The organism is Streptomyces sp. NPDC050423 (assembly GCF_040655445.1).
Classification (GTDB): domain Bacteria; phylum Actinomycetota; class Actinomycetes; order Streptomycetales; family Streptomycetaceae; genus Streptomyces.
This window is the reverse complement of sequence record NZ_JBFAJY010000002.1, coordinates 170072-227393: the sequence shown is the minus strand read 5'-3', so window position 1 is coordinate 227393 and position 57322 is coordinate 170072. Positions and strand designations below refer to the sequence as shown.

The 57322-nt window shown below is 67.9% G+C and carries 53 protein-coding genes (2 of these 53 cut by a window edge); 25 read left to right on the top strand and 28 right to left on the bottom strand.

All coding sequences use genetic code 11. The features are described 5' to 3' along the window. The 7 genes from gyrA to dnaA all read right to left on the bottom strand — a co-directional run. Positions 1 to 786, bottom strand: the 5' portion of a protein-coding gene (gene gyrA / locus AB0I52_RS02555; protein ID WP_363068161.1) for a DNA gyrase subunit A. Its footprint begins 1866 nt before the window's first position; only the first 786 of its 2652 coding nucleotides appear in the window; its start codon is at positions 784 to 786; its stop codon lies beyond the left edge, outside the window. Positions 787 to 832: 46 nt separating this feature from the next. Then, positions 833 to 2920, bottom strand: coding sequence for a DNA topoisomerase (ATP-hydrolyzing) subunit B (gene gyrB, locus AB0I52_RS02550; RefSeq protein ID WP_363068159.1), 2088 nt, complete (start codon positions 2918 to 2920; stop codon positions 833 to 835). 393 nt (positions 2921 to 3313) lie between these two features. Continuing rightward, complete coding sequence (locus tag AB0I52_RS02545) at positions 3314 to 3910, bottom strand: DciA family protein (protein WP_363068157.1); 597 nt, start codon at positions 3908 to 3910, stop codon at positions 3314 to 3316. After that, positions 3907 to 5061 carry a DNA replication/repair protein RecF gene (recF, locus tag AB0I52_RS02540; protein ID WP_363068155.1) on the bottom strand — a complete coding sequence of 385 codons (1155 nt, stop codon included), beginning with the start codon at positions 5059 to 5061 and terminating at the stop codon, positions 3907 to 3909. The genes AB0I52_RS02545 and recF overlap by 4 nt, the downstream gene beginning before the upstream one ends. Positions 5062 to 5142: 81 nt before the next feature. Beyond that, positions 5143 to 6021, bottom strand: coding sequence for a phosphogluconate dehydrogenase (NAD(+)-dependent, decarboxylating) (gnd, locus tag AB0I52_RS02535; protein ID WP_363068153.1), 879 nt, complete (start codon positions 6019 to 6021; stop codon positions 5143 to 5145). Positions 6022 to 6152: 131 nt separating this feature from the next. Beyond that, positions 6153 to 7283: a DNA polymerase III subunit beta gene (gene dnaN / locus AB0I52_RS02530; RefSeq protein ID WP_363068307.1), complete on the bottom strand. Its 1131-nt coding sequence runs from the start codon at positions 7281 to 7283 to the stop codon at positions 6153 to 6155. Positions 7284 to 8268: 985 nt separating this feature from the next. Beyond that, the gene (gene dnaA / locus AB0I52_RS02525; RefSeq protein ID WP_363068151.1) at positions 8269 to 10074 is read right to left on the bottom strand and encodes a chromosomal replication initiator protein DnaA; all 1806 of its coding nucleotides are present in this window, start codon (positions 10072 to 10074) and stop codon (positions 8269 to 8271) included. Between the two features lie 381 nt (positions 10075 to 10455). Here dnaA and rpmH point away from each other — a divergent pair, with 381 nt between their 5' ends. The 9 genes from rpmH (at position 10456) to AB0I52_RS02480 (ending at position 17224) form a co-directional block, all read left to right on the top strand. Further along, a complete protein-coding gene (gene rpmH / locus AB0I52_RS02520) occupies positions 10456 to 10593 on the top strand; it encodes a 50S ribosomal protein L34 (RefSeq protein ID WP_362953290.1) in 138 nt (45 codons plus the stop codon). Positions 10594 to 10614: 21 nt separating this feature from the next. Further along, the gene (rnpA, locus tag AB0I52_RS02515) at positions 10615 to 10986 is read left to right on the top strand and encodes a ribonuclease P protein component (RefSeq protein ID WP_123460437.1); all 372 of its coding nucleotides are present in this window, start codon (positions 10615 to 10617) and stop codon (positions 10984 to 10986) included. After that, the gene (yidD, locus tag AB0I52_RS02510; protein ID WP_073733242.1) at positions 10983 to 11342 is read left to right on the top strand and encodes a membrane protein insertion efficiency factor YidD; all 360 of its coding nucleotides are present in this window, start codon (positions 10983 to 10985) and stop codon (positions 11340 to 11342) included. The genes rnpA and yidD overlap by 4 nt, the downstream gene beginning before the upstream one ends. A gap of 3 nt (positions 11343 to 11345) precedes the next feature. Next, the gene (gene yidC, locus AB0I52_RS02505; RefSeq protein WP_363068149.1) at positions 11346 to 12608 is read left to right on the top strand and encodes a membrane protein insertase YidC; all 1263 of its coding nucleotides are present in this window, start codon (positions 11346 to 11348) and stop codon (positions 12606 to 12608) included. Between the two features lie 14 nt (positions 12609 to 12622). Continuing rightward, on the top strand, positions 12623 to 13132 hold the full coding sequence (locus AB0I52_RS02500) for a R3H domain-containing nucleic acid-binding protein (protein WP_145764517.1): 510 nt from the start codon (positions 12623 to 12625) through the stop codon (positions 13130 to 13132). A gap of 109 nt (positions 13133 to 13241) precedes the next feature. Beyond that, positions 13242 to 13958: a 16S rRNA (guanine(527)-N(7))-methyltransferase RsmG gene (gene rsmG / locus AB0I52_RS02495; protein WP_363068147.1), complete on the top strand. Its 717-nt coding sequence runs from the start codon at positions 13242 to 13244 to the stop codon at positions 13956 to 13958. Positions 13959 to 14250: 292 nt separating this feature from the next. After that, positions 14251 to 15327 (top strand): ParA family protein, encoded by a 1077-nt coding sequence (locus AB0I52_RS02490; protein ID WP_363023126.1) that lies wholly within the window; start codon positions 14251 to 14253, stop codon positions 15325 to 15327. After that, positions 15324 to 16406 (top strand): ParB/RepB/Spo0J family partition protein, encoded by a 1083-nt coding sequence (locus tag AB0I52_RS02485; protein WP_363068145.1) that lies wholly within the window; start codon positions 15324 to 15326, stop codon positions 16404 to 16406. Before AB0I52_RS02490 ends, AB0I52_RS02485 begins: the two co-directional genes overlap by 4 nt. A gap of 200 nt (positions 16407 to 16606) precedes the next feature. Continuing rightward, positions 16607 to 17224: a GNAT family N-acetyltransferase gene (locus tag AB0I52_RS02480; protein ID WP_363068143.1), complete on the top strand. Its 618-nt coding sequence runs from the start codon at positions 16607 to 16609 to the stop codon at positions 17222 to 17224. Between the two features lie 85 nt (positions 17225 to 17309). Here AB0I52_RS02480 and trxA read toward each other — a convergent pair whose 3' ends face one another. From trxA to AB0I52_RS02455, 5 genes are all read right to left on the bottom strand, one after another. Continuing rightward, a complete protein-coding gene (gene trxA / locus AB0I52_RS02475; RefSeq protein WP_123460444.1) occupies positions 17310 to 17642 on the bottom strand; it encodes a thioredoxin in 333 nt (110 codons plus the stop codon). 43 nt (positions 17643 to 17685) lie between these two features. Continuing rightward, on the bottom strand, positions 17686 to 18648 hold the full coding sequence (gene trxB / locus AB0I52_RS02470; RefSeq protein ID WP_363068141.1) for a thioredoxin-disulfide reductase: 963 nt from the start codon (positions 18646 to 18648) through the stop codon (positions 17686 to 17688). 133 nt (positions 18649 to 18781) lie between these two features. Continuing rightward, positions 18782 to 19720 (bottom strand): hypothetical protein, encoded by a 939-nt coding sequence (locus AB0I52_RS02465; protein WP_363068139.1) that lies wholly within the window; start codon positions 19718 to 19720, stop codon positions 18782 to 18784. Next, positions 19717 to 20451: an RNA polymerase sigma factor SigM gene (gene sigM / locus AB0I52_RS02460; protein WP_363068137.1), complete on the bottom strand. Its 735-nt coding sequence runs from the start codon at positions 20449 to 20451 to the stop codon at positions 19717 to 19719. The genes AB0I52_RS02465 and sigM overlap by 4 nt, the downstream gene beginning before the upstream one ends. Before the next feature lie 105 nt (positions 20452 to 20556). Continuing rightward, entirely contained in the window at positions 20557 to 20733 is a 177-nt protein-coding gene (locus AB0I52_RS02455) for a hypothetical protein (RefSeq protein ID WP_363068319.1), read from the bottom strand. On the opposite strand from AB0I52_RS02455, the gene AB0I52_RS02450 reads away from it, so the two are divergent. Continuing rightward, complete coding sequence (locus AB0I52_RS02450) at positions 20660 to 20875, top strand: hypothetical protein (protein ID WP_363068305.1); 216 nt, start codon at positions 20660 to 20662, stop codon at positions 20873 to 20875. The two genes, AB0I52_RS02455 and AB0I52_RS02450, sit on opposite strands and share 74 nt — an antisense overlap. 131 nt (positions 20876 to 21006) lie before the next feature. Here AB0I52_RS02450 and AB0I52_RS02445 read toward each other — a convergent pair whose 3' ends face one another. The 3 genes from AB0I52_RS02445 to AB0I52_RS02435 all read right to left on the bottom strand — a co-directional run bounded on the left by AB0I52_RS02445 (position 21007) and on the right by AB0I52_RS02435 (position 27339). Next, positions 21007 to 22701, bottom strand: coding sequence for a serine/threonine protein kinase (locus AB0I52_RS02445; protein WP_363068135.1), 1695 nt, complete (start codon positions 22699 to 22701; stop codon positions 21007 to 21009). Positions 22702 to 22829: 128 nt separating this feature from the next. Further along, on the bottom strand, positions 22830 to 24992 hold the full coding sequence (gene murJ, locus AB0I52_RS02440; protein WP_363068133.1) for a murein biosynthesis integral membrane protein MurJ: 2163 nt from the start codon (positions 24990 to 24992) through the stop codon (positions 22830 to 22832). Positions 24993 to 25041: 49 nt separating this feature from the next. Next, positions 25042 to 27339, bottom strand: a complete 2298-nt coding sequence (locus tag AB0I52_RS02435; RefSeq protein ID WP_363068131.1) for a DUF6049 family protein — start codon at positions 27337 to 27339, stop codon at positions 25042 to 25044. 183 nt (positions 27340 to 27522) lie between these two features. Between AB0I52_RS02435 and AB0I52_RS02430 the strand changes: the two genes are divergently transcribed. After that, positions 27523 to 28965, top strand: coding sequence for a CCA tRNA nucleotidyltransferase (locus AB0I52_RS02430; protein ID WP_363068129.1), 1443 nt, complete (start codon positions 27523 to 27525; stop codon positions 28963 to 28965). Between the two features lie 141 nt (positions 28966 to 29106). Here the strand turns inward: AB0I52_RS02430 and AB0I52_RS02425 are convergent, their stop codons facing one another. The 3 genes from AB0I52_RS02425 to AB0I52_RS02415 form a co-directional block, all read right to left on the bottom strand. Continuing rightward, on the bottom strand, positions 29107 to 30375 hold the full coding sequence (locus AB0I52_RS02425) for an MFS transporter (protein WP_363068127.1): 1269 nt from the start codon (positions 30373 to 30375) through the stop codon (positions 29107 to 29109). 169 nt (positions 30376 to 30544) lie between these two features. Beyond that, complete coding sequence (locus AB0I52_RS02420) at positions 30545 to 31627, bottom strand: inositol-3-phosphate synthase (protein WP_363022851.1); 1083 nt, start codon at positions 31625 to 31627, stop codon at positions 30545 to 30547. A 62-nt stretch (positions 31628 to 31689) separates the two neighbouring features. Continuing rightward, positions 31690 to 32394, bottom strand: coding sequence for a PadR family transcriptional regulator (locus AB0I52_RS02415; RefSeq protein ID WP_363068125.1), 705 nt, complete (start codon positions 32392 to 32394; stop codon positions 31690 to 31692). Positions 32395 to 32795: 401 nt separating this feature from the next. On the opposite strand from AB0I52_RS02415, the gene AB0I52_RS02410 reads away from it, so the two are divergent. Both AB0I52_RS02410 and AB0I52_RS02405 read left to right on the top strand, forming a co-directional pair. Then, positions 32796 to 35528 carry a transglycosylase domain-containing protein gene (locus AB0I52_RS02410; RefSeq protein WP_363068123.1) on the top strand — a complete coding sequence of 911 codons (2733 nt, stop codon included), beginning with the start codon at positions 32796 to 32798 and terminating at the stop codon, positions 35526 to 35528. A gap of 133 nt (positions 35529 to 35661) precedes the next feature. Beyond that, complete coding sequence (locus tag AB0I52_RS02405) at positions 35662 to 37158, top strand: glycosyltransferase 87 family protein (protein WP_363068121.1); 1497 nt, start codon at positions 35662 to 35664, stop codon at positions 37156 to 37158. A gap of 55 nt (positions 37159 to 37213) precedes the next feature. Here AB0I52_RS02405 and AB0I52_RS02400 read toward each other — a convergent pair whose 3' ends face one another. From AB0I52_RS02400 to AB0I52_RS02390, 3 genes are all read right to left on the bottom strand, one after another. Next, positions 37214 to 38245, bottom strand: a complete 1032-nt coding sequence (locus tag AB0I52_RS02400) for an alanine racemase (RefSeq protein ID WP_363068119.1) — start codon at positions 38243 to 38245, stop codon at positions 37214 to 37216. A 176-nt stretch (positions 38246 to 38421) separates the two neighbouring features. Further along, complete coding sequence (locus tag AB0I52_RS02395; RefSeq protein ID WP_073733224.1) at positions 38422 to 39540, bottom strand: peptidoglycan bridge formation glycyltransferase FemA/FemB family protein; 1119 nt, start codon at positions 39538 to 39540, stop codon at positions 38422 to 38424. Positions 39541 to 39720: 180 nt separating this feature from the next. After that, entirely contained in the window at positions 39721 to 40035 is a 315-nt protein-coding gene (locus AB0I52_RS02390) for a hypothetical protein (RefSeq protein ID WP_363068117.1), read from the bottom strand. A 280-nt stretch (positions 40036 to 40315) separates the two neighbouring features. On the opposite strand from AB0I52_RS02390, the gene rpsF reads away from it, so the two are divergent. The 4 genes from rpsF (at position 40316) to rplI (ending at position 42063) form a co-directional block, all read left to right on the top strand. After that, the gene (gene rpsF, locus AB0I52_RS02385; RefSeq protein ID WP_363068115.1) at positions 40316 to 40606 is read left to right on the top strand and encodes a 30S ribosomal protein S6; all 291 of its coding nucleotides are present in this window, start codon (positions 40316 to 40318) and stop codon (positions 40604 to 40606) included. An 81-nt stretch (positions 40607 to 40687) separates the two neighbouring features. Further along, positions 40688 to 41317 (top strand): single-stranded DNA-binding protein, encoded by a 630-nt coding sequence (locus tag AB0I52_RS02380; protein WP_363022860.1) that lies wholly within the window; start codon positions 40688 to 40690, stop codon positions 41315 to 41317. 44 nt (positions 41318 to 41361) lie between these two features. Then, on the top strand, positions 41362 to 41598 hold the full coding sequence (gene rpsR / locus AB0I52_RS02375) for a 30S ribosomal protein S18 (RefSeq protein WP_003967857.1): 237 nt from the start codon (positions 41362 to 41364) through the stop codon (positions 41596 to 41598). 18 nt (positions 41599 to 41616) lie between these two features. Continuing rightward, on the top strand, positions 41617 to 42063 hold the full coding sequence (gene rplI, locus AB0I52_RS02370; protein WP_363068113.1) for a 50S ribosomal protein L9: 447 nt from the start codon (positions 41617 to 41619) through the stop codon (positions 42061 to 42063). A 149-nt stretch (positions 42064 to 42212) separates the two neighbouring features. On the opposite strand, the gene AB0I52_RS02365 is transcribed toward rplI, so the two are convergent. After that, positions 42213 to 43550 (bottom strand): MATE family efflux transporter, encoded by a 1338-nt coding sequence (locus tag AB0I52_RS02365; RefSeq protein WP_363068111.1) that lies wholly within the window; start codon positions 43548 to 43550, stop codon positions 42213 to 42215. Positions 43551 to 44009: 459 nt separating this feature from the next. Between AB0I52_RS02365 and dnaB the strand changes: the two genes are divergently transcribed. From dnaB to AB0I52_RS02345, 4 genes are all read left to right on the top strand, one after another. Next, entirely contained in the window at positions 44010 to 45488 is a 1479-nt protein-coding gene (dnaB, locus tag AB0I52_RS02360; RefSeq protein WP_123524846.1) for a replicative DNA helicase, read from the top strand. Between the two features lie 214 nt (positions 45489 to 45702). Then, positions 45703 to 46335 (top strand): DUF2461 family protein, encoded by a 633-nt coding sequence (locus tag AB0I52_RS02355; protein WP_363068109.1) that lies wholly within the window; start codon positions 45703 to 45705, stop codon positions 46333 to 46335. A 553-nt stretch (positions 46336 to 46888) separates the two neighbouring features. Further along, positions 46889 to 47797 carry an aminoglycoside phosphotransferase family protein gene (locus tag AB0I52_RS02350; RefSeq protein WP_363068107.1) on the top strand — a complete coding sequence of 303 codons (909 nt, stop codon included), beginning with the start codon at positions 46889 to 46891 and terminating at the stop codon, positions 47795 to 47797. Next, positions 47794 to 48309 (top strand): hypothetical protein, encoded by a 516-nt coding sequence (locus AB0I52_RS02345; protein WP_363068105.1) that lies wholly within the window; start codon positions 47794 to 47796, stop codon positions 48307 to 48309. Before AB0I52_RS02350 ends, AB0I52_RS02345 begins: the two co-directional genes overlap by 4 nt. 127 nt (positions 48310 to 48436) lie before the next feature. On the opposite strand, the gene AB0I52_RS02340 is transcribed toward AB0I52_RS02345, so the two are convergent. Continuing rightward, positions 48437 to 49252 (bottom strand): hypothetical protein, encoded by an 816-nt coding sequence (locus AB0I52_RS02340; RefSeq protein ID WP_363068103.1) that lies wholly within the window; start codon positions 49250 to 49252, stop codon positions 48437 to 48439. A 401-nt stretch (positions 49253 to 49653) separates the two neighbouring features. On the opposite strand from AB0I52_RS02340, the gene AB0I52_RS02335 reads away from it, so the two are divergent. Beyond that, positions 49654 to 50487, top strand: coding sequence for a PIG-L family deacetylase (locus AB0I52_RS02335; RefSeq protein ID WP_363068101.1), 834 nt, complete (start codon positions 49654 to 49656; stop codon positions 50485 to 50487). 102 nt (positions 50488 to 50589) lie between these two features. Here AB0I52_RS02335 and AB0I52_RS02330 read toward each other — a convergent pair whose 3' ends face one another. After that, on the bottom strand, positions 50590 to 51333 hold the full coding sequence (locus AB0I52_RS02330; protein ID WP_363068099.1) for a dienelactone hydrolase family protein: 744 nt from the start codon (positions 51331 to 51333) through the stop codon (positions 50590 to 50592). Positions 51334 to 51455: 122 nt separating this feature from the next. Here AB0I52_RS02330 and AB0I52_RS02325 point away from each other — a divergent pair, with 122 nt between their 5' ends. Then, positions 51456 to 52838, top strand: a complete 1383-nt coding sequence (locus tag AB0I52_RS02325) for a serine hydrolase domain-containing protein (RefSeq protein ID WP_363068097.1) — start codon at positions 51456 to 51458, stop codon at positions 52836 to 52838. 36 nt (positions 52839 to 52874) lie between these two features. Here AB0I52_RS02325 and AB0I52_RS02320 read toward each other — a convergent pair whose 3' ends face one another. From AB0I52_RS02320 to AB0I52_RS02310, 3 genes are read right to left on the bottom strand one after another with little or no spacing between them, the layout of a single operon-like run. Further along, positions 52875 to 54038, bottom strand: coding sequence for a winged helix DNA-binding domain-containing protein (locus tag AB0I52_RS02320; RefSeq protein WP_363068095.1), 1164 nt, complete (start codon positions 54036 to 54038; stop codon positions 52875 to 52877). Between the two features lie 28 nt (positions 54039 to 54066). Beyond that, on the bottom strand, positions 54067 to 54519 hold the full coding sequence (locus tag AB0I52_RS02315; RefSeq protein ID WP_363068093.1) for a GNAT family N-acetyltransferase: 453 nt from the start codon (positions 54517 to 54519) through the stop codon (positions 54067 to 54069). 47 nt (positions 54520 to 54566) lie between these two features. Beyond that, entirely contained in the window at positions 54567 to 55025 is a 459-nt protein-coding gene (locus AB0I52_RS02310) for a MarR family transcriptional regulator (RefSeq protein ID WP_363068091.1), read from the bottom strand. A 140-nt stretch (positions 55026 to 55165) separates the two neighbouring features. Here AB0I52_RS02310 and AB0I52_RS02305 point away from each other — a divergent pair, with 140 nt between their 5' ends. After that, positions 55166 to 56377 (top strand): MFS transporter, encoded by a 1212-nt coding sequence (locus AB0I52_RS02305; protein ID WP_363068089.1) that lies wholly within the window; start codon positions 55166 to 55168, stop codon positions 56375 to 56377. 78 nt (positions 56378 to 56455) lie between these two features. Then, on the top strand, positions 56456 to 56881 hold the full coding sequence (locus AB0I52_RS02300) for a heme-binding protein (RefSeq protein WP_363068087.1): 426 nt from the start codon (positions 56456 to 56458) through the stop codon (positions 56879 to 56881). Between the two features lie 59 nt (positions 56882 to 56940). Here the strand turns inward: AB0I52_RS02300 and AB0I52_RS02295 are convergent, their stop codons facing one another. Then, positions 56941 to 57322 carry the final stretch of a GNAT family N-acetyltransferase gene (locus tag AB0I52_RS02295; protein WP_363068085.1) on the bottom strand. It continues 524 nt past the right edge of the window, so only the last 382 of its 906 coding nucleotides appear in the window; its start codon lies off the right edge, out of view — the gene reads right to left on this strand; it ends in the stop codon at positions 56941 to 56943.

Below are 57322 nucleotides of genomic sequence, written 5' to 3'. Positions count from 1 at the left end.
CGTGATCGAGCCACGGCCCGTGCGGTACGCCTCCTCGATGCCCTTGCGGCCCACGACGAGAGCGCCGGTCGGGAAGTCCGGGCCCTTGATGCGCTCCAGCAGGGCGTCCAGGAGTTCCTCCTGCGAGGCCTCCGGGTGCTCCAGGTACCACTGCGCACCGGACGCGACCTCGCGCAGGTTGTGCGGCGGGATGTTGGTCGCCATGCCGACCGCGATCCCCGCCGAACCGTTGACCAGCAGGTTCGGGAAGCGGGCCGGCAGAACCGTCGGCTCCTGGTTGCGGCCGTCGTAGTTGTCCTGGAAGTCGACGGTCTCCTCGTCGATGTCCCGGACCATCTCCATGGACAGCGGCATCATCTTGCACTCGGTGTACCGCATGGCGGCGGCCGGGTCGTTGCCCGGGGAACCGAAGTTGCCGTTGGAGTCCACCAGCGGCATGCGCATCGACCAGTGCTGCGCCAGGCGCACCAGGGCGTCGTAGATCGAGGAGTCGCCGTGCGGGTGGTACGTACCCATGACGTCACCGACGACACGGGCGCACTTGTAGAAGCCCTTCTCGGGCCGGTAGCCGCCGTCGTACATCGCGTACAGCACCCGGCGGTGGACGGGCTTCAGGCCGTCCCGCACGTCGGGCAGCGCACGCGAGACGATGACGGACATCGCGTAGTCGAGGTAGGAGCGCTGCATCTCCGTCTCGAGCCCGACGGGCTCGACACGCATGCCCACGCCCTCGACGGGCGGAACCTCTTCGGGCGTCACGGGGGCAGGGGTGTTCTCGTCGGCCATTGCTGGTCAAAGTCCTTTCGCGCTGCGGCTTGCTTGTACGGCCGACTCAGATGTCGAGGAAGCGGACGTCCTTGGCGTTGCGCTGGATGAACGAGCGCCGTGCCTCGACGTCCTCACCCATCAGCACCGAGAACAGGTCGTCGGCCTGAGCCGCGTCGTCGAGCGTGACCTGGCCGAGCACGCGGTGGTCGACGTCCATCGTGGTGATGCGCAGTTCCTCGGCGTTCATCTCGCCGAGGCCCTTGAAGCGCTGGATCGAGTCGTCCTTGATCCGCTTGCCGTTCTGCTTGCCGAGTGCCACGAGGGCGTCGCGCTCGCGGTCCGAGTACGCGTACTCGAAGTCGTCCCGGCCCCACTTGATCTTGAAGAGCGGCGGACGCGACAGGTAGATATGCCCGTGCTCGACCAGCGGTCGCATGAAGCGGAAGAGGAAGGTGAGCAGCAGGGTGTTGATGTGCTGGCCGTCGACGTCGGCGTCCGCCATCAGAATGATCTTGTGATAGCGGAGCTTCTCGATGTCGAAGTCCTCGTGGACCCCGGTGCCGAAGGCCGAGATCAGCGCCTGGACCTCGGTGTTCTGCAGGATCTTGTCGATCCGGGCCTTCTCGACGTTCAGGATCTTGCCGCGGATCGGCAGGATGGCCTGGTACATCGGGTTACGGCCGGACTTCGCCGAACCACCGGCGGAGTCACCCTCGACGATGAAGATCTCGCACTTCGTCGGGTCGTTGGACTGGCAGTCGCTCAGCTTGCCCGGCAGCGAGGCGCTCTCCAGGAGCCCCTTGCGACGGGTCAGATCACGCGCCTTGCGGGCCGCCACGCGGGCGGTCGAGGCGGCGATGCCCTTGCGGATGATGTCGGCGGCCTCGTTGGGGTTCCGGTCGAACCAGTCCGTCAGCTGCTCGTGGACGACCTTCTGCACGAAGGTCTTGGCCTCCGTGTTGCCCAGCTTGGTCTTCGTCTGGCCCTCGAACTGCGGCTCGCCCAGCTTCACCGAGATGATCGCCGTCAGACCCTCGCGGACGTCCTCGCCGGTGAGGTTGTCGTCCTTCTCGCGCAGCAGCTTCTTCTCACGCGCGTACCGGTTGACCAGCGAGGTCAGCGCCGCACGGAAACCCTCCTCGTGCGTACCGCCCTCATGCGTGTGGATCGCGTTGGCGAAGGAGTAGACCCCCTCGCTGTACTGCGTGTTCCACTGCATGGCGATCTCGGCCGAGAGGAGACGCTCCTTGTCCTCGGCCTCGATGTCGATCACCGACTGGTGGATGACATCGCCCTTGCGGGAGTTCAGGTACTTCACGAAGTCGACGATGCCGTTTTCGTAGTGGTACGTGACCGTGCGGGCCGGCTCCTCCTCGGGAACCTCGACCGCCTCGGCGCTGTCCGCGCCGGCCGTCGCCTTCGCCGACTCCCGCTCGTCGGTGAGCTTGAGGGTGAGGCCCTTGTTGAGGAAGGCCATCTCCTGGAAGCGCCGCGAGAGGGTCTCGAAGGAGTACTCGGTCGTCTCGAAGATGTCCCCGTCGGCCCAGAAGGTGACTGACGTACCCGTCTCGTCGATGGCCTCGTTACGGGCCAGCGGGGCGGTCGGGACGCCGAACTTGTAGTCCTGGGTCCAGCGGTAGCCGTCCGTCTTGACCTCAACGGCCACCCGGGTGGACAGGGCGTTGACGACGGACACACCGACGCCGTGCAGACCGCCGGAGACCGCGTAGCCGCCGCCGCCGAACTTGCCGCCGGCGTGTAGCACGGTGAGGACGACCTCGACGGCCGGCTTGCCCTCGGACGGCACGATGCCGACCGGGATACCGCGGCCGTTGTCGATCACACGTACCCCGCCGTCGGCGAGGATCGTGACGTCGATGGTGTCCGCGTGCCCGGCCATGGCCTCGTCGACCGAGTTGTCGACAACCTCTTGCACGAGGTGGTGGAGACCGCGCTCACCGGTCGAGCCGATGTACATGCCAGGTCGCTTGCGGACCGCGTCCAGACCCTCGAGCACGGTGATCGCGCTGGCGTCGTACGAGGCTGTCACCTCGCCCGGGGCGGGAGCAGCGCTGCTCTCACCGGGGGTGGACGGAATGTTCTCGTTGGGGTTGCCGGAATCGGCCACGAAGCGCCCTTTCTGGCACAGCACAGGCCGTTCTCCGGGCAGGCGGGAGCGGCTGCGTCGTTCGGCTTGTATCGACGAATCCCGCAAGGACGCGGGATTGTCCACCAGTCTACCGGTAGCGCCGACCCGAATGGGGGTTTGCCGGTGCCTGAGTCCGCATGTGCCGCCCTGAATGAGCGCCTGACGACTCCCCATATTCGGGAAGGGGCCTCAAGAGGCTCACACGGGCGTGGAGCGCTTCGGCCTGTCAACCTTCCGCTACCGTGAGGGACGCCCGCCCGGCGCCGTACGGTTTCAACCACCGCACACCCGCACAACAAGGAGTCCGCAGGCATCGGGGACAACCAGGGCACACCCCGGCCGGACCCTCTCGGGCAGGGCCGGGTCACCGGCTGCGGAACAGGGTAAAAGGCCAGGTCAGCCGTAGGTGTCGCCCGGTCCCTTGCTCCCTGGCGCACGCAGCGGACCGAACCTGCGCTGCGGGCCTCCCGGCCCCAGCACCTTGATCATCCGTACCGTTCCGTGCCCCAGATCCGCGTTCAGCCGGGCCACCAGCTGAGGCGCCAGCAGCCGCAGCTGCGTCGCCCACGCCGTCGAGTCGCACTGCACCGTCAGCACCCGCTCCGCGGGATCCTCTTCGTAACGCAGCGGTACACAATGATTGGCCAGATCATCACCTACGATCTGCGGCCAGCGTCCCATCACACCGCCCACCGCGGCCGGCGCCTCCCAGCCCCGTTCGGTGATCAGACGGTTGATCGCCGCACCCAGCGGCAGCGGATCACGGCCGTCCGCCCGCGCCCCGGACCGCAGCCCGCCGCCCCGCCGGGCCTGCTTCTTCTGCTGCGCCGCCGCACCGCGCGCCCGCGCCTGCTCCTTCGCCGCGCGCAGGGCCACCCGGGCCAGGTCCACCCCCGAGGGCTCCGCCGGCTTCGCCTCCCCGGCGGAGAGCTCGCGCGGTGTACCGCCCGGCCCCTCCGGGAACGGCTCCGGGCTGCCCGTACCGCTGCTCACAGCCGTTCCACCTCGCCCGCCGACACCACGTACCGCGTCCCCGCGAGCACCCCCGGGACGTCGTCGTCCACCGCGGCCGTCACCAGTACCTGCTCCCCCGGAGCCACCAGCTCGGCCAGCCGCTCGCGGCGGCGCGCGTCCAACTCGGCGAAGACGTCGTCCAGCACCAGCACGGGCTCATTGCCCTCCGAGCGCAGCAGATCGTAGGAGGCCAGCCGCAGGGCCAGCGCGTACGACCACGACTCCCCGTGGCTCGCATACCCCTTGGCCGGCATTCCGCGCAGCCCCAGCACCAGATCGTCCCGGTGCGGGCCCACCAGCGTCACGCCCCGCTCGATCTCCTGCTTGCGCACCTCGGCCAGGGCCGCGATCAGCCGCTCGTACAGCTCCTCACGCGTACGGGCGGAGTCCGCCCCCGTGCCCGGCCCCACGCCGACCTCCGGGCCCACCGAGCTCCGGTACTCCAGCGTCACCGGACCGCCGCCGGGCGCCACGTCCGCGTACGCCTTGTCCGTCAGCGGCTGCATCGTCGCGATCAGATCCAGCCGCTGCGCCAGCAGCTCGGCGCCCACCCGGCCCAGGTGCTGGTCCCATACGTCGAGCGTCGACAGGTCCATCGAACGGCCGCCGTGCCTGCGCGCCATCGCCGCCGACTTCAGCAGCGTGTTCCGCTGCTTCAGCACCCGCTCGTAGTCCGATCGCACCCCGGCCATCCGCGGCGAACGCGCCGTGACCAGCTCGTCCAGGAACCGGCGGCGCTCGCCCGGATCGCCCTTGACCAGCGCCAGATCCTCCGGCGCGAACAGCACGGTCCGCACGATGCCGAGCACGTCACGGGGTCTGACCTGCGGCGACCTATTGATGCGGGCGCGGTTGGCCTTGCCCGGGTTCAGCTCCAGTTCGATCAGCTGCGAGCGCTCGCCCTGGGTGACGGCAGCCCTGATGACGGCCCGTTCCGCGCCCATGCGCACGAGCGGCGCGTCGGAGGAGACCCGGTGGCTGCCGAGCGTCGAGAGATAGCCGACGGCCTCGACCAGATTCGTCTTGCCCTGGCCGTTGGCACCCACGAACGCGGTGACGCCCGGGTCGAGGGGCACCTCTACCCGGGCGTACGAGCGGAAGTCGGCCAGCGACAGATGCGTGACATGCATGGTGTACGCCGACCTTCCCGGCTTCCTGCTCCGTGCTCAGTGGTGCGGGCGGACTCCGGTCCGGCCCGCTCCTCGTCGCTGCTACTTCTTGTTCTCGACCGCGTGGCCACCGAACTGGTTGCGCAGCGCGGCGATCATCTTCATCTGCGGGGAGTCGTCCTGGCGCGAGGCGAACCGGGCGAAGAGCGACGCGGTGATCGCCGGCAGCGGCACCGCGTTGTCGATCGCGGCCTCCACCGTCCACCGGCCCTCGCCGGAGTCGGCGGCGAAACCGCGGAGCTGGTCCAGGTGCTCGTCGTCGTCCAGCGCGTTGACCGCCAGGTCGAGCAGCCAGGAACGGATGACCGTCCCCTCCTGCCAGGAGCGGAAGACCTCGCGCACATCGGTGACGGAGTCGACCTTCTCCAGGAGCTCCCAGCCCTCGGCGTAGGCCTGCATCATGGCGTACTCGATGCCGTTGTGAACCATCTTCGCGAAGTGGCCGGCGCCGACCTTGCCCGCGTGGACGGAACCGAAGTCACCCTCGGGCTTCAGCGCGTCGAAGACCGGCTGGACCTTCGCGACGTTCTCGGCGTCGCCGCCGTACATCAGCGCGTAGCCGTTCTCCAGGCCCCAGACGCCACCGGAGACACCGCAGTCGACGAAACCGATGCCCTTGATGCCGAGCTCGACCGCGTGCCTCTCGTCGTCCGTCCAGCGGGAGTTCCCGCCGTCCACGACGATGTCACCGGCCGACAGCAGCTCGGCCAGCTCGTCGATCGTGGACTGGGTCGCGGCGCCGGCCGGGACCATCACCCATACGACCCGGGGGCCCTTCAGCTTGCCCACAAGCTCTTCGAGGCTGTGGACATCGGCGACATCCGGGTTGCGGTCGTAACCGATGACGGTGTGGCCTGCGCGGCGGATGCGCTCGCGCATGTTGCCGCCCATCTTGCCGAGGCCGACGAGACCGATCTCCATCAGAGATTCCTTAAGCGTTGTGCCGATTCGTACCCAGGACCGAGCCTACGCCCGGCCGGGGACAGGGCGACGGGCATGCTCGACGCTGAGCGTGCCCGTCGTCGCCTGCCGTGACAGGACCGGTGACCGGATCAGCCGGAGAGGCGGACCGGCATGATCAGGTACTTGTACGCGTCATCCGCCTCGGCGTCCACGGCGGCGCGGCCGCTGAGCAGCGCGGGCTTGGTGGACGTCGTGAAGGAGAGCTGCGCGACCGGGGAGTCGATCGCGCTCAGACCGTCCAGCAGGAAGGTCGGGTTGAAGGCGATCGAGATGTCGTCGCCCTCCAGGACGGCGTCGACGCGCTCCACAGCCTGTGCGTCGTCGCTGGAACCCGCTTCCAGGATCAGCACACCCTGCTCGAAGCTGAGCCGGACCGGGGTGTTCCGCTCGGCCACCAGCGCGACGCGCTTGACGGCCTCGACGAACGGGGCGGTCTCGATCACCGCGACCGTGTTGAACTCGGTCGGGAAGAGCGTGCGGTACTTCGGCAGGTCGCCTTCGAGCAGCCGGGTGGTCGTCCGCCGGCCGGCGCCCTCGAAGCCGATGAGCCCCTCACCGGCACCGGAGCCCGACAGCGCCAGCGTCACCGTGTCGCCGCTGGTGAGCGCCTTGGCGGTGTCCAGCAGCGTCTTGGCGGGCACCAGGGCGACGGCGGAGGCGTCGGCGTTCTCCGGCTTCCAGAGGAACTCGCGGACCGCGAAGCGGTAGCGGTCGGTGGAGGCCAGGGTGACCGTGTCGCCCTCGATCTCGATGCGCACACCGGTGAGGACGGGCAGCGTGTCGTCGCGGCCCGCCGCGATGGCCACCTGGGCGGCCGCCGAGGCGAAGATCTCGCCGGGGACCGTCCCGGTCGCCGTCGGCATCTGCGGCAGCGCGGGGTACTCCTCCACAGGAAGGGTGTGGAGTGTGAATCGCGAGGAGCCGCAGGCCACGGTCGCCCGTACACCGTCTGTGGAGATCTCCACCGGACGGTTGGGCAGGGCCCGGCAGATGTCGGCGAGCAGCCGGCCGGAGACCAGCACCGTGCCGTCCTCCTCGACCTCGGCATCCACCGAGACCCGGGCCGAGACCTCGTAGTCGAAGCTGGAGAAGCTGAGAGCGCCGTCCTCGGCCTTCAGCAGAAGGCCCGCAAGAACGGGCGCCGGCGGCCGGGCCGGGAGGCTACGGGCCACCCAGGCCACAGCCTCCGCGAGTACATCGCGCTCCACCCGGATCTTCACCGGAACCGCCTCCTGCTGTTGCTCGCTCGCCCTGCTGGCCTTCGTCGTCTGGTCGGGTCGCTCCACCGATGACAGGGGGAGGACGCCGGGGACCAGTCTGACGTACGGCACCGACACTCGGTGCTGCTCGGGGTCAAGTCGCGACAACAGCTTCGGGGAGCTCCGGCGCCGAGTTGTGCACAGGCCCCACTTCGAAGCGGATTCCGGGCTAACTAGAGGTAGTAGTAGTAGTAGGGCCTGTGGAAACCGTGGATAACGTCGTTTTCGCAGGTCAGGCCCTGTTTTTTGTCCACCGACCCTGTGGGCGGAACCGGTGGACAACCCGGGGTTTCTGTGGACACCCGAAAGTTCTGCACAACCGGTGCACAGGGCAGGGGGGTTTCTCCCCAGGTCTGTCCCCAGCTTTACCCAGCTTCCCCACAGCCCAACCGACCCTCTTGGTGTGACGCCTTTCACTCGGTGCGGTGAAAGCGGGTGTCACGTTGCCGAACAGTGGACAGAGGTGTGGAGAAGCCCGCCGAAGCTGGGGACAAGAAGGCCTGGCCTGTGGGCCGCCGGTGGACAACGATGACGGCCTCCTGTGGACGAAAAAGTTGTCCACAGGCTGTGGATCATTGTTGACCACAAATCCCCAGGCCTCTGAGCAGGCCTGATGGAGTATCGGCTGCCGTGCCTGTGGAAGCAGTATGGACAACTTTTCAATCCCCAGGCTGTGGAGGGGAGATTGTGCCCAGATCTGTGGAGAACAGCCTCTCCACGGCAGGTATTCGAACAGCCGGGACGGGCGGCAGCACCCCGAGAACCGCGCGCACGGCGGTCCGGGACGCCCGCGGACCGCTCCCGGACCGCACTCGGACGCTTTCGGACCGGCCCGTCAGGTGGCTCCGGTCGCGCTCGGCACAACGGAGAAGGGCGCTCCGGGACCCGTCGGTCCCGGAGCGCCCTTCCGGTGCTCGGATGCGCGGTGTGACGGAACGGTGGGCCGTCAGCCGTTCTTGATGCGGTTGGTGAGCTCGGTGACCTGGTTGTAGATGGAGCGCCGCTCCGCCATCAGCGCGCGGATCTTCCGGTCGGCGTGCATCACGGTCGTGTGGTCACGGCCGCCGAACTGGGCGCCGATCTTGGGCAGCGAGAGGTCCGTCAGCTCACGGCACAGGTACATCGCGATCTGGCGTGCCGTCACGAGCACGCGGCTGCGCGAGGATCCGCAGAGATCCTCCACCGTCAGCCCGAAGTAGTCCGCGGTCGCCGCCATGATGGCCGGCGCCGTGATCTCCGGGGCGGAGTCCTCGCCCCCCGGGATCAGGTCCTTCAGGACGATCTCCGTCAGCCCGAGGTCCACCGGCTGGCGGTTGAGACTGGCGAAGGCCGTTACCCGGATGAGCGCGCCCTCCAGCTCCCGGATGTTGCGCGAGATACGGGAGGCGATGAACTCCAGCACCTCCGGCGGAGCGTTGAGCTGCTCCTGCACCGCCTTCTTACGGAGGATCGCGATGCGGGTCTCCAGTTCCGGCGGCTGCACATCGGTGGTGAGACCCCACTCGAAACGATTCCGCAGCCGGTCCTCCAGGGTCACCAGCTGCTTGGGCGGCCGGTCCGAGGACAGCACGATCTGCTTGTTGGCGTTGTGGAGCGTATTGAAGGTGTGGAAGAACTCCTCCTGCGTCGACTCCTTGCTCGCCAGGAACTGGATGTCGTCGACCAGCAGGATGTCGACATCGCGGTACCGCTTGCGGAAGGTGTCGCCCTTGCCGTCGCGGATCGAGTTGATGAACTCGTTGGTGAACTCCTCCGAGCTCACGTACCGCACCCGGGTACCCGGGTAGAGGCTGCGGGCGTAGTGCCCGATGGCGTGCAGCAGGTGAGTCTTGCCGAGCCCCGACTCCCCGTAGATGAAGAGCGGGTTGTACGCCTTGGCGGGCGCTTCGGCGACGGCGACGGCCGCGGCGTGCGCGAAGCGGTTCGACGCACCGATGACGAAGGTGTCGAAGAGGTACTTCGGGTTCAGCCGGGCGTGCGGCTCCCCGGGGCCCGGTGCGGGCGAGGGCTGTGCGCCCATCGGCCCGGGGACCCCGCCGGGCCGGCCGGTACCGCCGCCCTGCCGGTGCTGGGGCTCCTGCATGTCGTGGCGTTCGGGCCGCTGGGACTCGTAACCCTGGCGCTCGGGAGGCTGCTGGCGGTAGTCGTGCTGCGGCTGCTGCTGGGGGCGGCCGCCCCCGTACGGCTCGCGCCAGTGCTCGCCGGAGGTGTCGCGGTCCTGGAATCCGCCGAGCCGGGGCTGCTGCCAGGAGAGGTCCTCCTGGGTACGCGGCCAGGCGCCGGGCTCGGGGCGCTGCTGCTGGTAGTCGGGGTAGGCGGGCCGGGCGGTCGGCATGCCGTCGTCCGAGGGCCGGTGGCCGTAGCCGTCGTAGGAGTCGTTGTGCTGCCGCTCGTCGTGCTGCGGTCCCTGGTAGCGGTGCTGCTGCTGGGACTGGGGCATCGGGGGCATCGGGGGCGCCGGCGGGTTCGGCGGCTCGCCGGCGGAGTCGTCGACCGTGATCGCGATCCGGATCGGGCGGCCGCACTCGCGGCTCAGCGTCTCGCTGATGAGCGGAGCGAGCCGGCCCTCCAGGACCCGCTTGCCCCATTCATTGGGGACGGCGAGCAGCGCGGTGTCGGCAACCAGGGCGAGCGGCTGGCAGCGCTCGATCCACTGTTTGTCCTTCGGCTCGATGCCCTGTTGGCCCTCCCCGAGGAGTTGCTCCAGCACTCGTGGCCACACTGCGGCAAGATCGGCAGGTACGTCAGCCACAAGGCACGCTCTCTCGCTGGTCCCACGAATGTGTGTTTCTCGGGACGGGATGGGTCGGGATGGGTGAGGACCGGCAGGCGGGAAGAAAAAGAACCGGGGTTCGGCCACGGTAGTCAGGCCGACCCGCACGGTTCAAGTCGTTGTCCACAGGCTGTGCACAATGGGGTCCACCGTAAGGCCGGTTTGACCGGATGGCGCAGCCGCGCGTACCGTGACCAGGTCGAGTTGTCGATGGCTGCTGCCGCCTGCCTCCGATGGGCAAAGATCACGATCTGTGATTGTGAAGCGGTGCACTAGGGCGTTTACGCGAGTCTCTCGTGGGCGCACGGTGACAGCCAGGCGATGTCCCGCCAACACACGAATCATTTCTGGAGCCCCCGAGTGAGCAAGCGCACCTTCCAGCCGAACAACCGTCGTCGCGCGAAGACCCACGGCTTCCGGCTGCGTATGCGGACCCGTGCCGGCCGCGCAATTCTGGCGACCCGCCGTGGCAAGGGTCGCGCCAACCTGTCCGCCTGATCGCGTACTGGTCGTCATGACGTGCTGCCTACCGAGAATCGGCTGAGGCGGCGCGAGGACTTCGCGACCGCAGTACGACGAGGACGCCGGGCCGGCCGCCCGCTACTCGTCGTCCATCTACGCAGCGGTGAAACGGACCCGCACGTGACTGGGGAGACTGCTCCCCCGCCGCGTGCGGGTTTCGTTGTCAGCAAAGCAGTGGGTGGCGCGGTCGTCCGCACAGCGGTGAAGCGAAGGCTTCGCCATCTGGTCCGAGAACGACTGGCCCTGCTGCCCCCCGGTAGCCTGGTTGTCGTACGCGCGTTGCCCGGTGCGGGTGACGCCGACCATGAACAGCTGGCCCGAGACCTGGACGCCGCCCTTCAGCGGCTACTGGGAGGGGGCGCGCGATGAAGTACCCGCTGCTGGCTCTCATCAAGCTGTACCAGTGGACTATCAGCCCACTCCTCGGGCCTGTCTGCCGTTACTACCCGTCGTGTTCCCACTATGGATATACGGCGATCGACCGGCACGGAGCGATCAAGGGAACGGCGCTGACAGCCTGGCGCATCCTGCGATGCAATCCGTGGTCACCCGGCGGCGTGGATTACGTACCACCACGCAAACGTCCGCGTTGGCACGAACTGCTGCGAGATCTTTTCCGCGGCGGTAAGGGCGGGGACTCCGCCGCTGATGTGCCTCCCGGGGGATCGGCCACCGATCTTCCGAGCTCGGCCGCAGAGACTTCGCCCAAAGCTCAAGGAGCCTGATTAGTGGACACGATTGCCAGTCTGTTCAGCTTCATCACATGGCCTGTTTCCTGGGTCATCGTCCAGTTCCACAAGTTGTACGGGGCGATCTTCGGCCCCGACACGGGATGGGCCTGGGGTCTGTCCATCGTGTCCCTCGTGGTGCTGATCCGTATCTGTCTCGTTCCGCTGTTCGTCAAGCAGATCAAGTCGACGCGGAACATGCAGGTGCTCCAGCCGAAGATGAAGGCGATCCAGGAGCGCTACAAGAGCGACAAGCAGCGTCAGTCCGAAGAGATGATGAAGCTGTACAAGGAGACGGGTACCAACCCGTTGTCCTCGTGCCTTCCCATCCTGGCGCAGTCGCCGTTCTTCTTCGCTCTGTACCACGTGCTCTCGGCCATCGCGTCGAACAAGAAGATCGGTGTCATCGACCAGTCGCTGCTGGACAGCGCGCGTCAGGCACATATCTTCGGTGCTCCGCTGGCCGCCAAGTTCATGGACAGCGCGGACAAGGTCGAGGCGCTCGGCGCCTCGCTGGTGGATGTCCGGGTCGTCACCGCGGTCATGATCGTGATGATGTCGGCCTCGCAGTTCTTCACGCAGCGCCAGCTGATGACGAAGAACGTGGACCTGACGGTCAAGACGCCGTACATGCAGCAGCAGAAGATGCTGATGTACATCTTCCCGCTGATCTTCGCCGTCATGGGTATCAACTTCCCCGTCGGTGTCCTCGTCTACTGGCTGACCACCAACGTCTGGACCATGGGTCAGCAGATGTACGTGATCAACCAGAACCCGACGCCGGGCAGCAAGGCGCAGGACCAGTACCTGGGACGTCTGCTGAAGAGCGTCACCACCCACGGTGAGGTGCGCGGCAGGACCAAGCGCAATACGGTCAAGCGGATCGTGTCCAAGGGCCCGGACCGCAATGACATCGAGCGGAAGTTCATCACGGGACTGGCCAAGCTCGGCCTCGCCGCCCAGGAGGACGGCACGGTGGAGAAGAGCGACACCGCTGTGGCCGACGCCGAGGGCGGAGCCGCGCAGCGGCGTCAGCAGCCCAAGCGCCAGACCAAGGCGAAGCGTCATACCGGTGCGGGTCAGCAGGGCGGGGCCAAGGACACCGACTCCAGTGAGTCGGAGCCCACGACCTCCCTGCAGAAGAAAGCGCCGCAGGACGACAAGCCCAAGCCGGCGGGCAAGCCCGCGTCCGGCGCCTCACGCCAAGCCAAGTCCGGACAGCGCAAGGGTCCGCAGCGGCCCAAGCACCCGTCCAAGAAGTAAGAAGGAGTCCATCCGTGACGGAAGGCACCATCTCCACGGCCGCTGAGGGAAGCGATACCTTGACCCGCCTTGAGCAGGAAGGGGAGATCGCAGCGGACTACCTTGAGGGCCTGCTCGACATCGCCGATCTCGACGGCGACATCGACATGGACGTCGAGGCTGACCGGGCCGCGGTCTCGATCATCAGCGAGTCGGCACGTGAACTGCAGAAGCTCGTGGGCCGCGACGGTGAGGTGCTGGAGGCGCTCCAGGAGCTGACGCGGCTGGCCGTGCACCGGGAGACCGGTGACCGAAGCCGTCTGATGCTCGACATCGCGGGTTTCCGGGCGCAGAAGCGCACGGAGCTTGCCGAGCTGGGCGCCAAGGCCGCGGACGAGGTCAAAAACTCCGGTGAGCCGGTGAAGCTGGATCCGATGACGCCGTTCGAGCGCAAGGTTGTGCACGATGCGGTCGCGGCCGCAGGTCTGCGCAGCGAATCGGAGGGCGAGGAGCCGCAGCGCTTCGTCGTCGTCCTTCCGGCCTGACCGGCCTTTTTCCTGTCGGCCCCGTCTGTTCGCAGGCGGGGCCGATCTTTGTCAGCTTGATAGTCAGCCACCCATGGTGCGGTTAGTGCGGTATGGAAGGACGGTTCCCGTGACGGAGGAAGTAGAGCTTCCCCAGGCGCCCGAAGAGGCCCGGGAGGTATTCGGTGAGTGCTTTCCTGAGGCCGTCCGATACGCGGAACTGCTGGCCGATGCGGGGGTCAAACGAGGGCTGATCGGTCCGCGCGAGGTGCCGCGGTTGTGGGAGAGGCACCTGCTGAACTGTGCGGTGCTCTCCGAGGTCGTACCCGACGGCGTCACGGTCTGCGATGTGGGCTCGGGTGCCGGGCTTCCGGGGATTCCGCTGGCCCTCGTGCGGCCGGATCTGAAGATCACCCTGCTTGAGCCGTTGCTGCGGCGGACGAATTTCCTCCAGGAGGTCGTCGAGCTTCTGGGGCTGGACCATGTGACGGTCGTCCGTGGTAGGGCCGAGGAGGTCCTGGGGACGCTTCAGCCGGTCCATGTGGTGACGGCTCGGGCGGTGGCCCCGCTGGACCGTCTGGCGGGCTGGGGAGTGCCACTGCTCCGTCCGTACGGCGAGATGCTGGCCCTCAAGGGCGATACCGCCGAGGGTGAGATCAACGGCGCGCGGGCGGCGCTGAGCAAGCTCGGTGTGCTGGAGACCGAGGTGCTGCATGTGGGCGAGGGCATTGTCGATCCGATGTCCACCGTGGTGCGTGTGGTGGTGGGCGAGAGCCCGGGTGGTGTGAGGTTCGCCGCAAAGCGGGCCAAGGCCGCGCGGGTCAGCCGGACCCGCCGTCGCCGCTGAATCGGCCGATCACGCTGCGCGCATGACCGTTACACACCGTTTGGTGCGTGTATCGACGATGCTTCGCGTGGGGAGCCGTACGTACCCCGCGCGGAGTGTCGTGCCCCTGTAGCTACGCTGCAGGGGCATCGTGTTTCACGTGAAACGTCGCTCTCTGCTGCATGGAATTATCAGCCGCGGTCGTGCGGCTGCCGCGCCTCGCCATCGCAGGCCCGTTAGGGCTACGGAGTTGTCCACAGAAGTGGATTCATCCACAGAAGAGCGGGCCTCGCTGGTTCGCGACCCCGAAAGCATGGCAGGCTCTGCTCATTGCGAGCCTGAAGTCGAGGAGAGTGAATCCTTGCGGTCCGACGCCAACATCGCGGGACCGATGACCGATCCGGTCCCCGGTCCCCGATCCGAATCGGCGGTGGACGGTGTTTCACGTGAAACACCGCCACCGATGGACGACACACCCATCGGTCGCGCGGCCCAGCTGGCGGTAGAGGCCCTCGGCCGCGCCGGCGAGGGGCTGCCGCGACCTGACCAGACACGCGTCATGGTGGTGGCCAATCAGAAGGGCGGGGTGGGTAAGACCACCTCGACGGTCAACCTTGCCGCGTCACTTGCCCTTCACGGTGCCCGTGTTCTGGTGGTCGACCTGGACCCGCAGGGGAACGCCTCTACGGCGCTGGGGATCGACCACCATGCCGAGGTCCCCTCGATCTACGACGTTCTGGTGGAGAGCAAGCCGCTCTCCGACGTGGTTCAGCCCGTCCCGGACGTCGAAGGTCTCTTCTGCGCCCCAGCGACCATCGATCTCGCCGGTGCGGAGATTGAGCTGGTGTCGCTGGTGGCGCGGGAGAGTCGACTCCAGCGGGCCATCCAGGCCTACGAGCAGCCGCTGGATTACATCCTCATCGACTGCCCGCCCTCACTCGGTCTCCTCACGGTCAACGCCCTGGTGGCCGGCGCCGAGGTGCTGATCCCGATTCAGTGCGAGTACTACGCGCTGGAAGGGCTTGGGCAGCTACTGCGTAACGTCGACCTGGTACGGGGGCACCTCAACCCCGACCTCCATGTGTCGACGATCCTGCTCACCATGTACGACGGCCGGACCAGGCTCGCGTCTCAGGTCGCGGAGGAGGTGCGCACTCACTTCGGCAAAGAGGTGCTGCGCACCAGCATTCCGCGCTCTGTGCGGATCTCCGAGGCGCCGAGCTACGGGCAGACCGTACTCACCTATGACCCCGGCTCCAGCGGTTCCCTGTCGTATCTTGAGGCGGCACGTGAGATCGCTCTGCGCGGGGTTGGGTTGCAGTACGAGGCGCAGCAAGCCCACACGGGCAGTCGGAACAGCCAGCAGAACACTTCGGAGGGGATCCAGTGAGTGAGCGTCGTAGAGGGTTGGGGCGAGGGCTCGGTGCCCTGATCCCCGCCGCTCCGCAGGAGAAGCAGGTGCCGTCCGTGGGCGCTGGTGCGTCTTCTTCCGGGACGGTTCCGGTCATGACGGCCGAGCGCGGAGTGGCTGCTGCCAAGGTGACCACGCTCGGTGTGGTGCCGGAGCCGAGTGCGCCTGTTTCGGAGCCGGGCGGGCCGAGCGAGGTGGCGGGTGCTTACTTCGCGGAGATCCTTCTCGACTCCATCACGCCGAACCCTCGTCAGCCCCGAGAGGTATTCGACGAGGACGCGCTTGCCGAGTTGGTCACCTCCATCAAGGAAGTGGGTCTTCTCCAGCCTGTCGTCGTACGGCAGACCGGACCCGAGCGCTTTGAACTCATCATGGGCGAGCGGCGCTGGAGGGCCTGCCGTGAGGCCGGCCTTGAGCGGATCCCGTCCATCGTCCGGGCGACGGACGACGAAAAGCTGCTCCTCGACGCGCTCCTGGAGAACCTTCACCGGGCTCAGCTCAACCCGTTGGAAGAGGCGGCGGCGTACGACCAGCTGCTCAAGGAATTCAAGTGCACGCATGACCAGCTGGCCGACCGCATCGGGCGGTCCCGGCCGCAGGTGTCCAACACCTTGCGTCTGCTGAGGCTGTCGCCTCCGGTGCAGCGAAGGGTCGCGGCCGGGGTGCTCTCGGCAGGACATGCGCGTGCGCTGCTGTCGGTGGACGACTCCGAGGAGCAGGACAAGCTGGCGCATCGCATCGTGGCCGAAGGGCTTTCGGTGCGTGCGGTCGAGGAGATCGTGACGCTCATGGGCTCCAGGCCCACGAGCGCCTCCAAGGCCAAGGGGCCCCGGGCGGGCGGTCGGCTGTCGCCGGCACTGTCCGATCTGGCTTCCAGGCTCTCGGACCGCTTCGAGACCCGAGTGAAGGTCGATCTCGGACAGAAGAAGGGAAAGATCGTCGTCGAGTTCGCCTCGATGGAGGATCTGGACCGCATTCTCGGCAGTCTCGCGCCCGGTGAGGGCCGTGTGCTGGACCGCAGCCCGTCGGATGAGCCGGCAGAGGATGACGGGAGCTGACGTCGTGAGTGACGCTGGGCGGGCTGTGTTCCGGAAGGACGGAACACAGCCCGCCCTTTGCTTTCTCTCGGTGTCAGCTTGATCCCGTGGTGGATACGATGCGTTCTGGTAGGCCACATCCAGTTGATCCACCTCCGCGAACGGAGTGCACCGCCCGTCGCACGCGATGCGGCGGTCGAGGGAAGTGAGGAACAGCCTTCATGGGGCGTCGGCTCGCACCGCTCACGCTGGACAATCTTGCCGATCTTCCCGAACGCTGCCGCTCATGTGTGTTCTGGGAACTTGATCCGGTGCGTGGGGCAGCTGCGGTCAAGGCCGGCAGGCCCAGGGCGGAGAAGGAGGCCTGGATCTCCGGTGTCCTGCTGGAGTGGGGATCCTGCGGCCGCGTTGTCTATGTGGATGATGTTCCGGTCGGCTTCGTTCTCTATGCACCGCCGGCCTACGTTCCCCGGGCTGCGTCGTTTCCGACCAGCCCCGTCTCCCCCGATGCTGTCCAGCTGATGACTGCCTTGATCCTTCCGGGATATCAGGGGCAGGGTCTCGGCCGGGTCATGGTGCAGACCGTCGCCAAGGATCTGCTCAGTCGCGGATTCAAGGCCATCGAGGCGTTCGGGGACGCCCGCTGGAAGGAGCCGGCCTGTGTGCTGCCCGCAGATCATCTGCTGGCAGTGGGCTTCAAGACGGTACGAACACATGCGTCTCACCCGCGGCTGAGGCTGGAGCTGCGTACGACGCTTTCGTGGAAGGAAGATGTCGAGCTGGCCCTGGACCGGCTGCTGGGTGCAGTCCAGAAGGATCCAGTGCTGCGACCGCTGTGATCTGTTGGTGCCGTGAAACGTGAAACGGGCCCACCCCTCAAGAGGTGGGCCCGTTTCACGTGAAACATCGAACGGCGGTTCTGCCTTACTCGGTGATGAAGGCATCCAGGTCGCGGAGGATCGCGGCCTTCGGCTTGGCGCCCACGATGGTCTTGGCGACCTCGCCGCCCTGGTAGACGTTCAGCGTCGGGATGGACATGACGCCGTACTTGGCAGCGGTGGCCGGGTTCTCGTCGATGTTGAGCTTGACGATCTCGATCCGGTCGCCGTGCTCAGCCGCGATGGCCTCCAGAGAGGGGGCGATCTGGCGGCACGGACCGCACCAGGCGGCCCAGAAGTCCACCAGTACGGGCTTGTCACTCTTCAGGACGACCTCGTCGAACGAGTCGTCAGTCACGTTCTTCAGCGCGCCGGCCACGGCGGCCTCCTTAACTTCGCGGGGGTGTGGGGTGAGGCTTGGATCAGACGGTTGCTGCGGCGGCCTTCTCTTCGTCGGCGAGCGCGGCAAGGAAGCGCTCGGCGTCGAGTGCGGCCGAGCAGCCGGTGCCGGCAGCGGTGATGGCCTGCCGGTAGGTGTGGTCGACGACGTCGCCGGCGCCGAAGACACCAGTGACGTTGGTGCGCGTCGAGGGCGCTTCGACCTTGAGGTAGCCCTCGTCGTCCAGGTCGAGCTGTCCCTTGAAGAGCTCGGTGCGCGGGTCGTGGCCGACTGCGATGAACAGTCCGGTCACGGGGAGCTCGTAGGTCTCACCGGTCTTGGTGTTGCGCAGGGTCAGACTGGAGAGCTTCTGCTCGCCGTGGACCCCGGCGACCTCGCTGTCCCAGGCGAACTTGATCTTCGGGTCCGCGAAGGCGCGGTCCTGCATGGCCTTGGAGGCACGCAGCGAATCGCGGCGGTGGACGATGGTGACCGACTTGGCGAAGCGGGAGAGGAACGTCGCCTCCTCCATCGCGGTGTCACCGCCGCCGACCACGGCAATGTCCTGGTCCTTGAAGAAGAACCCGTCACAGGTCGCGCACCAGGAGACGCCGCGTCCGGAGAGGGCGTCCTCGTTGGGCAGGCCGAGCTTGCGGTGCTGCGAGCCGGTGGTGACGATGACGGCCTTGGCGCGGTGCACCGTGCCCGCCGTGTCGGTGACGGTCTTGATGTCACCGGTGAGGTCGACGGAGACCACATCGTCCGGGACGAGCTCGGCACCGAACCGCTCGGACTGGGCGCGCATGTTGTCCATGAGCTCCGGGCCCATGATTCCGTCCTGGAAACCGGGGAAGTTCTCCACGTCGGTTGTGTTCATCAGCGCGCCACCGGCGGTGACGGCACCCTCGAAGACCAGCGGCTTCAGAGAGGCGCGCGCGGTGTAGAGGGCGGCTGTGTAGCCCGCGGGGCCGGAGCCGATGATGATCACATTACGCACGTCGCTCACGGGTTTCTTCCTCGTCTCTGCAGACTGCCTACTGTCCACGCCTACTGGGGTCGGTTCAACGACTCTCACCCCACCCAACGGATCCTACGGGGGATGCATTCCCGACGTGCCGGAGCGGCCTCCGGCACGATGCTCAGGGGCGGACGTAGGCGTGCGTCAGCAGGAGCTTCCCCTTGGCCGCAGGGTCCGCACCGACGCATGCCGCATCGATGACGTAGGCCTCGACGCGGGTCGTATCGGTGGGGTGAGGAAGGACAACGAGGAAGGCGTCCGCGCCTTCGTAGGTGCCCTTCTCGATGGCAAGGGCGGTGGCGTCCCGCCCTATGCCCTGCTCGATACAGGAAGGGACGGTCACGACGGGGGCACGAAGCGGCGTCTGCGGTGATGCGGAGCCGGGCGGCGCGGTCTTCGGTGAGGACTTCGTATCGACGGACGGGGCCTCGTTCGCGCCGGCCGACTCCTTTGGGCTCGACGGGTCCGTGCGGGAGCTCAGGAGAGTGTGGACACGCTCTTCGAGCGTGGACTGCGAGAAGGTTTGCGAGCTTGCCTTCGAGGCGTCGGCCCCGCGGTCTGCGGCACTGAGGTCGGTGGAGTTCTGGGACGAGGAGATGTTCTGCAGCAGGAAGACGCTCACGCCGACCGCGGCGGCCCCCAGCGCGGTGCCGAGTACCGCCGTGCGGCGGCGGCGCCGTCGCACCGACCGGCGGCCGGGACCGGTGGCGGCACGTGAATGTCCGGCGGGGCGGTCCGCGAGGTCCTGCACCGTCGCGGCGTGCTCTGTTTCACGTGAAACATCTGCCTCCGCGTCGGATGCGGCGGAAGCGGCACGGGCTTCGTCAGCCAGCGCGGCGTCGATGCGGTCCGCTATATCGACGGGCATGGGCTGTGGAGCAGGCATGGAGCCCAGCAGATCGCGAATCTCCTCCAGTGAAGCCTGGACGTCGGAGCAGAGCTCGCAGCCGTCCACGTGCCGGCGGACATCCGCAGTGCGCGACGGTGAGAGCACGCCTTCGGCGAGGTCGGAGATCTCCGAGACGTCCGGGTGCTGGGTCGTGTCAGTCGTCGATGTCATGTGCGCCCACCTCCGCCCTTCACTCCAGCTGGATCGCTCGTTCCCGCGTCTCTTGGCCCCGCTGCCGGTGGGACGGATGTTCTCGCCGTCCGGTTCCTTTCCGCGCTCCGGTCGTCGCTGTCCCCGTTCCCGGTGCGGAGGTGTGTGAGCAAGGGGGCCAGCCGGGCGCGTCCCCGGGCGCAGCGGCTCTTCACGGTGCCGACCGGCACGTCGAGGATGCGACCGGCCTCTGCCACCGGGTACCCCTGCATATCGACGAGGACGAGTGCCGCGCGCTGCTCGGCGGGGAGGGTGGCGAGGGCCGCGAACAGTTCGCGGTGCAGGTCCTGCCGTACGGCCGGCGCCTCGGCGGACTCGTGCGGCTCCAGGAGCTGGTCGAGCCGCTCCGGGTCGTTGACGGGCGAAGTCTTCCGCGAGGACGCCTTGCGGACCCGGTCGAGACAGGCGTTGACGGTGATGCGGTGCAGCCAGGTGGTGACGGCGGACTGGCCCCGGAAGGTATGGGCGGCGCGGAAGGCGGAGACCAGGGCGTCCTGCACGGCGTCGGCCGCCTCCTCGCGGTCTCCCAGCGTTCGCAGGGCCACGGCCCACAGCCGGTCGCGATGACGCCTGACGAGCTCGCCGAAGGCATCGGGTTCGCCGGCTACATGGCGAGCGAGGAGGTCTGAGTCGCTTGGCGCATGGCCGTCGCTTCCGCAGTGTTTGCGGTTCCCCTCCTCAGCTGTCGCCATCTCCGTATTGAAACCGATCCATGTCAAAAAGTAAATGATGAGGATTGCGTGGATGTGTATGGTGAAATTTGGCTTCGGGTGGGCGTTGAGATTGCCGCTCGGTTGTCATGTGTTGATGATGAAGAAGTCGTATATAGGCACGTCCAGTTGGACGTTGGGAGCCATTGAGCTGCGGTGCAGTGTGAAATGCCATGCAGCCTGGGCGCGTATCACGCTTTCCGAAAATGCGTGGGGCAAGGTGCTGATCGTGCGGAATTCAGATGGTAAGGCATACAGCTGCACCAATCTCTCCCTCCGCTCGTCCCTTGGTAGCTACACGTGTTACACGGCGATGGTCTATGACAAGGATCCACTTTCGTCACACGCGGAAGGCTGGTCCCAGTACGACAACGTGAGTCTGCACTCCAGAACGCCTTCGTACTGACCTGTCTGATGAATTATCGAGAACTCTCCGTACCTTCGTAGGGCCAAGCAGGGGCTCCAGAGAACAGCTCTGGAGCCCCTGCTTTTCTGTGCCGTGGTGGGTCTCTCTGCTTGAGATGCCGAATTGCGCTCTCAGCTGGTGACCTTGATGTCTGCGATCTTGCCCCGGAAATTACCCTCGCTGCTGGGTGGCAGCTTGGTGAGCCAGACCAGAAGGTACCGTGCCTGAACAGGTTTGCCAGGCTTGAGTGCGACCTTCGTTCCAGAACCCCGGGCAACCTCGTTGAAGCCGGTGGGCAGACTCGGAACCTCGGGAGTGGCGGCGGCCCGCAACTCGACCGATGTGGCGCCGCCCAAGAAGGTCACGTCCACCGCGCCGACCTGCTGCACCTTGCCCAAGTCGAGCACGACCCCGACGCCCTCCTTCAGATTGCCGAAGTTGGCGCTGAAGTAGCCGTCGGTGTTCCAGTAGGTTGTCGGGTCCCCGTCGTAGACATGATCTATGGTCTGGGGCTTCTCGGACCCGTCGCCGAGGGGGTCGTAGTCCCGAGCGCCGACGATGGAGACCGCCTTGCTCTCCACGACCGGCTTGTGGTCGCCGTTCTCCGGGTTGGTCTGCGTCGTGCCCGGGTCGTCAGAGCCCTTGTCCCGGCCCAGAAGGGTCTCGGCGAGCTGCCAGCTGCCGAGGCCCAGTGCGGCGATGAGCAGCGCGGATACGGCCCACTTGAGCGCCTTGCCCGTGCGGCTCTGGAGCGGGGCGGGCGGTATGGCGTGCGCGGACTGGGTGGGCGCGATGCCGGGCCCGGCCGGGCGGCCGTAGGTGCCCTGCTGGTACGTGGTCCGCTGGTACTCGGGCGGTGCGGTGAACGTGGGCTCGGGCGGGCGGATGCGTGGCATCGCCGCGACGGCCCTCGCGAGCTCGTCCGGGGTGGTGCACGGTTGCTCCTGGCGGGAGGCCGTGGCTCCGTCGTTGGCGAGCGCCCGCATGGCGATCTCGGAGAGACCGCGGTGGACCCCGGCGCGCACCTGGTCGGGTGCGATCAGGCCGACACCCTTGGGGAGCCCGGTGAGGCCGTAGGCGTCGCTCTCGTACGGCCAGCGCTGGGTGAGCGCGGCGTAGAGCAGGGCGCCGATGGCTTCGGTGTCGGCGCGCTGGGGGCTTTCGGAGGTGATGCCCCGCAGCGCGGCGTTCACCGCGAGGCCGCGGATCCGGTACTGACCGGAAGAGCTGCGCAGCACCGCTCCGGGAGTGAGCCTCAGATGGGCCAGCCCCTCGCGGTGTGCGGCGGCCATGGCCTGGGAGATCTGGCTGACGAGCTGGTACGCGTCATGCGCGTCCATCGGGCCCGCGCCCAGCAGGGCGGTGAGCTCGGTGGCGTCCGGAAGCCACTCGTGGACGACGTAGACGAGGTCGTTCTCCTCCACGGCGTCGAGGACCTGCACGAAGCGGGGGTCGCCGAGCAGTGCGGAGGAACGGGCCGCGGCCAGCACGGAGCGGGCCCGCGGGTGGTCGGCGGGAAGGAGATGGACGCCCACCGCGCGGCGCAGTTTCTCGTCGACAGCGCGCCAACTGCTGAACCCGTCCAGACGGGTGACGCACTCCTCCAGCCGGTAGCGCCCGGCCAGTTTGTGACCGCTGTGCAGGTCGGGGGTCGACGCGGCGCCATCGGAGCCTGTCGGCTCCTCCACCGCTTCCTGGGGGCCTGCGTCCGTTGAATCCTGGGCTTCTGCCGTGCCGTCGGTCGTGGCCTCGTCCGCCTTGGCGGACAGCGGCTCGTCACCGCTGTTGTCGGCCACGTCAACGGCAGCCGTGCTACGTTCCGCCACCGTCGTTCCTGCCTCCCCATCCGTTGCGCGATGCCAGCCAGCTCTGCACAGTCACGTCAATTGTGCCCATACTCCGGCACCATGCACGACACGCGGGGACCGGCGATGGTTGTGCGGGCCGGTGACACTCAGCGGCCGAGCCGTCCCCGGATCATGCCGACCATGCCGTTGATCTCTTCGATCCGCATCCGCTTCGCCGCGACGACGAAGACTCCCAGCAGCACGATCCCACCGCAGATCAGCGCGACGAGCGAGCCCGAGGCGCCGTCGCCGAGCGCGTGGAGAAGAGCGAACCCCACGCCACCGCCGATCACTGCCCCGGGGATCGCGGCGAGGCACAGCCGGGCGTAGGTGCGCAGGACGTGGGCGCCGTCCAGATCGCCGCCCAGACGGTTGCGCAGCCGGCGCCACGCGATACCGACGCCGACGGCGTAGGCGAGGCCGTACGAGCCCGCCATGCCGACCACGGCCCACTGGGCGGGCAGAACGAGGTAGCAGACGGCCGAGGCGGCTGCGTTGACCAGGGCGACGATGACGGTGTTGTAGAAGGGTGTGCGGGTGTCCTCGTAGGCGTAGAACCCGCGCAGCACCACGTACTGCACCGAGTAGGGGATCAGCCCGAGACCGAAGGCCATCAGGATGAATCCCATGGAGCGGGCCGCCTCGGGGCCGCTGGAGGCGTAGAGCAGGGTGCACAGCGGGACACCCAGGGCGAGGAACGTGAACGCGACCGGCACGATGGCCACGGCGGAGTTGCGCAGGCCCTGCGAGATGTCGTCGCGGACCGCGCCCGGGTCGTTGTCGTGTGCGGCGCGGGAGATACGGGGCAGCAGGGCGGCCATGACCGAGACGGTGATGATCGCCTGCGGCATGCCCCAGATCAGCTGGGCGTTGGAATAGGCCAGGATTCCCGCCCCGTTCCTGCCCGACTCCTTGCCGGCCGCGGTCGCGAGCTGGGTGACGATGAGGACACCGGCCTGGTTGGCGAAGACGAACAGGACTGTCCACTTGGCCAGCTTGATCGTCTTGCCGAGCCCGTGGCCCTTCCAGTCGAAGCGCGGGCGGAACCTGAATCCGGCTTCGCGCAGGTACGGGATCATGGCCAGGGACTGGACGATCAGGCCGAGCAGAGTGCCGATGCCCAGCAGCCGGACGCCTTCCGGCGGGATCGTCTGGACGCCCATGTGGGATTCGTGCGAGGTGCCGTAGACCCAGATGAACATGCCGAAAGTGAAGATCATCACGATGTTGTTGAGGACCGGGGTCCACATCATCGCGCCGAACTTTCCGCGGGCGTTGAGGATCTGGCCCATCACGACGTGCACACCCATGAAGAAGATGGTGGGCAGGCAGTACCGGGCGAAGGTCGTGGCCACGTTGTTGGCGGCGGGGTCGTTCGCGATCGGCAGCGACATCAGCCGGATGAGCCAGGGCGCGGCGAAGACGGCGAGGGCGACGATCAGGCCGAGCGCGACCATCACGAGGGTGAGCAGCCGGTTCGCGTAGGCCTCGCCACCGTCCTCGTCGTCCTTCATGGAGCGGACGAGCTGGGGGACGAACACCGAGTTGAGGCCGCCGCCCACGGTGAGGATGTAGATCATCGTCGGCAGTGTGTACGCGATGGTGAAGCTGTCGCCGAGCATGGCCGCGCCGAGCGCCGCGGTGATCACCAGACTGCGTACGAAACCGGTGAGCCGTGAGACGAGGGTGCCGGCCGCCATGACCGCGCTGGACTTCAGCAGGCCGGAGGCCCGGCCGCCGCCGCCGGACTTCGGCGGTACGGGTGCGGGAGCCGGCTCGGGGCGGGCGGGGCCGGGTGAGCTCGCCGGGCCCTCCTGGTCCCTGAAGAGGTGGGCGAACGCATCGGGTTCGTCGCGGCCCGTCGATGCCTGGGTGACGAGATCGTCCACGCCGACGAACTGGGTGGTCGCGGCGTCGTCGCCGTACGGCAGATGCCGGGACGGACCGTCGGGCTCGGGCGGCGGGGTCTGTGCCCAGATCCGGGGGTCGGGGGCGTACGCGGCCGCGGGCGGCTGCTGGTAGAGCGGCTGGGGCTGCTGATAGGTGCCAGGAGGCGGCGGCGGGTGCGAGGCGCGGTCATACAGCGCCTCGCCCACCGGATCCTGCGCCGAGAGGTCCTGGGCCCGGTAGGGGTCGTAGTCGTACGCAGCCTGCAGATACGGATCGGGTGCCGGTGGCACCTGTTCCGGTCCGGGAGGCACCGGAGGACCGCCGGAAGACCCAGCTCCGCCCGTACCCTGACCGCGATCACCGTCGTACGGCGCGTTCATCGAAACCCCACCTCATCGTCCCCGGCCGACCGGCCACGACAGACATCGCTCAACGGTCCACTTTCTCACCCGTGCCCGACGGCTCCGCGCTTTCGGGACCGGTGTCCGGCCTCGGGTCACTCGGCTGCTCGGGTTCACTGCCGTCGTCGCCCGCCGCGCCGCCCGCGTTGGCGCGCTTGCGATGTGCATACATCCTGATGCCGGCGAGGACCAGCAGCAGCAACCCGCCGGCGATCACGAGAAGCACGGTCGGTGTCAGCTCCGACACCTTCACGGTGAAGTTCATCTCCGCGCCGTACGGTGTGCCGTCCTCGGTGTACAGCTGTGCGGTCATCTGGACCTGGCCGTTGATGTTGGCCGCGGCGTCGAACTTCACGGACTGGCTGTGACCGCCGGCGATCTGGATCGGCTGCTCAGCCACGGCACCGTCGTTGTTCAGCTTGAGGCGCGTCGCGTTCTCCGACTTCAGGCGCAGTACCAGATGGTCGACGTCCTGCAGCAGTCTGTTCTGCACCGTCACCGGGATCGTGGCGCTGCGGCCGGACAGGGTGACGTCCGACTTCGAGATGAGCTGGACCTCATTGACGAGGCTCTGCAGATAGGTGCGCACCGAGTCCCGGTACTGCTGGGCCTCCAGGGGCCTGCCCCGCCACGACGTCGACATGGAGCGGTTGACCGCGTTGCCGAAGGGGGCCACCACCCGCTCGGGCTGGGTCAGGATGACCTGGAAGTTGTTGAGGGAGGCCTGGGTGGACTTGATGTCCTGGAAGGCCTGGGTGGGCAGCTCCTGGCTGCGCAGCTTCTTCGGGTACCGGGATGTGGGGGGGACCTGCGTGGTCGCCTTCGCGTCGGGCTTCGCCTCCGCCGCCTGGACCAGCCCCTGGGACTGCGTCCAGCGGCCGTCGTCGAGGGTGCGCAGGGCGCGGGCCATCGACTGGGCCTGGGCGACCGTCGGCATCCGCTGGGGTGCGACGACGACGCTTCGGTCCGTGTCCGTGTCCTGCTCGGCCAGGGAGAGCGTGAGGGCGAGGAACTTCTGCACGGCGAGCGTGGAGTCCCCGGCCTTCGTCATGTCGCCCTGGAACGCCGTGGAGAGCCGTGCGTCGGAGACCACGGCGGTCGTGCCGCCGCCGATCGGCCGGGCGGCGGTGGGCGTGTAGACCAGGCCGCCGGTCTCCTGAAGACTGTCGCTGCGGGCGATCACGTTGTGGGCACCGGCCGAGGTGGCGACGTCCACGATGGACGGGTCGACGGCACCGTCGACCGGCCATGCGAAGTCCGTCGACGGCTTCAGGTGGAGGATCGTCTGCACTGTCGGCGTGGCCACCTCGCTGGCGTTCTGGAGGTGGCTGAGGGTGCCCGACACGTTCTTGGCGCGGTGCGCGATCGACGCCAGATCGGGATCCCCGAAGGGCAGCGCGATGACCTTGCCCTCGGACACAGCGGCTTCCAGTGAGGTGAGCCACTGCTTGGCCACGTTCTGATTCGTGCCGGCGATCGTGGTGTCACCGGACTTGACCCGGTAGTTCCGTGTCATCGCGTCGACGCTGGCCAGCAGATCCGGGTCGATGACCCAGGTCACGGGCAGCTGTCGGCCCAGCGACACCAGCTGTTCCAGGCGACCGCCGGGCGCGATTTCGGCGGCCAGGTCGTCGTCGGCGAACACCGGGGTCTGCTGGGAGTCGGAGCCGGTCTCCGCGGTGAGGTGAGCCGCCGCGATCAGGGGCCAGGCGTAGCTGATCCGGGGCTTGGAGCCACGGTCCTCGCTCTGCCAGGGGAGGAAGGTCCGCTTGACCCCGAGCACCTGGTCGTACTGGGCGTGGGGCGTTCGGCCCGACAGGGTGACGCCGAGCTGGTAGACACCGTCGTCACCCAGTCCCAGCTTGCTGACCGGCACGGACAGGGTGAAGTCCTTGCTGATCCCGGAGGGAAGTCTGTCGATCTTGACCGTGTACTTGCCGCCGACCGGAGGCGGATCGGCGTCGGGCAGGTATCCCGTGCGCTGGTCGGCCGCGTCGATCGAGGTCCTGCTGAAGAGCCGGGGCCCCACGCGCAGATCGACCTGAGCCGCGGTGACGGTCTCCTTGCTCTTGTTGGTCAGAGTGCCGGAGACGGTGAGGGTGTCCCCTTTCACCGGGGCGCTCGGAGTCACCGTGTCCAGGGATACCGCGACAGTGCCGGAGCCCGTCGGGGCCTTGTCCGTCACGCCGGCCTGTGCCACCGGGGCGGTCGCCCCGGCCAGCAGGGCAGCGATGAGCGGAGCCCCGGCGAGCACGGCGGCTGTGCGCCGCAGCCACCGGCGGGCAGGAGAGACGTTCGTCCCCTGGAAGTCTGCCGCCTCGGCCACGCGCCTACCCGTCCCTCGTCGTCATGAGCTGCTGTCGATCGTCGTCCGTTGCTGCGTCCACGCATGGTAACGATGTGCGCGGGGGCTAAGTGCTGGGGAGTACGACACATGATCGGGAGAGTCTCGCAGGGCTGAAGGAAACCGTGACGCCCGGACCGGTCCGGGCACGTACCCTTTTCTGTTGTGCCGAACGCCAATGAAGACAACTCCAGTGCCCTGACCCAGGTGCAGCACCGCGCAGTCAGTGAACTGCTCCGGGTGTCCCCGGTCGCCGACGATCTCGCCCGCCGATTCAAGGATGCCGGATTCAGTCTCGCCCTGGTCGGCGGCTCGGTCCGGGACGCACTTCTCGGCAGGCTCGGGAACGACCTGGACTTCACGACCGATGCCCGTCCCGAGGACGTCCTGAAGATCGTCCGGCCATGGGCGGACTCGGTGTGGGAGGTCGGGATCGCCTTTGGCACGGTGGGCGCCCAGAAGGACGGCTACCAGATCGAAGTCACCACATACCGGTCCGAGGCGTACGACCGAACCTCGCGCAAGCCGGAAGTTTCCTACGGTGACTCCATCGAGGAGGACCTCGTCCGCCGCGATTTCACGGTCAACGCGATGGCCGTCGCGCTGCCTCAGAAGGACTTCATCGACCCGCACGGCGGCACTGAGGACCTGGCGGAGCGCGTCTTGCGCACCCCTGGAACGGCCGAGGAATCCTTCTCGGACGATCCCCTGCGGATGCTGCGCGCCGCGCGCTTCGCCGCTCAGCTGGACTTCGAAGTGGCCCCCGATGTCGTCGCGGCGATGACGGAAATGGCCGGCCGGATCGAAATCGTCTCCGCCGAGCGGGTCCGTGAGGAGCTCAACAAGCTCCTGCTCTCCTCGCACCCCAGGAAGGGATTGGCGCTCCTTGTCGACACCGGACTGGCACAGGAGGTCCTCCCCGAGCTTCCCGCGCTCCGGCTCGAAAGTGATGAGCATCACCGTCACAAGGATGTGTACGAGCACTCTCTGACTGTTCTGGAGCAGGCGATCGACCTGGAGGAGGAAGGCCCGGACCTTGTTCTGCGTCTTGCCGCCCTCCTCCATGACATCGGCAAGCCGAGGACCCGGCGCTTCGAGAAGGACGGCCGGGTCTCGTTCCATCACCACGAGGTGGTGGGCGCCAAGATGGTCAAGAAGCGGATGGCCGAACTCAAGTACTCCAACGACATGATCAAGGACGTCTCGAAGCTGGTGGAGCTGCACTTGCGCTTCCACGGGTACGGCGACGGGGAGTGGACCGACTCGGCGGTCCGCCGCTATGTGCGTGACGCCGGCCCCCTGCTGGAGCGGCTGCACAAGCTCACGCGCTCGGACTGCACCACGCGCAATAAGCGCAAGGCCGCCGCCCTCTCGCGGACCTACGACGCGTTGGAGGAGCGCATCGCTCAGTTGCAGGACAAGGAGGAGCTCGATGCGATTCGGCCGGACCTGGATGGCAACGAGATCATGCAGATCCTGAGCGTCGGACCCGGGCCGGTCATCGGCAAGGCGTACGCGTTCCTGCTGGAACTGCGCCTGGAGAACGGGCCGATGGAGCATGACGAGGCAGTGGCGGAGCTCAAGAAGTGGTGGGAGTCGCAGAGCTGAGTCCCACGAAGACGGTACGGCCGGGAGGGCCGCCGGTCATGTTTCACGTGAAACATGACCGGCGGCGCACACGCCGAGGGCGCTGTTTCACGTGAAACAGCGCCCTCGGCCGGTACTGCTTCCGGCTTCAGTTCCGGGGGATCAGCTCGTCGGCTTGATCGGCGCGAGGCGGAACAGGGCCACGGCCACCAAGGCGTAGAGCGCAGCCACTCCGATCACCACCGCGGCCGACTTCCCGTCAGGAGGCAGCATCAGGGCGGAGACCGCGGCGGCGCCCACGAACGCCACGTTGAACAGCACGTCGTAGAGCGAGAAGACCCGGCCGCGGAAGGCATCGTCCACGGAGGTCTGCACCACCGTGTCCGTCGCGATCTTCGCCCCTTGGGTGACGAGTCCGAGCACGAACGCGGCGACGAGCACCGGCGCGGGGGTGAACCACAGCCCCAGCGCCGGTACGAGGACAGCGGCCGCCGCCGCGCACACCATCATCCAGCGGAACCGGCCGAGCCGTGCCACGGCCCAGGGAGACAACACCGCCGCTGCGAAGAACCCGGCACCGGATACGCCCACCGCCACCCCGAGCAGCGCCAGCCCGTGGGACTCCGTACTGGCCCAGGCGTACCGGCACAGCATCAGGACCGTGACGGTCAGCGCCCCGTAGCAGAAGCGGATCACCGTTATGGCGGCCAGCGCCTGTGCGGCGTGCTTGCGTTCCGCCAGATGCCGCAGCCCGTCACCGAGCCCGCGGGCGGTCGTGGCCAGAGCCTCGCTCAGGCGGAGATGGTCACCGCTCCGCTCCGGACCGAGCAGTCCGGCGGCAAGGCTCAGGGACGCCACCGCCGAGGCGAAGTAGAGCCCCGCCCCCAGCAGCACCACCGCCGCGTCGGAGTCCGACAGCACCAGCCGTACGACGAAGGCGAGGCCGCCGCCTGCCGTCGCGGCGAGGGTTCCCGCGGTCGGGGAGAGGGAGTTGGCCAGCACCAGCCGGTCCTGGTCGACGACACGCGGAAGCGCGGCGGAGAGGCCGGCCAGAACGAAGCGGTTGACCGCGGTGACACTCAGGGCCGAGGCGTAGAAGAGCCAGGCGGGGGCGGAACCGAGGATCAGGAGCGCGGTGCAGCACGCGAGCGCGGCGCGCAGCAGATTGCCGTAGAGGAAGACCTGGCGGCGGGGCCAGCGGTCCAGGAGCACCCCGGCGAACGGGCCGATGAGCGAGTAGGGCAGCAGGAGCACGGCCATCGCGGAGGCGATGGAGCCCGCGGACGTCTGTTTCTCCGGGGAGAAGACCACGTGCGTAGCGAGGGCCACCTGATAGACGCCGTCGGCCGACTGGGACAGCACCCTCACGGCCAGCAGGCGGCGGAAGTTCCGGAGACGCAGGAGAACGCGCAGGTCACGCACGACGGGCATGGGAGCAAGGGTCACATACGTTGAGGGTCCCCGGGCGGATTGCCCGGGGACCCTCAACGGTGCGGGAGCCGAGGAGCGTTGCCGCTGCTCACTGTGCCGCGCCGACGCGCCTGGGGTCGTTCGTCCGGATTCGGCTTGGAACCGGACCGGAGACCCTATTCAGGTGGCGTCAGTGGGAGACCTCGCCCCTGATGAACTTCTCGACGTTCTCGCGGGCCTCGTCGTCGAAGTACTGGACCGGCGGGGACTTCATGAAGTACGAGGACGCGGAGAGGATCGGGCCGCCGATGCCACGGTCCTTGGCGATCTTCGCAGCGCGGACGGCGTCGATGATGACACCGGCCGAGTTCGGGGAGTCCCAGACCTCGAGCTTGTACTCCAGGTTCAGCGGAACGTCACCGAAGGCGCGGCCCTCAAGGCGCACGTACGCCCACTTGCGGTCGTCCAGCCAGGCCACGTAGTCCGACGGGCCGATGTGGACGTTGTCCGCACCGAGGTCGCGGTCACGGATCTGCGAGGTGACGGCCTGCGTCTTGGAGATCTTCTTGGACTCAAGGCGCTCACGCTCGAGCATGTTCTTGAAGTCCATGTTGCCGCCGACGTTCAGCTGCATCGTGCGGTCCAGGACGACGCCCCGGTCCTCGAACAGCTTCGCCATCACACGGTGCGTGATGGTGGCGCCGACCTGCGACTTGATGTCGTCGCCGACGATCGGGACACCGGCCTCGGTGAACTTGTCCGCCCACTCCTTGGTACCGGCGATGAAGACCGGGAGGGCGTTGACGAACGCGACCTTGGCGTCGATGGCGCACTGCGCGTAGAACTTCGCAGCGACCTCGGAGCCGACGGGCAGGTAGCAGACCAGCACGTCGACCTTGCGGTCCTTGAGGATCTGGACGATGTCGACCGGGGCCTCGGTCGACTCCTCGATGGTCTCGCGGTAGTACTTGCCGAGCCCGTCGTGGGTGTGGCCGCGCTGGACGGTGAGTCCGGCGTTCGGCACGTCGCAGAGCTTGATGGTGTTGTTCTCGCTGGCGCCGATGGCGTCCGAGAGGTCGAGGCCGACCTTCTTCGCGTCGACGTCGAAGGCGGCGACGAACTCGACGTCCCGTACGTGGTACTCGCCGAACTGGACGTGCATCAGACCGGGCACCTTGCCGGCCGGATCGGCGTCCTTGTAGTACTCGACGCCCTGGACCAGCGAGGCGGCGCAGTTGCCCACGCCGACGATGGCTACGCGAACCGAACCCATTCCGGTTGCTCCCTGTGTGTAATGGATGTTCCTGATGAGGCCCCCACGGATCTGCGGGGATCTCACTTGGCGGTGTCGCCGGACGGATCCGGCGGGTTGTTACCCCGCCGGGGCAGGCCGTCCGGCTCTCCTGCGGTGTTCTGCTGAGCTGAGCCCTCGGGCGAGGATCGTCGCTGATCCCGTCCCGACCGCTCGCTCTCGATGAGCTCGTTCAGCCAGCGCACTTCGCGCTCCACGGACTCCATGCCGTGTCGCTGAAGCTCAAGTGTGTAGTCGTCGAGACGCTCACGGGTGCGGGCCAGAGAGGCGCTCATCTTCTCGAGACGCTCCTCCAGCCGGCTGCGACGGCCTTCCAGCACCCGCATCCGCACCTCGCGCTCCGTCTGTCCGAAGAAGGCGAAACGAGCAGCGAAGTGCTCGTCCTCCCAGGAGTCGGGGCCGGTGTGCGACAGCAGCTCTTCGAAGTGCTCCTTACCTTCCGCCGTCAATCGATAGACGATCTTGGCGCGGCGCCCTGCCAGAGAAGAGGAAGGGGCCACCGCACGGCCGGAGCCGGGCGGAAGGTCTGCCGGAGCGTTTCCCGGCTCCTCGATCAACCAGCCGTTGGCGACCAGCGTCTTGAGGCAGGGATAGAGGGTTCCGTAGCTGAAGGCACGGAAGATCCCCAGTGAGGTGTTGAGACGTTTGCGCAGCTCATAGCCGTGCATCGGGGACTCACGGAGCAGTCCGAGGACAGCGAACTCGAGGATGCCTGAGCGTCTGCTCAACCTCGCCTCCTCCTTCTCCGAGTGCTCTCGATGCCCCTGTGCCGAGCTGATATGCCGAGCCGATGTACCGAGCTGATGTATCGACTCGATACATCAGCACGATAGATCGGACTCTCCGTTGGGGCAAGGGGGGCCTTAGTGAACGGCGTCACATCACTGATTCTTAGGAACCGACTTGCGTAATTTGAGGTGAAGTTCGGTCCTGGAAGGGTTTTGACCGTGCGTAGTCTGTCCGGCATGCAGACCACCGGGAACCGTGTGACGCCCGACCGCGTCAGTCTCCGCGGACTGACCGGATGCACTGCGGACGAGCCCGTCGCAGGGATGGTCCGTAATTCGGGGGGACCGGATCTCAACTGCCGCTTCCAGGCGTTCTCGCCTGCCCGAGGAGTAGTCGTTCGATGAGCGAGCACCGTCGCAAAATGCCGCAACCGCCAGGTGGCGGGCGCGCCGCGACCAGACGAGCCACCCAGCAGTCCTCAGGACGCCGCGCGGCACCGTCACGCAGCGTCACCTCAGAATCACCTTCCGCTTCGCCCGGCGAGGACGCCCCGTACGGCGGCCGCGCCGCCGCGAGACGAGCCGCCCAGCGCGGCGCCGGCGGCCGTGGTGGTTCCGACGGCGGAGGGCGGCGCCGCGGCGGTGGCGACGACGGGGCGGAGGGCCCCGGCCGGGGCCGCGGGCGCGGAAACCAGCGCCCGGTCAAGAAGCGCTTCATCGACTACCCGCGCGCCGGCAAGTACGGCGCGCGACGCTGGGTGCCGTCGTGGAAGCTGGTCTCCAGCCTGTGTATCGGCTTCGTCGGCCTTCTGATGGGCCTCGCCGGCCTCGCGTACGCGATGGTCGCCAAGCCCGAGGTGAACGCGGCCGCGAAGGCGGAGAACAACGTCTACTACTGGTCCGACAACACACAGATGGTCGCCACCGGTGGTCAGGCCAACCGGCAGGTCATCGCCTACGAGCAGATCCCCGAAGCGATGCGCAACGCGGTCATCTCGGCGGAGAACAAGTCGTTCGACCACGACAAGGGCATCGACCCGATGGGTATCGCCCGAGCGGTGTGGAACATGGCCAAGGGCGGCCAGACACAGGGTGGCTCGACGATCACCCAGCAGTACGTCAAGAACTCACGGCTCTCCCAGGAACAGACCCTGACCCGGAAGTTCGAGGAACTCTTCATCACGCTGAAGGTCGGCAAGGAAGAGGACAAGAAGACGGTCATGGCCGGGTACCTCAACGTCTCGTACTACGGGCGGGGAGCCTCCGGTCTCCAGGCGGCGGCCCGTACGTACTACGGCATTGACGCCAAGGATCTGAACCCGAGCCAGTGCGCCTTCCTGGCGACCCTGCTCAAGGGCGCCAGCTACTACGACCCGGCAGGTGCCCCGGGGATCGACGCGAAGGAAGCCACCGCGCAGAAGAACCGGGACCGGGCGGAGAAGCGTTGGCGGTGGATCCTCGACGAAGAGGTGAAGGACGGCCGGATGACGGAGGCCGACCGCCACAAGTACACGAAGTTCCCGATGCCCGATCCGCTGAAGAAGGACGCCCAGCTGGGCGGCCAGACCGGCTACCTGGTCGACCTCGCGAAGTCGTACTTCCTCAACAACAACGACCAAGGCGTCACCGAGGAAATGCTCCGCCTGGGCGGGTACGAGATCCACACGACCTTCGACAAGAAGAAGATCAAGCAGCTCAACGCGGCGGTCAACAGGGTCTACGACGAGAAGATCGACCCCAAGAAGCGCCCCGACAAGGACACGCACGTCCAGTTCGGTGGCGGGTCGGTCGATCCGGAGACCGGTGCCATCAAGGCGATCTACGGCGGCAAGGACGCGACCCAGCACTACACCAACAACGCCGACCCGACCGGCGCCGCGGTCGGATCGACGTTCAAGCCCTTCGTGCTGGCCGCTGCCATGGAGTACGGAAGGCGGGACCCCGAGCTCCGCGCGGACCAGAGCGACTCGGCACGCGAGAAGGTCTCGCCGATGAGCATCTACAACGGCGACGACAAGCTGAAGATCAAGAAGTACAACGGTGAGATCTGGACCAACGAGAAGGGCGAGGAGTGGCTGCAGACCAATGACGGGCACCGCTCCGAAGGCGACGTCACCCTTCGTAAGGCGATGGAGGTGTCCGCCAACTCCCCCTACGTCCAGCTGGGCATGGACGTAGGCACCGACAAGGTGAAGAAGGCGGCGATGGCGGCCGGCCTGAAGGACGACAACAACATGGCGAACTCCACCGTTCCGTCGTTCTCCATCGGTACGTCCTCACCCAGTGTGATTCGCATGGCCGGCGCGTACGCCACCTTCGCGGCGAGTGGCCAGCAGCGCGAGCCGTTCTCGGTCACCCAGGTGAAGAAGCTCGGCAAGGTGATCTACCGGCACGAGACGGTCACCAAGCGCGCCTTCGACAATGATGTCGCCGACAACGTGACCGACGTGCTCAAGAACGTCGTCGAGAAGGGCACGGGTACGCCCGCCCAGCTCCCGGGCCGTGACGTGGCGGGCAAGACGGGTACGACGGACGACAACCTCTCCGCCTGGTTCGTCGGCTACACCCCGCAGCTGTCGACCGCGATCAGCATGTACCGGCTGGACGACAACGAGAAGCACAAGAACCGCAAGTTCGAGAAGATGTACGGGACCGGCGGTGAGAAGAAGATCCACGGCGCCTCGTTCCCGGCCCAGATCTGGCACGACTACATGGCCGAAGCGATGAAGAACCAGAAGGTCGTGAAGTTCCCGAAGGCGGAGCCGATCGGCGAGACGCTCTACGGGGGCGGCGCGAGCAGCCCCGAGCCGACGCCGAGCTACACGCCCCCTCAGAGCCCGTCGCCGTCGCCGTCCAACACACCCAAGCCGAGTACTCCGGCCTCGCCGTCGCCCGACCCGTCCGAGACCTGCGGTACCTGGGACTGGAACTGCCAGAACGACAGCGGTGCCACGTCACAGGGAGGGGACAACGGCGGCGCCGATGGCGGCACGAACGGCGGGGACAACGGCGGCACCGAGGCCGGCACCTCGAACGGGACGTCGGCGGGCAACGGCGGTCCCGGCGGCTCCAGCCCGCCCACCAGTGACGGAGGCAACAGCAACGGCGACATCTTCGGTGGCCCGCCCGGTTAGCGCCTGGCAGGCAGCACCCTCACCCCGCCCGCGGGCCGGGTGAGGCCATCCGAGAGCCATGTCGAGGGCCGCCGCACCACCGGGTGCGGCGGCCCTCGACGTTCGCACAGTCCGGTACGGCAGGATGTGCGGCATGCCAAGCGCAGAGGACACGAGCGTGCATCAGGAACGGTCCGTCGTACGGCCCACGCATGAGGACGAGGTCGCCGCGGCCGGCAGCGAGCTGATCGGCGGGAGGTCGGGCCGCTGGTCGCGGCTCGGCAGTACCGCGCTCACCCCCGTGGGCGCCGTCGCGCTGGTGGCGCTGGGGATGTTCGCGCTCGGCATGGTGCAGAAGCTGCCCTGCTACAACTGGGCCTGGTTCCAGGGCGCCGGCTCCCAGTACACCCACGCCTGCTACTCGGACATTCCGCATCTGTACGCCGGGCGCGGTTTCTCCGACGGTCTGGTGCCCTACTTCGACCGGCTGCCCGGTGACATGCAGTATCTGGAGTACCCCGTGCTGACGGGGGTGTTCATGCAGATCGCCGCCTGGCTGACCCCGGGTGGTTCCATCCAGCACCAGGAGCAGGTGTACTGGCTGGTCAACGCGGGCATGCTGATGATCTGCACCGCGATCATCGCCGTCTGCGTCGCGCGCACCCACCGGCGCCGCCCCTGGGACGGCCTCCTGGTGGCGCTGGCACCCGCCTTCGCCCTCACCGCCACGATCAACTGGGACCTGCTGGCCGTCGCCCTCACGGCCGCGGCGATGCTCATGTGGTCCAGGAGCCGGCCGCTGGCGTTCGGCATCCTGATCGGGCTGGCCACGGCCGCCAAGCTGTATCCCGTGCTGCTGCTGGGCCCTGCGTTCGTGCTGTGCTGGCGGGCCGGGAAGTGGCGGGCGTTCTGGGTGGCGACGCTCGGCGCTGCGGCATCCTGGCTGGTGGTCAACCTGCCGGTGATGGTGTTCGCGCCCGAGGGGTGGAAGAAGTTCTACACCTTCAGCGAGGAGCGCTCGATCGACTTCGGCTCCTTCTGGCTGATCATCACACAGCGCACGGGCGACGCCATCGACGTCAGCACGGTCAACACCGTCTCGACCCTGGCGACGGTCGCCCTGTGCGCAGCCATCGGCGCACTGACGCTGACAGCGCCGCGCAGGCCACGGTTCGCGCAGCTCGCGTTCCTCGTCGTCGCGGTGTTCATCCTCGTCAACAAGGTCTATTCACCGCAGTACGTGCTGTGGCTGATCCCCCTCGCCGCGCTGGCCCGGCCGCGCTGGCGGGACTTCCTGATCTGGCAGGCGTGCGAGGTCATGTACTTCCTGGGCATCTGGATGTACCTCGCCTACACGACGAGCGGCGACAAGCACCAGGGGCTGCCGACGGAGGGCTATCAGCTGGCCATCGCCCTGCATCTGCTGGGCACGCTGTACCTCTGCGCCGTGGTCGTGCGCGACATTCTGATGCCGGAGCGGGACGGTGTGCGGCGCGACGGATCGGACGATCCGTCGGGCGGGGTCCTCGACGGGGCACCGGACGTCTTCGTGCTGGGGCACGCGGCCGCGCACCCGCCGCGACATGCCACGTTCACGGTCGAGGGACCGCGTGTGGAGTGGGGCACCCGGGGCACGTCGACCGCCGACTGAGCGACGGGACGGGCAAGGCGCCGGGGCCGCCGCACAGCGGTGGCCCCGGCGCGCCTCAGTGGTCGACGAGGCGGTCGAACTGCGTGGTGGTGTGGCGCAGGTGGGCCACCAGCTCGTCGCCTACCCGCGGCTCCTCGGCGTCCGAGGGCACGAACAGGATCGACACCTGCATGTGCGGCGGCTCGGCGAACCAGCGCTGCTTGCCGGACCAGACGAACGGCGACAGATTGCGGTTGACGGTGGCCAGGCCCGCACGGGCGACACCCTTGGCGCGCGGCATCACGCCGTGCAGCGCCTTCGGGGCCTCCAGGCCCACCCCGTGCGACGTACCGCCCGCGACGACCACCAGCCAGCCGTCGGAGGCGGCCTTCTGCTGCCGGTAGCCGAACCGGTCGCCCTTGACGACGCGCGTGACGTCGAGCACGGCACCGCGGTACTCCGTCGCCTCGTGATCGCCGAGCCAGAGCCGGGTCCCGATGCGGGCGCGGAAGCGGGTCTGCGGGAACTGCTGCTGAAGCCGGCCCAGCTCCTCGGCCCGGAGATGGCTGACGAACATCGTGTGCAGCGGCAGCCGGGCCGCCCGCAGCCGGTCCATCCAGGCGATGACCTCCTCGACCGCGTCCGAGCCGTCGGTGCGGTCCAGCGGCAGGTGCAGGGCGAAGCCTTCGAGCCGTACGTCCTCGATGGCCGCGTGCAACTGCCCGAGCTCCTCCTCCTTGACGCCGTGCCGCCTCATCGAGCTCATGCACTCGATGACGACGCGGGCGCCCACCAGGGCGTGCACTCCGTCCACGGACGACACGGAACGGATGACCCGGTCGGGCAGCGGCACCGGCTCCTCACCCCGCCGGAACGGCGTGAGCACCAGCAGATCGCCGCTGAACCAGTCCTTGATCCGGGCTGCTTCGTAGGTGGTGCCGACCGCGAGCGTGTCGGAGCCGAAGCGGATCGCCTCGTCGGCCAGCCGTTCGTGGCCGAAGCCGTACCCGTTGCCCTTGCAGACCGGTACGAGGCCGGGGAACTGATCGAGCACGGATTTCTGGTGCGCCCGCCAGCGCGCGGTGTCGACGTACAGGGAGAGCGCCATGGCCGGTCCGGAACCTTTCTGGTGGCTGCGGTGTAGTCAGAGGTATGAGGAGCTTCTTGAAGAGCCCATTGAGCTTCTTGAAGAGCCCATTGAAACGAATGAAGCCGGTTTCGTCAGCCTTGTGCCAAGGATCCTTGTGTCACGGATCCTCCCGTCGCCGATCCCTCTGTCACGGGTCAGCGGCGGGACATGTAGATGTCGAGCGCCTTGTGCAGCAGCTTGTTGAGCGGGAAGTCCCACTCACCGAGGTATTCCGCCGCCTGACCGCCGGTACCCACCTTGAACTGGATCAGACCGAAGAGGTGGTCGGTCTCGTCCAGGGAGTCGGAGATGCCGCGCAGGTCGTAGACGGTGGCGCCCATGGCGTACGAGTCACGGAGCATCCGCCACTGCATCGCGTTCGAGGGCCGGACCTCGCGCTTGTGGTTGGCCGATGCGCCGTAGGAGTACCAGACGTGACCGCCGACGATCAGCATGGTCGCGGCCGCGACGTTCTCGCCCTCGTGGCGGGCGAAGTAGAGCCGCATCCGGTTGGGGTCCTCGTTGTTGAGGGCCGTCCACATGCGCTGGAAGTAGCCGAGCGGGCGCGGCCGGAAGTGATCTCGCTCGGCCGTGATCTCGTACAGCCGTTGCCACTCGGCGAGCTCGGCATAGCTGCCCTGGACGACCTCGACGCCGGCCTTCTCGGCCTTCTTGATGTTGCGCCGCCAGAGCTGGTTGAAGCCCTTGTGGACGTCTTCCAGCGAGCGGTTTGCCAGCGGCACCTGGAAGATGTAGCGGGGCTGTACGTCACCGAAACCGGCGCCACCGTCCTCGCCCTGCTGCCATCCCATCTTCCGTAGCCGGTCCGCGACTTCGAAGGCACGGGGCTCGATATGGGTGGCCTCGACGTCGCGCAGGCGCTTCACGTCGGGGTCCTGGATGCCGGCCTTGATCGCGTGGGCGTCCCAGCGGCGGATGACGACCGGCGGGCCCATCTTCACCGAGAAGGCACCCTGCTGCTTGAGATGCGTCAGCATCGGCTGCAGCCAGTCGGCGAGGTTCGGGGCGTACCAGTTGATGACCGGTCCCTCGGGCAGATAAGCGAGGTACCGCTTGATCTTGGGCAGCTGCCGGTAGAGCACCAGGCCGGCGCCGACGAGCTCGCCGTTCTTGTCGAACCAGCCCAGGCTCTCCGAGCGCCACTCGGCCTTCACATCCGCCCATGCCGGGACCTGCATGTGACTCGCCGCGGGCAGACTCTGGATGTACGCCAGATGCTGCTCACGGCTGATGGTCCTCAGGGTCAGGCTCATGCGGGGCGCTCCTCGGCAGGTGTGTCCCCATCGGTCAGGGGCTCCGGCTCTCGCGCCGAAGCCTACTGTGACCGGGAAGCGCGCGGTCTGGCCCTGTCGTACCCGGCCGGTGGGGCAGGGGACGGCGCCGGGCTTCGACGCCGTCCCGAGCCGGTGCCGGGACCGCTGATTCCGGCCCGCTCAGCCCACCACGCCGCCGAAGAGGCCGCCGTGGGCCATGCCGAGGAAGAACCCGATGGCGGAGGCTCCGATACCGAGGATCAGCGGGAACCTCTCCCGCGTCGTCACGGAGATGTACTGCCCGTACGCACCGGTGAGGATTCCGACGAGCCCGGCCCACGAGCTGATCAGATGCAGGCTGTGGAACATCGCCGTCACGAACGCGAGGATGCCGAGAGCCAGCGTCACCAGCACCAGGGCGTCCTGGAGCGGATGGGCCCTGCCGTCCGTGGCGAAGAGGGAAACGGAAGGGCGGCGTCGCACTGCGTGTGCCATGGAGTACCTCCTGGCCGAAAGGCGGCGCATCGTGGCGCCGCTCACACCCGATGTGTACAGATTGCGTCTACTGACCACCGGATTTCAACCGGAAGCCTCTCTACAGGTACTCTGGACGGTCTGCACCGGTGTCTGCCCAGGCCACCACAGGTCAGCCCCTTCTCGAAGGAGGGCGTTGTCAGTGGCGGCTGTTTTACTCGGAGACACTGTTGCTTACGCATCACGACCCTCCTGCCACGGAACGACCGTGGCCGCTGAGTCCAAAGGAGGTGGGTTCCACATGCGTCACTACGAGGTGATGGTCATCCTCGACCCCGATCTCGAGGAGCGAGCAGTCTCCCCGCTGATCGAGAACTTCCTCTCCGTCGTCCGTGAGGGCGAAGGAAAGGTTGAGAAGGTCGACACCTGGGGCCGTCGTCGTCTCGCTTACGAGATCAAGAAGAAGCCCGAGGGCGTCTACTCGGTCATCGACCTGCAGGCCGAGCCTGCGGTCGTCAAGGAGCTCGACCGCCAGATGAACCTGAACGAGTCGGTCCTCCGGACCAAGGTCCTCCGTCCCGAGATCCACTGAGCTTCTAGCTCAGTGGTCATCGGGTTCGAGTAGCAGCAAGCAGCAAGCAGCCAGAAGCAATCCCCGCCGAGAGGTTCACCCATGGCAGGCGAGACCGTCATCACGGTCGTCGGCAATCTCGTCGACGACCCCGAGCTGCGCTTCACCCCGTCCGGTGCGGCGGTCGCGAAGTTCCGCGTCGCGTCCACTCCCCGCATCTTCGACCGGCAGACCAATGAGTGGAAGGACGGCGAAGGCCTGTTCCTCACCTGCTCGGTCTGGCGGCAGGCGGCGGAGAACGTCGCCGAGTCGCTCACGCGAGGCATGCGCGTTGTCGTGCAGGGCCGGCTGAAGCAGCGGTCGTACGAAGACCGCGAGGGCGTCAAGCGCACGGTCTATGAGCTGGATGTCGAGGAAGTCGGCCCCAGTCTCAAGAACGCCACCGCCAAGGTCACCAAGACCACCGGTCGCGGTGGCCAGGGCGGCCAGGGCCAGGGTGGGTACGGCGGCGGTCAGCAGGGTGGCGGTAACTGGGGCGGCGGTCCCGGTGCTGGTGGCCAGCAGGGCGGTGGCGGTGCTCCCGCCGACGACCCGTGGGCCACGAGCGCGCCGGCCGGCGGCCAGCAGGGCGGGGGCCAGCAGAGCGGCGGAGGCGGCTGGGGCGGAAGCTCCGGCGGTTCCAGCGGCTCTGGTGCATCTGGCGGCGGCTACTCGGACGAGCCGCCCTTCTAAGGGCAGCTCGCACCCCCACTTCTTGATCACACAGGAGAAACACCATGGCGAAGCCGCCTGTGCGCAAGCCTAAGAAGAAGGTCTGCGCGTTCTGCAAGGACAAGACCCAGTACGTGGACTACAAGGACACGAACATGCTGCGGAAGTTCATTTCCGACCGTGGCAAGATCCGTGCCCGCCGCGTCACCGGCAACTGCACGCAGCACCAGCGTGACGTCGCCACGGCTGTCAAGAACAGCCGTGAGATGGCGCTGCTGCCCTACACGTCCACCGCGCGATAAGGGAAGGGTGACCGAATCATGAAGATCATCCTCACCCACGAGGTCACTGGCCTCGGTGCTGCCGGCGACGTCGTTGACGTCAAGGACGGGTACGCCCGTAACTACCTGGTTCCGCGTGGCTTTGCCATTCGCTGGACCAAGGGCGGCGAGAAGGACGTGGCGCAGATCCGCCGCGCCCGCAAGATCCACGAGATCGCTACGATCGAGCAGGCCACCGAGATCAAGGCCAAGCTCGAGGCCGTGAAGGTCCGTCTGGCTGTTCGCTCCGGCGACGCCGGCCGTCTCTTCGGCTCCGTCACCCCGGCCGATATCGCCTCGGCGATCAAGGCTGCCGGTGGTCCGGACGTCGACAAGCGTCGCGTCGAGCTCGGTTCGCCGATCAAGACGCTCGGCGGACACCAGGTGTCCGTGCGTCTGCACCCCGAGGTCGCTGCGAAGCTCGGCGTCGAGGTTGTTGCTGCCTGACCAGGCCGCATCTCAGCAGAACAGTGAAGGGCCGCACCTCTTGGGGTGCGGCCCTTCGCCGTTTCCGGCTACGGGAGTGTGCTGGTCGTTTCCTGTTTCACGTGAAAATCGCTGCCTGTTTCACGTGAAACAGGCAGCGATCCAGTGGCTCAGCGAGCGGCGCCGGTGACCAGCCACTTGCCCGAGCGGGTGCGGAGCCAGAGGGTCGCCATGCGAACGACCATCATCAGGGCCATCGCGCACCACAGCGCCGTCAGCCCGCCACCGAGGGTGGGAACGAGCAGGGCCACCGGGGCGAAGACGGCCAGGGTGACGAGCATGGCCCAGGCCAGATACGGACCGTCCCCGGCGCCCATCAGTACGCCGTCCAGGACGAAGACGACCCCGGAGATCGGCTGGGTCAGGGCCACCACCAGCAATGCGGGGAAGAGGGTGTCCCGGACGGACTGGTCGCTGGTGAACAACGGCACGAACAGGGGACGGGCGAGAACGATCAGTACTCCGAACACCACGCCGGAGGCGACGCCCCACTGCACCATGCGGCGGCAGGCCTCACGCGCGCCCTTTGCGTCATCGGCTCCCAGGTACCGGCCGATGATGGCCTGCCCGGCGATGGCGATGGCGTCCAGCGCGAAGGCCATCAGGCTCCAGAGCGAGAGAATGATCTGGTGCGCGGCTATGTCGGTGTCGCCCAGCCGGGCGGCGACGGCGGTGGCGATGAGCAGAACGGCGCGGAGCGACAGCGTACGGACCAGGAGGGGCACGCCTGCCTGGGCGCTGGCCCTGATGCCTGCGGCGTCGGGGCGCAGTGAGGCGCCGTGTCGCCGGGCGCCGCGGACCACCACGACGAGATAGGCGACCGCCATCGAGATCTGGGCGATCACCGTGCCCCAGGCCGATCCGGCGATGCCGAGTCCGGCGCCGTAGACGAGGCCCACGTTGAGGGCTCCGTTGGCGGCGAAGCCGCCGATGGCGACATAGAGCGGGGTACGGGTGTTCTGCAGGCCCCGGAGCACGCCGGTCGCGGCCATCACCACGAGCATGGCGGGGATGCCGAGGCTGGAGATCCGCAGATAGGTGGTGGCGTAGGGGGCCGCGGTGTGGGAGGCGCCGAAGACCTCCACGAGCCAGGGGGCCAGGGGGAGCGTCAGGGCGATGACCACGAGGCCGAGCAGTATGGCCAGCCAGATGCCGTCCATGCCCTGACGGATCGCGGAGCTCAGGTCCCCGGCGCCGACCCGTCGTGCGACTGCTGCTGTGGTGGCGTAGGCAAGAAAGACGAAGATGCTCACGGCGGTCGTCAGGAGGGCCGCGGCGACGGCCAGGCCGGCCAGTTGCGGGGTACCGAGATGGCCGACGATGGCGCTGTCGACCATGACGAAAAGTGGCTCGGCCACGAGTGCGCCGAAGGCAGGAACCGCGAGTGCGATGATCTCGCGGTCGTGCCGACGGCGACTGGGTGGCGGGCTCGCCGGTGCCTGGGTCATGGGGGCCAATCTAATCTTCCACAGGTAACAGATGCAATCCCCTATTGATCCTTACATTTGTTGAGGTTCGGTGTTCTGCTGTGCGTGGGTTGCCGTGATCTTGCACCTACTCGGAAAGTTTTTCTCCCCCACAGCCAGTGGATGGGGAACGTGCAGGTCAGAAGGGTGATGGTGAGGGTGCTATGAGTTTGTCCACAGTGCTGTCCCCCGGTCCGTGCACAGGTTCTGCATGGTTCTCCACAGCATCTGGTCCGTCGTCCACATGCCCTGTGGATAACCAGATTGGCTGACGGTGCCGGGAGGCCTAACGTGGTGCGGCGCCCCCACCCCGTTTCGGCCCTGGAAACCGGCAGAACCCGACACACCGCAACCGGAGTCGGGCGTCTTGTTTGTCGGTGCCGTGCCGTAAGAAAGAGTGGCACGGCTAGGTCCGCGGAGCGGACGGGAGGAGGTGGCCGGATGAGTATTCCCGAGCCTTTGGACGACCCCTGGGCCGACACCGGTCCCAGTGACCGGCTGCCTGTTTCCCGCCAGCGCCGGGGCGAGGGCCGGGACCGCGGCGAGCAGCACGACCGCGGCCGGGAGAGCAACGGCTGGGAAGGCGGCTCCCCGGGGTTCGAGCGGGTGCCGCCCCAGGACCTCGACGCGGAACAGTCCGTCCTCGGTGGCATGCTCCTGTCCAAGGACGCCATCGCCGACGTCGTGGAGATCATCAAGGGCCACGATTTCTACCGCCCCGCCCACGAGACCGTCTTTCAGGCGATCCTCGACCTCTATGCCAAGGGCGAGCCGGCGGACCCGATCACGGTGGCGGCCGAACTCGTCAAGCGCGGCGAGATCACCAAGGTGGGCGGAGCCCCGTATCTGCACACCCTGGTCCAGTCGGTGCCGACCGCGGCCAACGCTTCGTACTACGCGGAGATCGTTCATGAGCGTGCGGTGCTCCGGCGTCTCGTCGAGGCCGGCACGAAGATCACGCAGATGGGATACGCGGCCGACGGCGATGTCGACGACATCGTCAACTCCGCTCAGGCCGAGATCTACGCCGTCACCGAGCAGCGGACCAGTGAGGACTACCTGCCGCTCGGCGACATCATGGAGGGCGCGCTCGACGAGATCGAGGCGATCGGTTCACGCAGCGGTGAGATGACCGGTGTGCCGACCGGCTTCACCGACCTCGACGCCCTGACCAACGGCCTCCACCCGGGCCAGATGGTCGTCATCGCGGCCCGTCCCGCCATGGGTAAGTCCACACTCGCCCTGGACTTCGCGCGGGCCTGTTCGATCAAGAGCAACCTGCCCAGCGTGATCTTCTCCCTGGAAATGGGGCGGAACGAGATCGCGATGCGCCTGCTGTCCGCCGAGGCGCGGGTGGCGCTCCACCACATGCGCTCCGGCACCATGACCGACGAGGACTGGACGCGGCTGGCGCGACGGATGCCGGACGTCTCCGCCGCCCCGCTCTATATCGACGACTCCCCGAACCTCTCCATGATGGAGATCCGGGCGAAGTGCCGTCGCCTCAAACAGCGCAACGATCTGAAGCTGGTGGTCATCGACTATCTGCAGCTGATGCAGTCCGGTGGCTCGAAGCGTGCCGAGAGCCGACAGCAGGAGGTCTCGGACATGTCCCGAAACCTCAAGCTGCTGGCCAAGGAACTGCAACTGCCGGTCATCGCGCTCTCCCAGCTGAACCGTGGCCCCGAGCAGCGGACGGACAAGAAGCCGATGGTCTCCGACCTTCGAGAGTCCGGTTCCATCGAGCAGGACGCCGACATGGTGATCCTGCTGCACCGTGAGGACGCTTATGAGAAGGAGTCACCGCGGGCGGGCGAGGCGGACCTGATCGTTGCCAAGCACCGTAACGGTCCGACGGCGACGATCACCGTCGCCTTCCAGGGGCACTATTCGCGCTTCGTGGACATGGCGCAGACCTGATCGGAGCTTGTGTGGGATCAAGTTCGGCTGCACAATCTCACCGCACGCTTCATATCGACTGCACTCTCCGTGTTCCTCGACGAACTCGCCCACCGCGCACGGCATATCGAACTGGCCGGTGAGCCCCGCCGCAACATCTCCCACCCTGTCTGGGGCTATGTCTCCCTGCCCGTCTCACTCTCCGCGCGGAACATGGGTGAGCTGTCCTGCGCGTATGCGCGGGCAGTTCACCGGCTGGCCGGAGCAGGCCATGGATGTGTTGTGGCAGCTTCAGGGCGAACCGACCCACGCGACCCGCGAGCGCTACCGCGAGGACCGCGAACGCCTGGTCCGGCAGCCGATGATCGCCCTGCTCAACGAAGTCGCGGACACCGACCCCCGGTACGAGGACTTCTCCGTCTGGCACTACCGCACCGACTCCTGGTGGTGGCAGCACCAGGGCGCGGTGATCCGGCTCGGCCGCAAGATCGAGATCGGTCTCCGGTTCTCCCTGGAAGGCCTGCGGATGCAGGGCGCCTGGTGGTACCCCGATCCCGGCCAGGTGGACATGTTCCGCAAAGCCGTGGCCTCCGAGGGGAGCGGCCGCGAACTGTCCGCCATCGTCGAGGACGTGCGGAAGAAGGGCTACGACATCTCCGGGGACGTGATGAAACGCCCTCCGCGCGGCTATCCGACAGACCACTCCCGTACGAACCTGCTGCGCCACCGTTCTCTGATCGCCGCCCGTCCCCTCGGCTGCGAGGAGTGGCTGCACACCCCCGAGGCGCTCGACCGAGTCCTCTCGGTCGCCGCTGACCTGGACGCTCTGCTGATGTGGCTGGTCCGCCACGTGAAGCGCGCCGCCTGACAGCACGAGGGCACGCGCGGCACGGAAGGAACCAAACCGGTGCCGTCGGCGCCCGAGCTCAGAAAGTGACGCGCACCTGCAGCGCCAACCGGTGGCCCATCGCCCGATGGCCGTCCGGCACCTCGGCCAGGGGGACGGCATGGTCGAAGACGGGTCCCGGCGGGCCGTGAGACAGCGCAGGTCAGTGGTCTGCCCGTCCGGAGCGGCCTCAGCAGACCTGGCGGGGATGCACCGAGAGCTGAGACAGCCGCAGATGAAGCAGCGTGAGACACCGCGAGAAGTCGCAGGTCACAGCCTCGGCGTAGGCAATGAAGCGCGAGACCCTACAGCTTGTCGCAGGTTCGCGTTCCGAGTGCCCCTTCCTCCTCGACCGTGGCCCTTGTCCGGCCCAAAGGACAGCGTGGTGAGACGAACTCTGTCCTGTCGCGCTGATGCCGGCCGACTCTCACTCGGCCTCACATGACCTGGCGGTTCTTAGTGGATCGTGTTCTGAGCGGCGACGGCCTTGAGGAAATCACTGGCGGCGGCGGGGCTCGGGCAGAAGGCTCTCAGCGTGACACTTCATGAGAACGAGATCCGTGTGGATGAGACGGTCGTCCGGTCGCTGCTGCGGGAGCAGCAACCGGAGTGGTCGGCCCTTCCCGTCTCACCGGCCGGTGAGGGCACCGACAACAGGATGTACCGGCTCGGCGACCAGCTGCTCATGCGGCTGCCGCGCACCCCGGACAACGCGAAGGCCGTACGGAAGGAGCAGACATGGCTGCCGCGGCTGGCGCCACACCTTCCCTGTCGCATTCCGGAGCCGGTGCACGCCGGCACCCCGAGCTCCGCGTTCCCGCTCGCCTGGTCGGTGTACCGCTGGATCGACGGCGATGAAGCCGGCCTGGGATCGGTCACGGATTGGCCCGCCTTCGGGGCCGATCTTGCGGCGATCGTGCAGAGCCTGCACTCCATCCCCCTCATGGGAGCCACTCGGCAGGGCGAGCTCAGCTGGTACCGGGGAGGTGGCCTGCGAGCTTGTGACCGGTGGATCAGCGAGTGCTTCGACAACTGCCGAACGCTTGAGGGCCTCGACCTCGACATCGCGCACCTGCGACACCTGTGGCAGGGTGCGCTCGCCCTGCCCGAGCCGTCCGGCCACCAGGTGTGGCTCCACGGAGACCTCAAACCCAGCAACCTTCTGGTACAGCGGGGAAAGCTGCACGCGGTCATCGACTTCGGGGCCCTCTCGGTCGGCTTCCCTGACGCCGAGCACTCGACTCTGTGGGACCTTCCACCCGCGGCCCGACAGGCATACCGGGACGCCATGAGCCTCGACGACGTGACCTGGATGCGTGCCCGGGCGTGGGCCATCGCCGTCGGCGTCAGCGGAGTGTCGTACTACTGGTCCACCTATCCCGCCTTCGTCGACGAATGCCTCTCGCGTCTCCGCGCGATCCTGGAGGCCGCCGGCGAGCGGTGAAGCAGGACAGCGTCCAGGTCACCGGCGGGGAGACAGCTCTTCGCGGCGCGATCGATGCAGGGCGAGTGATCCCCGGACCGCGCCGGATGAAAGGGGGCGAGGCCCAGCTCGGCGCGCTGCCCGGTCAGGTCGGCTCCTTTGACCTGTACCGCGCCAGGGTGCGCGATCCTGGAGACATGGAGATCGAGATCCTGGTCGTACCGGACTGCCCCCACCAGCGGCTCGCCGAGGAGCGGCTCCGGCAGGCGCTGGACGCCGCCGGCTTGGCCGGCACCGGATTCACCACGCGGGTGGTCGGCGACCAGGCCGAGGCCGAGCGGTCCGGCTTCACCGGCTCACCGACGATGCTGATCGACGGCCGTGACCCGTTCGCCGAGCCGGGAGCCCTGCCGTCGCTGGCCTGCCGGATGTACCGCACCCCCAGCGGCTTGTCCGGCGTGCCCGAGGTCGGCCAGCTCCGGAAGGCTCTGCGCGCAGCAGCCGACACGGGCGGCGGAGTGCAAGCGCGGTGACGGTGGAGACGGTCCGCTTCACCCGGCCCGAACGGTTCGACTCCCGACTGGTGTGCGGCCCGGTGCCGCGCATGCCCCCCCCAAGCCGTACTTACGGCATCAGACTGGAACTATGCCGGGTCGTGGGTCATGAGAGGTCACCCATCGGTTTCCACTCCTTGCGGTCCGTCGACCACTCCAGCCTGTCGGACGGTATCCCCTTGGTCGACACGACCTCGTCGTTACCGCCGACCGGTTTCCACTGCCAGGTGTCGAGGTCGCCTTCCTGGACCTTCATCCTGAGGATGACGCTGTTGGCCGTGACGGTCACCCCTTTCAGCGTGGTCGCCATACTGAGGAATCCGTCCCTCGACGCGTCCCACACGCCTTTGCGGAAACTGGGTTGCGCCGGGGTGAGCCGGCCCGACTGCACGATCAGCCCGACCTCCTTCGTGGTGCCGTGGTACAGGTAGGAACCGGTGGCCAGGGCGGCAGTCTCGCGGCTTTCGCGCTTTTCCTTCCACTCCTTGGATTTCGCGGCGTAGGCGTCGTAGTTCTCGTAGGGGCTCTTCTTCCTGCCGGCCCTGGCCAGGTCTATCTGTCGTTCCGACAGCAGCTTCTTGGCCCTGTCCAGGTCGTTGGCGTGCACGTCGTAGGTGACGCCGCCGTTGGTGTAGGTGGCGGGTCTGGGGGACACGGCGATGGCGCCGACCAGGTCGAGCAGAAACGTGTCGGACTGGTCCTTGAGCGGGAGGACGGCCCCGCCCTGTGCCCTCAACCGCTGCACCGCAGGCGGTTGGTGGCTGCGGGCGCCCCCGAGCAGCCGGGCGGTCGCCTGGTTCCCGACCTCGCGCCGGAGTGCGAGGGCGCCCTGTACCGCCGGGGGTCCCGCAGCGGGGGTGGCGGTCTTCGGGAGGGGCTGGTGGACGGGGGCGCGGCCATTCGGCTGCTGGCGCTTGTGCACGTTGCTGATCCCTTCGAGCGCGCTGATCTCCGAGCATCGCCAGGTGTCCGCCTGGCGAACAGGACCGCAGGGATACGCCGTGTGCCGAGGATCTGCCCTCAGGGGCAAGGGCTGTGCTGCTGGCTGCTGAGCTCGTCCGGAAGCGGATCCGACGTGGCGCGGAGAGGTGCAGGTCGCGACGGTCCCTCTCGCGTTGCAACGCCGACGCCGGGAAGGCAAAGCCTCCCCGCCGGGAACAGCGGTCAGGTCGGCACGGTTGCATCGACCGAGAGACCGGCGCCGCACGGGCGGGGAACGCGGAGACCCCAGGTCGTCCGCCCCAGCAGGACCCGGCCGCAGGATCGCGGTACGCCCGCCGTGCACTCGGACCAAGACATATTTGTTTGCAGGAGGACTGTTTCATGACTGACCGGCCCTTGACGCTCATGGCAGTGCATGCCCACCCCGACGACGAGGCCACCGGAACGGGAGGGATCCTCGCGCGGTACGCGGCGGAAGGTGTCCGCACGGTTCTCGTGACGTGTACCGACGGCGGTTGCGGTGACGGAAAAGGGGGTGTCAAGCCGGGCGATCCCGGGCACGATCCGGCGGCCGTCGCCTCGATGCGCCGTCAGGAACTCGAGGCGAGCTGTGACGTCCTCAAGGTCAGCGATCTGGAGATGCTGGACTATGCCGACTCCGGGATGATGGGCTGGCCGAGCAACGACGCCCCCGGATCCTTCTGGCAGACCCCCGTGGAGGAAGGCGCCGCCCGGCTCGCGGAACTCATGCGACACTACCGGCCCGATGTGGTCGTCACCTATGACGAGAACGGCTTTTACGGTCACCCCGACCACATCCAGGCCAACCGCATCACGATGGCGGCGCTGGAGATGACCGGGCTGACACCGAAGGTGTACTGGACGACGATGCCCCGCTCGATGATGCAGCGGTTCGGGGAGACCATGCGCGAGTTCCAGGAGGACATGCCGGAGCCGGATCCTGCCGAGGCCGCCGCGATGGCCGAGATCGGCCTTCCCGACGACGAGATCACCACATGGGTGGACGCCACCGCATTCAGCGGCCAGAAGTTCGACGCGCTGGCCGCGCACGCCAGTCAGGGCGAGAACATCTTCTTCCTCAAGATGGGCAAGGAGAGGTTCGGCGAGTTCATGGGCCTGGAGACCTTCGTACGCGTCAAGGACGCCACCGGCGCGGCCGTACCCGAGAACGATCTCTTCGCCGGACTGCGCTGATCCGCCCGTCCGACCGGGGCCCGGGAGCGGGATACGAGGGCGGTCTCCGACACCGACCGCGAGACCCCGCATCTGTCGGGTCTCGCATCCCGTCCCGGACTCTCAGAGCTGATGCCGGGACGGTTCCGTGACGGGCAGGCACTCGGCGAGCAGGCCGACGACGTCGCGCCAGGCCCGCTGCGCGTGCCGCGGGTGGTAGCCGACGCCGGGACGCACGGTGTGGTCGACCGGCGGGTGGTGGAAGGCGTGAAGGGCTCCGCCGTAGACCACGAGGCGCCAGTCGACGCCCGCGTCCTGCATCTCGGCGGTGAACGCGTCCTGTTGCGCGGGCGGCATGATGGGATCTTCCGACCCGACACCGGCCCACACCGGGCAGCGAATGCGCGCCGCCTCGCCCGGTCGGCCCGTGGTCAGGGCGTTGACCGTGCCGATCGCCCGCAGGTCGACGCCGTCGCGCCCGAGTTCCAGCACGATCGCGCCCCCGGTGCCGTAGCCGACCGCGGCGATCCGGTCGGGGTCGGTCCGCGGTTCGGCGCGCAGCACGTCGAGCGCCGCGTGACCGATGCCCCGCATCCGGTCGGGGTCGGCGAGCAGCGGGGTCACGCACGCCAGCATCTCCGCGGGGTCGGTGAACCAGCGCCCGCCGTTGATGTCGAAGGCCAGCGCCACGTAACCCAGCTCGGCCAGTGCGTCGGCCCGGCGGCGCTGGAAGTCGTTCAGCCCCGGCCCCTCGGGTCCGACCAGGACCGCGGGCCGGCGGCCGGCACCGGCCGGGAGCGCGAGGTGCCCGATCATCGTCAGGCCGTCGGCCGGGTACTCCACCGTGCGCGTCGTAACCGTCGTCATGAGATGGGACTGTAGTGAGCGTCGAGCCCGGTCGGGCCGGTCTTCACCGTCGGCGGAACAACCAGAGCGCGGGCCGGGAAATGGGCTCGCCCCCGGGCGGTTCGGGACGGTAGTTGTTGACGATGACTACTCCTGCTGAACAGTTGCTCCCGGGTACGCGGCGCGCTCTGCTGCACCGCATCGCCACCGCCCAGGCCGAAGGCCGCTCACCCTCCCTGGCCGCCGCGGTGCAGCGCCAGGGGCAGACCGTCTGGAACGGCTCCCGCGCCTGCGTCGACGGCCATGCCCCGGATGCCGACACACAGTTCAGAATCGGCTCCCTCACCAAGACGTTCACCGCGGTGCTGGTCCTGCGGCTGCGTGACGAGGGCCTGTTGGATCTGGCCGATCCGCTGGAGAAGCACCTGCCCGGAACGGGGGCGGGTGAGGCCACCATCCATCAGCTGCTGGGCCACAGCGCGGGGCTCGGCGCGGAGTCGCCCGCTCCCTGGTGGGAACGGACGCCGGGCAGCCTGCGGCCCGAGCTCGCCGATGTGCTCGGCGAGCAGACCCGGATGCACGCTCCCGGCCGCCGTCACCACTACTCCAACCCGGGCTACACGGTGCTCGGAGCGCTGATCGAAGCCATGCGCGGAGCGTCCTGGGCGCAGGTTCTGGAGCGTGAGGTCCTGGAGCCGCTGGGCATGCACCGTACGGGTCCGGAGGCGGAGGCGCCGCATGCCGGTGGCTGGGCTGTCCATCCGTGGGCGGACGTCATGCTGCCCGAGCCTGCCGAGGACCTCGGGCTGATGGCGCCGGCCGGTCAGCTCTGGTCCACCACCGCCGACCTCCTCCGGTTCGCCGCCTTCCTTGCCGAGGGAGACGACCGGGTGCTCTGCGCGGCTTCCGTGGAGGAGATGAAGGAGCCGTCCGCGCCGCCCGAGCCGGGGGACTGGGAAGGGAACTACGGCCTGGGGCTCCAGGTGATCCGGAGGAAGGGCCGCACGCTCGTCGGGCACACCGGTTCGCTTCCTGGTTTTCTGGCCGCCCTGTGGTTCTGTGCCGAGGAGGATGTGGCCGCGGTCGTGTTCGCCAACGTCACCTCGGGGCCGCTGCTCGGCGAGGTGGCCGCTGAGCTCGTGGACATCGTCGCGGAGGCCGAGCCCCGCATCCCGGAGCCGTGGCGCCCGCTGTCCGAGGTGGACGCGGAACTCCTCGCGCTCACCGGCCCCTGGTACTGGGGCACGCGTACCAACATCCTGAGCCTGAAACCCGATCGCGGACTAGAACTCCGCGGCCTGCGCGGCGATGGCCGTGGTGCTCGGTTCACCGCCCGGCCGGACGGCACCTGGATCGGGCTGGACGGCTATTACGCGGGGGAGACGCTGCGGATCGTCCGGAACGACGACGGCAGTGTGAACCACCTGGACCTGGGTTCGTTCGTCTTCACGCGCGAACCGTACGATCCCGCAGCGGCCGTTCCGGGCGGCGTGGACGAGAACGGGTGGCGTGGACTGGGCAGTTGAGCGTCGTGTTTCACGTGAAACACGACTGCGGAGCGGTCAGGCCGTCAACTCCCTTTCCAGCGGGGTGCGGAACCGGGGTGTGATCCGCGCGTTCCCCACCCAGCCCGCCAGCCGGGATGCCTGCTCCTCGATTGCGGCGGTGGCATCCCGGCCGGTGTCGGTCAGGAGTCGCCAGACCGGCTCGCCGTTGGTCTGCTGAGCCCAGCCGCCGACGATGCGGCCGTTCCACCACACGGTGGGGCCGATGTTGCCGGAGCGGTCGAAGAGGGCTGCCCGGTGTTCGGCAGTGAGATGGAAACCGCGGTCGGCCCAGCCCATCGCGCTCGGGTCGAGCGCGGGCAGCAGAGCCGCCCAGGGCTCCGGCGCCGGTTCGGACTCGGTGTCTCCCGGCACGACCCAGGCGGTGGAGCCGCCGTCGAGCCGCACCTCCTCGGCTCCGACGGCGGCCAGCGCCTTGCGGACCTGCCCGAGCCCCCAGCCCGTCCACCACTTGAGGTCGGCCTCGGACGCGGGGCCGTACGAGCGGAGCCAGTGCAGGGCCAGTTCCGCCTGCGCCCCGGCGGTTGCGAGCACCGGCCGGGGTTCGGCAGCCGTCCAGCGGAACTGGCTGGACGTCCAGGAGCCGCGGGGCCGGTCCCGGCGGATCCGGCCTTCGGCGGCCAGTATGCGGATGACCCGGGAGGCCACCCCCTGCACCGCCTCGTACTTCTTGCCGGGGAAGACCGTGATTTTCGTACGCAGCGCGGGTACCGCGGCGGAGAGTTCGCTGCCGGTGGCTGTCCCGCGGGCGGCCAGGGCCGTCAGGGTGGCCTTCTCCGTGTCGTCCAGCCAGCGTTCGTCCAGCTCCTGACCGTCCTCGGCCAGGTGCTTCAGGAAGGTCCGGCGCTCCTTGGCAGCCACCGCTCGGGTATTCGACGCCTCGATCTGTGGGGCCAGTGCTTCCGGCACGGCGAAGAGGGTGTTGCGCATGGAGAGCAGCCGGACCAGTGAGACGTCCTCGTACAGGGACTTCTCCACTGCGGCGACGTTCGGTGTGCGGAGCCGGGCGCAGACGGACAGGAAGACGGTGGCCGCGTCGGTGGCATGCAGAGCGACGAGGGCGTCCGCCACGCCCACCGGGGACTCGGCCCGCAGGGCGGGTGCCAGGAGATGGCGTCCGGCGAGCCTGATGCGGCGTTGCTCGTCGCTGATGTGGTGCACCGTTGGCTCCTCGGATGCCGGTCTGCGGTCAGAGAGCGAGCTTGAAGCCCACATGGCTGGAGACGAAGCCGAGCCGTTCGTAGAAGCGGTGTGCGTTGGTCCGGGTCGCGTCTGAGGTCAACTGGACCAACTGGCATTCCTGGCGCCGGGATTCGTCCACAGCCCACTGGATCAGCCGGGTACCGAGTCCGCTGCCGCGTTCGTCGTTGTGCACACGGACGCCCTCGATCACGGAGCGCGTCGAGCCGCGCCGGGAGAGCCCCGGGATCACCGTCAGCTGGAGTGTGCCGACGATCCGGTCCGCGCGCTCGGCGACCATCAGGTGCTGGTTCGGGTCTTCGGCCAGTCGCTGGAATGCCGCCCGGTACGGCGTGAGGTCGTCCGGCGACTCGCGCCCGGCACCCAGCGGATCGTCGGCGAGCATGGCCACGATCTCGGAGAGGTCGTCGACGCCCGCGGTACGTATGTCCAGATCGCTCATGATCAGCAGCCTACGCAGCCGTCTCGGGCCACGCGGCGGCAATCGGGCTATGCGGGGACCTTCAGTTCCTCGACCGCCCGCACCAGCGGGACCAGTTCGGGGTTCTTGGCAGCCTCGTCGAGTGCGGCGCGCAGGGCGGTGTCATTGGTCGGCCTGGCCTCGGTGAGCAGTGCGAGACCGGACTCGGTGACATCGGTGTAGATGCCCCTGCGGTCCGTGTCGCAGAGATACCGGGTCAGCAGACCGCGGTCCTCGAGTCGGGTGACCAGGCGTGTGGTGGCGCTCTGGCTGAGTACGACGGCGTCGGCCACCTGCTTCATCTGCAGATGTCCGCCCGGTCCGCTGTGCTGTCGGCTCAGCACGTCCAGCAGCGAGTACTCCCTCACGCTGAGGTCGTGCCGGCTCTGCAGCGCACGCTCAATATGGGTCTCGATCTTCCCGTGGAGCAGGGAGAGCGCGCACCAGCCCTGGGAGAGGGAGGTCAGTGCGGGGTCCGTCGCTGTCATGGGTGTCTCTCCTCCGTGCTGGACGCTTACGTACAGGATAGGCGACGTGTGCAATAGCCCGCGTTTGCAATTAACCCGCGTTTGCAATTATTGTGGACGCTCGTAAGGCGCAGACGCAATCTTTAGGGAAGGTGTAACCCATGCCGCTCGCGCTCCTCGCCCTCGCCATTGGGGCATTCGGTATCGGAACCACCGAGTTCGTGATCATGGGGCTGCTCCCCGAGGTGGCTGCGGACTTCCGGGTCTCGATCCCGGCCGCCGGATTCCTCGTCACTGGCTATGCGCTCGGTGTCGTCCTCGGTGCCCCGCTGATGACCGTTCTCGGCACCAGGGTCACCCGCAAACGCATGCTGATGATCCTGATGGGGCTGTTCGTCATCGGCAACGTGGTGTCCGCGACCGCACCCGTCTTCGAGGTGATGCTCGCCGGCCGGGTCATCGCCTCCCTCGCCCACGGTGCCTTCTTCGGCATCGGATCGGTCGTGGCGGCCGATCTGGTCGCTCCGCACAAGAAGGCCGGTGCGATCGCCATGATGTTCACCGGCCTCACCGTCGCCAACGTCGTCGGTGTCCCCCTCGGCACCTACATCGGGCAGAGCGTCGGCTGGCGTGCCACGTTCTTCGCTGTCGCCGGTCTCGGTGTCATCGGCCTTCTCGGAGTGGCCGGGCTCGTCCCCGACCAGCCCCGCGCCGAAGGCGTCCGGCTCCGCCACGAACTGGCGGCGTTCCGCAATGTGCAGGTCCTGCTCGCCATGGCGATGACGGTGCTGGGCTTCGGCGGAGTCTTCGCGGCGATCACGTACATCACACCGATGATGACCGAGATCGCCGGCTATTCGGCTTCCTCGATCACCTGGCTGCTGGTCCTCTTCGGGCTCGGCATGGTCGGTGGCAACCTGCTCGGCGGCAAATTCGCCGACCGCCACCTGATGCCCCTGCTGTACGTGTCGCTGGGCGCGCTCGCCGTGGTCCTGTCGCTGTTCACCCTGACCGCGCACAACAAGATCGCGGCAGCCGTCACCATCGTGCTGATCGGAGGCCTGGGCTTCGCGACCGTGCCCCCGTTGCAGAAGAGGGTGCTCGACCAGGCGGCGGGCGCCCCGACCCTCGCCTCCGCCGTGAACATCGGCGCCTTCAACCTCGGCAACGCACTGTCGGCATGGCTCGGCGGCGTCGTCATCGCTGCCGGTCTCGGTTACACCGCGCCCAACTGGGTCGGCGCGGCCCTCGCAGCCTCCGCCCTGGGCCTCGCCATCGTCTCCGGCACCCTGGAGCGCCGCACGGCCACTCGAAGCCGTCCGGTCGCCACCCACATCCCGGAGCCGGCGGCCGTGCCGGCGGCCCGGCACTGATCCGCCGCACACATCCCACGCGAACCCCCACAGCGTGCCGCATCGCATCGCATCGCACCGCATCAAGGAGACATGCCCATGAGCACCATCACTGCCGCCGTCGCCCCGCTCACCACGCAGGACGCGGAGGCGCTCGTCGAAGCGGCCCGTACGGCCGCCGAGGCGGCAGGCGTCGCCGCAGCGGTCACGGTCCTCGACGCGGGCGGCCATCTGCTGGCCTTCCGCCGCGACGACCGGGCCGTGCTCATCGCCGGTGAGACCAGTACCCGCAAGGCCTACACGGCCCTTCAGCTCAACGCCCCCACGGCCGACCTGGTCGACGCCGTCCAGCCGGGAGGGCTCTTCCACACCCTGCCGACCGCGCTGGACCGGCCGCTGCTGTTCATCGCCGGCGGTGTCCCGGTCCGCCGCGACGGCCGGCTGATCGGAGCTCTCGGTGTCGGCGGCGGAGCGCCCGAGCAGGATCACGGGTTCGCCGCAGCTGCTGTGGACAGCCTCGTCTGAGTAGGCGTCGACCAGGAGGAGCCGGTCGCGGGACCACGGACCGCCCGGACCGCCGTCCGTCAGCCCGTCGCCACGCTCAGCGGCGCGAAGCACTGCGTCCAGTCCCCCGGAGGCTGCTCCCCGAGGGTCATCACCGTGGTCGCGGAGTCGTGCCGAAGCCCGCGCTCCCCGAGCCAGCGGAGCAGCTCCTCGTGACGGGCGTCGATGTCGGCGCGCAGCGGCCGGTCGGTCGCCCCGGCCAGCGAGGACACGAGGAGTTTCGCCGTGGCGGTGTCCCGCGCGACGAGAGGGCCGACCACGTGGCTGCCCGAGCTCGGCCAGAGCGCGGCATAGCCGACGAGCTCTCCGCCTTCCTCGGCCACCCGCAGGTGGTCGGCGAAGGCGGGGAGGCGGGTCAGGAGGTGTGTCCGGTCGAGGCCGAAGGCGTGTCCGTCCAGCCGG

What these genes read in the sequence shown, in the direction of transcription:
- AB0I52_RS02425 (WP_363068127.1), bottom strand. Translation starts at nt 30,375, where the DNA reads ATGCCCGTCGTGCGTGACCTGCGCGTTCTCCTGCGTCTCCGGAACTTC.
- dnaB (WP_123524846.1), top strand. Translation starts at nt 44,010, where the DNA reads ATGAGTATTCCCGAGCCTTTGGACGACCCCTGGGCCGACACCGGTCCC.
- rpsR (WP_003967857.1), top strand. Translation starts at nt 41,362, where the DNA reads ATGGCGAAGCCGCCTGTGCGCAAGCCTAAGAAGAAGGTCTGCGCGTTC.
- AB0I52_RS02410 (WP_363068123.1), top strand. Translation starts at nt 32,796, where the DNA reads ATGAGCGAGCACCGTCGCAAAATGCCGCAACCGCCAGGTGGCGGGCGC.
- AB0I52_RS02355 (WP_363068109.1), top strand. Translation starts at nt 45,703, where the DNA reads ATGCGCGGGCAGTTCACCGGCTGGCCGGAGCAGGCCATGGATGTGTTG.
- rpsF (WP_363068115.1), top strand. Translation starts at nt 40,316, where the DNA reads ATGCGTCACTACGAGGTGATGGTCATCCTCGACCCCGATCTCGAGGAG.
- AB0I52_RS02465 (WP_363068139.1), bottom strand. Translation starts at nt 19,720, where the DNA reads ATGACATCGACGACTGACACGACCCAGCACCCGGACGTCTCGGAGATC.
- yidD (WP_073733242.1), top strand. Translation starts at nt 10,983, where the DNA reads ATGAAGTACCCGCTGCTGGCTCTCATCAAGCTGTACCAGTGGACTATC.
- AB0I52_RS02365 (WP_363068111.1), bottom strand. Translation starts at nt 43,550, where the DNA reads ATGACCCAGGCACCGGCGAGCCCGCCACCCAGTCGCCGTCGGCACGAC.
- AB0I52_RS02420 (WP_363022851.1), bottom strand. Translation starts at nt 31,627, where the DNA reads ATGGGTTCGGTTCGCGTAGCCATCGTCGGCGTGGGCAACTGCGCCGCC.
- gnd (WP_363068153.1), bottom strand. Translation starts at nt 6,021, where the DNA reads ATGGAGATCGGTCTCGTCGGCCTCGGCAAGATGGGCGGCAACATGCGC.
- AB0I52_RS02310 (WP_363068091.1), bottom strand. Translation starts at nt 55,025, where the DNA reads ATGACAGCGACGGACCCCGCACTGACCTCCCTCTCCCAGGGCTGGTGC.
- AB0I52_RS02490 (WP_363023126.1), top strand. Translation starts at nt 14,251, where the DNA reads ATGGCAGGCTCTGCTCATTGCGAGCCTGAAGTCGAGGAGAGTGAATCC.
- AB0I52_RS02325 (WP_363068097.1), top strand. Translation starts at nt 51,456, where the DNA reads ATGACTACTCCTGCTGAACAGTTGCTCCCGGGTACGCGGCGCGCTCTG.
- AB0I52_RS02305 (WP_363068089.1), top strand. Translation starts at nt 55,166, where the DNA reads ATGCCGCTCGCGCTCCTCGCCCTCGCCATTGGGGCATTCGGTATCGGA.
- AB0I52_RS02335 (WP_363068101.1), top strand. Translation starts at nt 49,654, where the DNA reads ATGACTGACCGGCCCTTGACGCTCATGGCAGTGCATGCCCACCCCGAC.
- AB0I52_RS02405 (WP_363068121.1), top strand. Translation starts at nt 35,662, where the DNA reads ATGCCAAGCGCAGAGGACACGAGCGTGCATCAGGAACGGTCCGTCGTA.
- AB0I52_RS02380 (WP_363022860.1), top strand. Translation starts at nt 40,688, where the DNA reads ATGGCAGGCGAGACCGTCATCACGGTCGTCGGCAATCTCGTCGACGAC.
- sigM (WP_363068137.1), bottom strand. Translation starts at nt 20,451, where the DNA reads ATGGCGACAGCTGAGGAGGGGAACCGCAAACACTGCGGAAGCGACGGC.
- AB0I52_RS02400 (WP_363068119.1), bottom strand. Translation starts at nt 38,245, where the DNA reads ATGGCGCTCTCCCTGTACGTCGACACCGCGCGCTGGCGGGCGCACCAG.
- murJ (WP_363068133.1), bottom strand. Translation starts at nt 24,992, where the DNA reads ATGAACGCGCCGTACGACGGTGATCGCGGTCAGGGTACGGGCGGAGCT.
- AB0I52_RS02480 (WP_363068143.1), top strand. Translation starts at nt 16,607, where the DNA reads ATGGGGCGTCGGCTCGCACCGCTCACGCTGGACAATCTTGCCGATCTT.
- AB0I52_RS02390 (WP_363068117.1), bottom strand. Translation starts at nt 40,035, where the DNA reads ATGGCACACGCAGTGCGACGCCGCCCTTCCGTTTCCCTCTTCGCCACG.
- AB0I52_RS02395 (WP_073733224.1), bottom strand. Translation starts at nt 39,540, where the DNA reads ATGAGCCTGACCCTGAGGACCATCAGCCGTGAGCAGCATCTGGCGTAC.
- AB0I52_RS02300 (WP_363068087.1), top strand. Translation starts at nt 56,456, where the DNA reads ATGAGCACCATCACTGCCGCCGTCGCCCCGCTCACCACGCAGGACGCG.
- AB0I52_RS02315 (WP_363068093.1), bottom strand. Translation starts at nt 54,519, where the DNA reads ATGAGCGATCTGGACATACGTACCGCGGGCGTCGACGACCTCTCCGAG.
- recF (WP_363068155.1), bottom strand. Translation starts at nt 5,061, where the DNA reads ATGCATGTCACGCATCTGTCGCTGGCCGACTTCCGCTCGTACGCCCGG.
- AB0I52_RS02330 (WP_363068099.1), bottom strand. Translation starts at nt 51,333, where the DNA reads ATGACGACGGTTACGACGCGCACGGTGGAGTACCCGGCCGACGGCCTG.
- rplI (WP_363068113.1), top strand. Translation starts at nt 41,617, where the DNA reads ATGAAGATCATCCTCACCCACGAGGTCACTGGCCTCGGTGCTGCCGGC.